A 56308-nucleotide genomic window follows, 5' to 3' on the forward strand; every position below is an offset into this window, starting at 1 on the left:
ACCACAACGACCCACCAAGCCGCCTGACCAACCGTCACAGAAACCTTCAGCAGCCCCTCGCGCGTGCTCCTGCGTTAGTACGGTCTCCGGTGGAGGTGGCGTTGTGGTCGAGGTTCGGGTAGCGCGGGTCGAGGAGCGGGAGGCTCTTCGGGAGCTCTTCGCGCGTGCGGGGGAAGGGGCGCCGAGCGAGTCGTTGTGGGGGCATTCGCCCTCCGAGGCCGCGATCTACCTGGATCCCTATCTCGAACAGGGAGTCCTGCTGGTGGCTTTCCAGGACGGGACGCCGGCCGGGTATCTGGCCGGATGTCTCGACGAGACCGAGTTCCCCGGGACCGCTGAGTTGATCTCCCGAGCGATCCGCGATCATCGCTTGCTGCTGCGTCCTGGTCCGTTGGCGTTCTTCGCGCGCAGCACGCTCGACGTGATCGGGGCTCGGATTCGCCGCGAGCCGACGTCGAAGCCCTTCGTCGATCCGCGTTGGCCCGCTCATCTGCACATCAACGTCGAGCCGCGAGCCCGTGGTACCGGTGCCGCTCAGGAGCTCATGCGGCAGTGGCAGGCGAAGGTGGCCGAGGCTGGGAAGCCGGGCTGCTACCTCGGAACCCAGGCCGAGAACGCCAGGGCCATCCGCTTCTTCGAGAAGTCGGGCTTCACCAAGCACGGCCCGACCCCGCTCATCCCCGGCTCCCGCTTCCGGGGAGCACGAGTCCGCCAGCAGGTCATGGTCTGGGACGCACCTCGCTGACGGATCTACTTCGAAGCGTTCTTGATACTGTTGGCCCTTGGATCTCGTCTTCCAGGTAGAAATTGATCACTCGTCTACCTGTCGCTTCATCTGTTTCCGCAGCTAGCCTTCCCGGGCTGGGCCCCTGCCGGGGAAGGTGCAAAGCCATGCCAGTCTCACCCATGCAGCGGTGTTGAAGGCCACGTTCAGTCGATATCCCTGCCTGAGCTGAGACATAGAGGGCAGACTTGCTCGCGCACTCGGAATGTGAGGAGGCAAGACGTATGGCTCGCGGTAGGCAGGATCCGGATGATTGGGATGTTGAATACGACCCGACCGCAGAGATGGATAACGCCTGGGGCGCAAAGGAGAGCGCGTCGGAATCGACACTGAAGGCGTCATCCGGCGAACCTCCGGTGACGGTAGAGGTCGACGACGCAGGATTTGTGACAAGTGCATCGCTTGCAGCTGACTGGAAGAAGTCCGTCGATCCTCGCACCCTTCACACTACGGTGCTTACCGCTGTGCAGACGGCGAGCATGCAGGTTCTCGTGAGTAAGGCGGAGCAAGTTGATTCGACTTCGACACCCGTTGATCTAACGGCAAGCGCTCCAGCAGACCTTCCCGACACTTCGCCGCTAAGTGCCGGCGACGTACAACGCTTGTTGGATGAGGTCTACGCTGACGTCGACCGGTTTACGGAGCAAGCCTCCAACCGTTTGAATAAGACCGTATCGGTGACCAGCTCAGGCGGGCACGTAACGGCGGCTGCAACCAAGGGACAGGTTCACGACCTGTCGATTGAACCGAGCTGGTCCTCGGCCGCTCGGAACGCGGAGATCGAGTCCGAGCTAAACGAGGTGTTCAGGCGACTCAGTGAGCAAGGATCACCCGGTGATCTTGCTGACGGACCGCAGAGTCGTGCGATCAGTGAGCTGAAAAGCCTTGTCAGCGACCCGCAGCTGTTCCTGCGAAGGATCGGCTTGCCGCCACAGCCCTAATCAATATCCAAGCCAGAATGCGAGGAAGATATGAGCCCCGGTGGTGGCGTCAATGTCGCGCTTGAAGCGCTAAATTCTGATGCGAAAACTTGGGAGAGTGCCGCACAAGGACTTTCCGAACCAATGGAAGCTCTGGGGTCGCTTGATGTCGAGCTCGCTGATGTGTCTATTTTCGCGCAGTGGGCAGGTCTTGATAACAGCTTCAACCAAGCTACTTCGGCTTTGGAGGAAGTGATTAAGAAGGCATCTGAGTATTTTCAGAAGATTAGCTCGGACCTTGGCGAAGCTGCGAAGCAGTATCAAGCGGATGACGAACGAGGAATGCACGAAGTGCAAGGTGCTTACCGGATGCAGGGGGATCTTTACGGTGGCTGATACCACGGTTGCTGAGATTAATAGCAAGATTAAAGAAGTCGAAAAGAAGATCCAGGAATTTTTTGATCAGGTAAACGAGTCTCTGAGTTGGGTTCCCAGTGCTCTTGAGTGGGTCATCAAGGCGGTTGAGGACGCGTTGAAGATCTTCAACGAGAAGCTGCAAGAATTTTGGGCCGAGGTACGGAAGTTTTTTGAATGGATGGGTGATGTTCCCTCACTGAGGATTAAGGCTGATCTGTGGGAGAACAAAGTTGCTCGGCCGCTTGGTGACGTTGCGGGAGACATAGCCTTGAACAAGCTACGTGCTCCCATTGAGTGGCAGGGACGCGCGGCTGAAGCATATAAAGGCGTTGTCCCTTCCCAAGCGGACGGCTTGAACGGATTGAAGACGCTTGCTCGGCAGGTGCAAAGCTCCTTGGACAGTCTGGCAGGTGCGCTGACTGCGTTTTATGTTGCGATCGGAGTTGCTCTCGCCACCTTCATCGTGGGCCTTGTCGGCGCTGTTGCCGCATGTGCCACTGTTGTGGGCACGCCTATCGGTGCCGGTGAGATAGCTGGCGTAGTTGGTGTGGTCATGGGCTTGATTACCGCCGCGACTACTGCGGTCGTTGCCTTTGCCAATTCGCTTTCTACCGAGCAGACAGCGTTGACGCAAAAGATTCACGATGTGGGAAATTCCTGGTCAAAGTCGGCTTTGGGTGATCTTTCTGATGGTAGTGTCAGTGACGGCGATGGTTCCGATTGGAGGGTGAACGAATGAATAATATGCCGCCTTCGCCGCAAGGGGGTTCTGCTGCAATGGATTCTGACTTCGTTCCGATTCCTGTCGGGTTCGCTGGGAGAGTTCGGAACGTTACCAGGGCGATGGGTATCGTGTCGGTCGTAATCTCCGGCGTGGTGATGATTGGCATTGCGGTAAGTGGCTTCATGTTGCTTGCGCAATTTCCAGCGGCTGCGATCTTCGCGGTGATCCTCGGCTGGCTTGCGGGCGCTTTCGCTCTATCCTCGGCGCTCGCGTTGGCTACGAGTGCAGCGTGTGTCAACACCGGTTCATTTAACAAGAGGTATGCGAGACGTTCCCGGCGTACGCTCGCGATTTTGGTGTTTGGGGCTGCGATGCCAACGGTTATTGCTGTGGTAGCACTCGCAGCGAGCGCGAGCTCGGCAAGCGAGTTTCCAGTTGCCGCAGGGGTTTGTCTGTCCCTTTTGTGGATCCCGTTCGCGCTATCGGTGATCAATATGGTCGTGGGATTGAGCGTGTTGGATCCGGGCAAGGCGATACGTGTGGCTTACGGATCTGCGTAGTAACAAGTCAACTAGAGGAACCTCTAGACATCAGCTGCCAATCACAGAGCTCCGCCCCGGTCGATTCCCGCGCCAATGCACCGGAGAGGCGAAGGGCCGCACGGCTAGACTTGTGCGATGGGGAGCGCGTTTTCACATGGGAGCTCGTGGACGATGACGGGTGCGCTGTGCTGCGGCACCGTCACAGCGTAGACAACTGCGCAGGCGTTCTGACTGGGCTTCGAAGTCGCTACCAGTCGAAGTGCTCTGGGTGCTGTTGGGCTTCGAAGCGCAGTCGGCTGAGTTCGTCGGCGAACAGTTTGGTGTGGCCGCAGCCCAGGCACACGACGGCGCTGAGGGTGGAGAGCGGATTGGCCCACAGCCGCTTCCGATACGGGTGAACGCCGGTCTTGTACTGACTGGTCATGCGCATGCCACCGACGAAGGTGCCTCCGTAGAGCGCACAGCTGGGGTATCGCGATTGTGGGGGAGTCATGGCTCTGTCTCTATCAGATTTGGCCCGAGCATTTGGCCGTGCTGACTCGCGCTGCAAGGGTCTCGGTAGTGAACGAAGCCCTTTGATGCTCGAGCAGGTCGCCGGCGATTTCGGTGTTCATCCGATGACCTTGCAGACGTGATTGCGCCAGGCCGATGTGGAAGACGGTGCCAAGCCGGGCGTCACTTTGGATGCGGTATCCCAGCTGCGACCCCTGCGTGATGGCGGAGCAGGTCGGCCGGGTGACCGTGCTGAACCTTCCCGACGAGCCCGCGGCGGGGTAGTAGTTCGCGAGCAACTCTCCCTCACTCACTCACGAGGACCGTGGCCCGGTCTGCGGGACCATCTAGCAGTCGTTGGGGTAAGCGGGATCGTCCGGGCATGCGGATTCATCGAGTCTCTTGTACGGGTCCGCTTCCGGGTTGGTGTACAGGCTGCCGGGACCATCGTCGTACGGGGTGTCGGCGCTCGAGCAGCCGTCGTCGATGGTGAGCGCACCGGACTGGCACTGGTCGGTGAACCCCTGCTGAGTCTCACCAGACGTATAGCCCTCCGGTTCGTACGGGATCGGCTCGCCGTTGGAAAACGTCCCGGTGCCCCCGAATTCCTCGGACTCCTCTGAATCGGGGATCAGGCCGCACTGAGCCTTCGTCTTCTCGTCCATCTCGGTTGGATCCAGGACGCAGTTGTCCTGTGGCTCCTCCGCAGCCGGGGCTGGTGGTGGCGCAGGCGGAGGCGGCGCGGGCACGTACACGGTTTTCGGCGGTGGGGCGTGAGGGGTTTCTGCTGCGACGCAGCCCCCTGCGAGGGCGAGCGTGCCTAGAACGACCCCGGAAAGAAGCGCGGTTCTCATTGGTCCCCCAGAGGGTCTTAACCTCGCATCCAGTGAACGCGCAACGGGCAGCTAGTCCACGGGTCGAAAGTCCCTACTTCGACCTGGTTCGGACCTTGTCCAGCAGATGCGGAGGGGCGTTCTCCCGCAACGCGAACCTCGATCGAGCTGCACCGATGCTATGGGGCAACGTTTCATGACCATCGGGACTGGGTGGCTGCGAAGGTTTCTGGCCTCAATCCCAGGAATCGAGCTGGCGCTGACTCATCGTTTACAGCGGTGAAGTCCTTTCTTCCCTACCGCTTCCGGTGTTGGTCGGGGGCATCGCGCAGGCCACGATGGCGTGGATCCAGCGCGCTTGACTCGGCAAGGAGGATTGCCAGCGTTCCTTTTTGATGGGTTGATCTTCAGTGAAGCCCTGTGCCTGGTCGTCGATGGCGACTCAGCCGCTGCCGCTGCAGGTGAGTTCGCACCCGATTGTGTCGTCACCTGGAGTGATTGCTGAAACTGTTGGGTTCGCCTCGTTGTACCTGGTGGCTGAATCAATCCCGTTCCTCTTACGTGCCCGTTTGGCAAGCGCCGATCGTGATCGCGTTGCCGATGGAACGGGAGGACGGATGAGTGGTCGCGTGGGTGTGCCGGTGCGGGTGCGGCGGGTTTCCAGCGAGCTGCGGGAGCTCCGGCTGCGCAGCGGCCTCGGGGCCGAGGAGGTCGCCGGGGCTCTGGGGATGTCGATGAGCAAGCTGTCTCGGATGGAATCCGGGCAGCGCGGGCTCCAGGCCGACGACGTGTCGGCGCTGCTCGGGCTCTACCGCGTCCCAGCGCAGCGGCGGGAAGAGCTGCTGGACCTGGTCCGGAACGCCGCGATGCCTAACTGGTGGCAAGTGCAGGAGGGGCGGGTGCCTGCATTGTGGGAGGAGGCAATTCGCTTTGAACGAGAAGCGGTCGCCATCCTCAACTACGAGACTGTGCTGATCCCTGGCCTCTTGCAGACCGCCAGGTACGCCGCCGCATTGGTGAGCGGGATTGATCCAGATCTGAACATCGCTGAGGTCGAGACGCTGGTGTCATCGCGACTGAGTCGTCAGACGGTCTTGAACAGGGCGAAGGCTCCGCGGTTCGAGGCATTGATCGAGCAAGCCACGCTTGAACGTCCGATTGGCGACGCGGCCGTGATGTACCAGCAGATACGACACCTCGTATCCGCAGCTAGGCAGGACAACATCACGGTTCGCGTCGTTCCTACCGGGCTCGGAGCTCATCCGGGCTTGGCAGGCCCCTTCGTGATCTTCGACTTCGACAGCCATCCCAGCCTCGTCTGCATGGAGAACCGCGGTAGTAGTGCGTTCCTGGAGGAGGCCCAGTACGTAGCGGTGGCGCGAGAAGCCCTTCGGCGGTTGCACGAGGTCGCGCTGCCTGAGCAGGATTCGATTGACCTGATGACGGACATCGCGGACAGGCTGGTTTGAACGGCGAGGAGCGAATCGGTGGCTACGGAAGAATCTCAAACGCTTCAGTGGCGGAAGAGCTCTTGGAGCGCCAATGATGTGAACTGTGTGGAGGTCGCCTTCTCAGGCGGCGATGTGTACACCCGCGACTCGAAGAATCCTGCTGGTCAGCACCTCAGGTTCGGTCAGCGGGCTTGGTCGGCCTTCGTGCGCGGCGCTCGGGACGGCCACTTCGGAGTAAGGGAGACCCCTCGCTGCTGAGGGGTTCGATAGGGGGTCTTAGGGGCTTCGGCACAAGATCAAGTGTTTGGGAAGCCCTGGTAGTCCATCTGAGATCCATTTCACTCGGTTGCCGGTTCCTGTTTTGACCAACTTCGCTACACGCGCGCAGGCCCGTGCGCTAACGTTTGCCACGCTGGCAAGTGGATGTCCGTCGCCCTCATCGCGGCGGCGCATGGACAAGGGGAGTTCGGCGTGAGCAACGAGGGGGCCGCAGCATGACGTTCCCGAACATCTGGGGCAAGATCGGCGAGACCGTCGATCGCATGGCAGACACTGTTGCCTACGCTGCGTCGCAGAACGCTGGCGGAGCCATGACCGTCGACCCAGACCAGGTCGACGAGATCGCTGGCTTCTTTCGCGAGAAGGCGCAGATTCTGAACGACCGTGCCTATGACGTGCAGGACATGGGCACCATCGAGGCAGCGGGGGGCGACCCGGTCAGCACGGGCAGTGCCAACGCTTACGGCCAGGTCGTCACAAGTGAGGGCGACGGCTATTTCACGAGCTACCGTGAGCTCGCAACCGTTCTACTGGATGCCGCTCATGCTCTGGAGCAAGGCGCGAGGCAGTGGCGAGTTGACGACGACAACGCGGCAACCAGTTTTGGTGGAGGTAAAAGTTGACGCGTAAGGCACTTATGGCGGGTCTGGCTCTGATTGGCTTCGCTGCCGTTTCTGGTTGCGGGGGAGGCAGCGCAGAGACACCGGCGCCGGAGCCGCCTGCGAGCGAGACGCCCGCCCAGCCACCGACGCCTCGTGCTGGTCCTGCTAAGGCGACGGAGATCGCTGATAAGTGCGCGATCGTGACCGAGGAGCAGTGGAAGTCTCTCGGTACTGATCAGAAGCCGCGTCAACGTGATTCCAACGGCCGTACCGGTTGCCAGTATCAGAAGGGCGAAGCGGGTGCTCCGGGTTGGGGCGCGTTCGTTGCTGTGAGCGGCGAGCGCAGCTACGACGAAGAGATTCAGCGGCGCGTCGAGCCGACGGGTACGGCGGATCTTGGCGGATACCCGGCAACCGAGTATCGGACTTCTGGCGGATGCCTTCTAGTCGCCAACATCTCGGACAAGGGATTTTTGCTGGTCAACTCTGTCCCGACGGGTGCGCAAGATCCCGGGGTGGATCTTTGCCAGCAAGTTCGGCAGTTCGGCCAGACGGCCATCCAGAATCTTCCTAATGCATGAGGGGGTAGTTAGGGATGTCGGATAGAGAGCTCCCGCCCGCCAGTTTTGAGGGAGCCGAGCTTAACCAGATGCGGAAGTGGGTCCAGAGCGGTGCTGGCGCTGAGGCCTACTTCAACAACGCATCGAAATGGGAGGCGGAGGACCAGTTCCTTCGTGGCCTGAAGGACGAAATCGACGCCAAGCTCAAGCAGGTTGGCGCGGTCATGCAGTCCGAGTCCGGCGAGGCCATGAAGGACCAGGCCATGCCGGTTGTCCTGTGGCATGAGGTGGCCGCTGATAGCGCAAAGCTTCAGTCGGAGACGATGACCGCCCAGGGTGAGGCGTTCAAGAAGGTCCAGACTTCGATTCCCGCTAAGGGCGAAGAGCAGGACGTTCCGGATGACACGTGGATCGAGGAAGGGTGGGACACCCTTACAACCGGATCCACAGACGCTGAGGACGCCAAGGCTCACAACGAGAAGTTGCGCCAAGAGGGTGTCCAGGCTTTCACCTCGTACCAGGAAACGACTCAGGGCAACGTGTCGGGCAGCGCGGTCTTCGAGAAGCCGCCGCCCATCGCGGTCCAGTCGACGAGTGCGAGTGGCACGCCGGGCCCCGGGGTCGGTGGCGTTGACTCCTCGTCTCCGTCGTCGACCTCCAGTGCTTGGGCCGGTGGTTCCGGTTCCGGCTCTGGCGGTTCCGCTGGTGGAGCCGGTGGGTCCACTGGTGGCGCTGGTGCGGGCTTGGGCTCCGGTGGTGCTGCTGGTACCGGTTCTGCCTGGGCGAACCCGCCTGGTGGCGGTTCGAGCCAGAACCCCGGTGGCGCGGGTCGCGTGCCCGGTGGGCCTGGGACTCCGGGCACGCCCGGTGGCGGTCTTGGCATCGGTGGACCCGGTGGTCCCGGTGCTGGTCGCGGCGGTGCTGGTGCTGGTCGCGGTGGTGCTGGCGGCGGTCGCGGTGGTGCCGGTGCGGGTGCTGGTGGTCGCGGTGGTTCCGGCCTCGGTGCCGGTGGTCGTGCTGGTGCCGGTGGTCCCGGTATGGGGGCTGGTGGCCGTTCGGGCATGGGTGGTCTCGGTGGAGCCTCCGGTGCCGGCGGCGCTGGCGCTGGTGGTGCCGGTGGCCGCGGTGGTGCTGGTGCCGGTGCGGGCGCGGGAGCGCGCGGCCGAGGTCAGGAAGGCGAAGACGACCTCGAGCACGAGACTCCCGACTACCTCGTCGGCGACCAGGGCGTCTTCGACGAGGACCTGCCGAGGGTGGCCCCGCCGGTCTTCGGCGACTGGGACAACCAGCGGTAAGTGCTCGAAAGCGCAGAACGGCTAGTGGGCGGCACCGCTTCGGTGCCGCCCACTAACTCTTGCAACATCACGACCGATCAGTTCTCAAACTGTGGGGGACGGCCGTGCGTCAAGGGCTTCCGAACGGCTGAGAACTGGACTACGCAGTGAACAACTCGGATCAATTCGTGGACGAACTAGGGGCTGTGCCGTCCACACTTACTGGCTGGGGAGAACCGGTGAAGATCGAGCTGTCGAAGCAAGGCTTCCACGAGGCGTGGAAGCACTTCAACCTCGGCACCAAGCCGCTCGTGCTCAACGTCCTGCCCGACGGCATCCTCGAATCCGAGCGGCGCCAGGTCGAGGCCCGCGCTCGTGACGAGCTCAACGGACTCGGCTTCGGCAACGAGATGCGGGAAGAGGACATCCAAGGCGCCCTGCTGCCGCTCACCCGCTACGAGCGGGCCTTCGACATCAACTTCCGGGAGCGCAAGCCCGACGGCGGACAGCGCATCGTCGCAGGCATGGTCGCCTGCACCCGCGGTCACGCCACGCTCGCGGTCCTCACCGAAGAATCCGTGACCGTCCAGACGCTGCCCGCCGACTCCATGGTGCGGGCGCTGCTGAGCGTCCTGCCCGACGACGTCAAGGCCGGTCCCGGCCGCGGAGTGTCGCTGCGCAGCTCGGCGATGGAAGCCGCCGCCAAGTCCGCCGGAAACGACCGCGAGATGGCCGAAGGGCTTGCGCGGCAAGGAATCCGACGCGACGAAGCCAAGTCCCTCGTGGAGATGGCCGGTGGGGCGCGCAACGCCTACGCGCAGGTCGGCTACGCCGTCATGGACGGCAGCGGCAAGCGGCACCGGGCGCCGATGGTCACCAACTTCTTCGCCAACGCCAAGGGCTGGTACATGATCGAGAACAGCCACCGCAGCGGCGAAGCGTGGACCACCATCGCGCCCATCGACCGCCAGCGCATGGCCGGACGCGTCCAAGACCTCGCCAAGACGCTGTAGCGGTACGGCCGGAGCCCCTGGCTGCTGCGCCCGGGGCTCCGCTGCGCCCGGTTCCGCATCCGGGAAGCACTGGTCATCGGCCTGCTAGGTTCGGGCCGCACTCTGGAACATCGTTGGGGAGGGCTGGATTCGTGGCCGATGGGGACGAGCGCAGGAACCGGCCCGGCTATCGCGATTGGCGCACCGGGCTGATCGGCATCGCACTGCTGCTCCTGCTGGCCGTGGTGTTCATCAACGTCCCCGACTACGGGCCCCACATCGCGATCGCGGCCGTGGTCGTCTTCCTCGTGTGGCGGTTCGCCACCGCCAAACGGCGTGACTGAGCAGCGCTTCCGGACGCCCGGGGTGGCCTGATGCGCCGCGGTGGGGGAGCGATGTCGTCGAGGATCGAACGCGCCGCGTACGTCGCGTGGCAGGTCGTCGTGCGGCTCGTGGCGCTCGCGCTGTGCTACACGATCTTCGCCGCGTCGGGAGCGCTGGCCTCCGACGGCGTCGTCACCCAACGCGGAACGGCGCTGGCCACCCGCTGCGAACGAGTCGGCCCCGCGAGCTTGTCCGGGCTCGGCTGGTACTGGCGGTGCGACGCCGCGATCACCTGGGACGACGGCAGCCGCGAGACGCACTTCTTCAAGCACTCCGAGCTGACCCCGCGCAACCGGACCGAGCCGGTGCCCGTCGCCTGGCGCGAGGTCGACAACTCCGGCCACATGATCACCGCCGAGATCCCGAAGCCCTTCGCGGGAACCGGGTGGGCGCTGCTCATTCCGCTGCTCGCAGTGGCGATCATGGGCGTCGAGCTGCCGCGGCCGGCCTCGCCGCTCGCCGACCAGTGGACCGGGCGACGCCGGACGGCCCGCCTGCAGCTGTGGCAGCCGCTGGTGCTCCCGGCCGGCTGGGCGCTGGTGATCGCAGGTGGCCTGGCCACGGCCGCGCCCGCCGTGCTCCCCGGAGCGGCGGTGATCACGCTCCTGCTCGGGCACGTCGTGCTCGCCACCGCCGTCGTCCTCGGAATCAACCGCCGACGTCACGGCTTCGAGGAACCACCCCTGATCTCCCCCGAGCGCCGGGTGCGCTGCGAGCGCGCAGGAAGCGCCCTGCGCTGGATCGGCGCGGCCGGGGCGATGCTCGTCCTCCTCATGGGCTTCGGCAACTGGCTCGGCGTCCTCGGGGCCGCGGCGATCCCGCTGGCCCTCGCCGCTCTCGGCCGGCGGCTGCTGCTGGTCGCACCACGACATCGCGGACAGTTCGACGGAACTGGACGAGCTCCTGCCACGTCATAGCCCTGAACGTGAAAGGGGTTGTGGTGGAACAGTCGCCAGAGCAATGGCTGGCATCGATGCAGGCGCGGGCCGACGAGATGGTCCGGCAGTCGCAGGAGATCCAGCAGAGCCTGCAGGAGATGAGCGAGACCGCCTCCGAGCCGGACGGTGCCGTCACAGTGACGGTAAGCGCCAACGGGGCGCTCACCGACCTGCACATCGACAAGCGGGCCCTGCAACGCGGCCCTGACCGGCTCAAGGACGCGATCCTGCAGCTCGCCGGACAAGCGCAGGCCAAGGTCGCCGGACGGGTCGTGGACACCGTGGAACCCGTGGCCGGGAGCACCGGGCTCGACTTCCTGCGCACCCAGCTGCCCGCCGACCCGGACGCTGCCGAGCAGCGCACCCCGCAGCCCGCGCACGACGACTTCGACGACGAACCGCCGCAGACGTTCCTGCGCTGACCAGGAGGCCCCGCCATGACGCACATGAGGGTTCAGCCGCAGGCGCTGACCTCCCACGCGAGCTACCTCTCCGAGCTCGCCGGCAAGATCTCCCAGGCCGCGAGCAAGGGCGACGCGGTCGACTTCGGTGTCGAGTCCTTCGGTCTCGTGGGGCAGGCGTTCGCCACGCAGGCGCGCACGACCTCGCAGCAAGCCGTCGAACAGCTCAACACCTTCTCCGACCGCACCGACAAGCTCGGTCAGGCCGTCGGCGAGTGCGCCACGTCCTACACGGCCGATGACGACGACCAGGCTTCCTGCCTGGGCAAGATCGAGTGGTGAACCAGATGTCCTCGCTGTTCGTCGACACGGAATCCCCGTCGCTGGGGTCGAGCGCGTGGAGCGCGGGCGCGGGACCGGTGGACTCCGCCCGAGCCACGGCCAACGCCATCAGCCAGGGCGACTGGGGTGATTTCGCCGCCAGCGCAGGGGTTCTCGCGCTCGACGGCCTGGTGACCGCGATCGATCCGGTCGGCACCGCCCTGGCCGCGGGCGTCGGCTGGCTCATGGAACACCTCGCGCCGCTGCGCGAACTGCTCGACTTCCTCGCCGGTGACCCCAACGCCATCAAGGCGGGAGCCGACACCTGGCTGGAGATCAAGGCCGACCTGGAAGGGCTCGCCGCCGAATTCCCCGGCCAGGCCGAGCAGCAGACCAGCAGCTGGTCGGGTCAGGCCAAGGACGCCTACTCCCGGCAGGTCCAGCAGTACACCGAGGGACTGCAGAGCATGGCGATGAGCGCGGGCAGCGCCTCGGCGACGATCGCCACCGCCGGAACCATGGTCGCGACCTGCCGAGCGATCGTCCGCGACATCATCGCCGCGATCGTCGCCGAGCTCGTCAAGGGCGCCCTGGCGGCCCTGGCCGGGTCGGTGGTCAGCTTCGGCGCCACGGTCGCCGGCTACCTCGCCTACGCCGCCGGGCGCGTGGGCATGACCATCGCCAAGATCACCGCGAAGATCAGCCAGCTGCTGGCCAAGCTCGGCAAGGCCGGAGCCATGCTGGCACGCGTCCTCGACGACATGGCGCAGGTCGGGGCCAAGGTCGGCGCGGACTTGACCGCCGCGGGGACCAAAGCGGCATCGACCGCACCCGCAGCGGCAGGGGATCTGCTCTCCGCCGGAAGTCGTGCTTCGGCGAGCGCTGATGCCCTGGGCACCGCCGCCGGCGGCACGGCACGCGCCGCCGACGGCCTCGGCTCGGCCGCAGGCCGCACCTCCGACGCCGCGAGCGCGCTCGGCCGCAGTTCGGAGAACCTCGCAGGCACCGGCCTGCGCTGGACGCACGGCGCCGACGAAGCAGGCCAGGCGGTCACCGAGGGGGTCGGCAAGCGAGCCCAGGACTGGGCGCAGAACGCCGGCTACAGCGGTCGCCACGCCGATGACATGGACCGCGCGGCGAACGTGACCAAGCCCGAGAGCGCCCTCCTCCGAGGTGGGCTGGGGCACGAGCAGTACCACGAGCAGACCTACGACTCCGACTCCGGCTCGTACTACGACGGCTACGACCGCAGCGGTGCTCCCGACGGCTCGGCCGGCTGATCCGGCGAGGTCAGGCCGCGGTCCCGCCGCGTCTGGAGCGGCGGGGTCGCCGGGGGTGCCGGTGTCGCATGACGGGACCGCCCTTTCCGCTGGATGGAAGAGAATCGATCAGGTCAAGATCAACTTCCATCATAGAACAGGCCCTCGAACGGTGTGCGTTCGGGGAGCGTTTCACGCGGGTGTGACCTGCGGAGACACCCCTCACGTGGCTCAACTGTGCGGAAATCGGACACATTCCGATAAGTTTTGCCGAGATTAGTGCACTTCAGCGGCTTTGTTGATAGGACTTGCAGCGGCCCCGTGCTCGTGCACGCCTTGTACGGGTAGAACTTCAAGGGCCAGGGCGGTGGAGCGGACTGATCCTCTCCACAAAACCGGGACCCCCGTGGGCAACCGCCTTTCGGGACTCGGTACCGTCGCCCGCACCGATCAAGAGAAACCCCACATCACGGAGGACATGGTGGCCCTTCCCCAGCTGACTGAGGAGCAGCGGGCAGCAGCTCTGGAAAAGGCGGCTGCCGCCCGTCGCGCCCGAGCTGAGCTCAAGGAGCGCCTCAAGCGAGGCGGAACCACGCTGGCGGAGGTCCTGGAGACCGCCGACAACGACGAGGTCTTGGGCAAGATGAAGGTCTCCGCCCTGCTCGAGGCCCTGCCCGGCGTCGGCAAGGTCCGTGCGCAGCAGATCATGGAGCGGCTGGAGATCGCCAACAGCCGTCGGCTGCGCGGGCTGGGCGAGCGGCAGCGCAAGGCGCTGCTCACCGAGTTCAGCGGCGAGTGATCGACGCAAAAACCGGCGCTGAGCCGAGGACCGTCCGTCAGGGCGAGCCTCGGCTCACCGTCGTTTCCGGGCCCTCTGGCGTCGGCAAGTCCAGCGTGCTCAGCGAAGTGCGGAGGCACGTGCCGGAGGTCTACTTCAGCGTGTCCGCGACCACCAGGGCCCCTCGTCCCGGTGAGATCGACGGAGTGCACTACCACTTCGTGACCGTCGCGGAGTTCGAGCGGATGATCGCCGAAGGCGAGATGCTCGAACACGCCCGCTACGCGGGCAACTTCTACGGGACCCCTCGCAAGCCCGTCCAGGACGCGATCGCAGCGGGCAACCCCGCCGTGCTGGAGATCGAGCTCCAGGGCGCGCGCCAGGTGCGCACCGCCTGGCCGGACGCGCAGCTGGTGATGCTGCTGCCGCCGTCCTGGGACGAACTGGTCGACCGGCTCACCGGTCGCGGCACCGAGCCGGCCGACGTCGTGGAGAAGCGACTGGCCGCAGCGCGCGAGGAGCTGGCCGCCGAACCGGAGTTCGACGAGACCGTCGTCAACGCCGACGTGCAGTCCGCGACCAGCGAATTGGTACGATTGATACTCGGCCACGAGAAGTGACCCGCCAGACCTGACCGCAGAGGTCTCGGCCGCGCGTCACCTCCCGTCCTCCCGAGCGAACTACTACTGAGCAGGAGCCACACCTGTGAGCACCCCGAGCGCGCTGGCTGCCCTCAACAGCAGCCCGTCGACCAACACCGTCGAGGGCATCACCTACCCGCCGATCGACGACCTGCTGGAGCAGGTGAGCTCGAAGTACGCCCTGGTCATCTACTCGGCCAAGCGCGCGCGGCAGATCAGCGACTACTACGCCCAGCTGGGCGAGGGCCTGCTGGAGTACGTCGGCCCGCTCGTCGAGCCGGGCCCGCGGGAGAAGCCGCTGTCGATCGCGCTGCGCGAGATCCACGCCGGCGTGCTCGAGCACACCGAAGGCGAGTGACGTCTGAAGCGACCGAGGACCGCTCGCGGGTGGTCCTCGGCGTCAGCGGCGGCATCGCCGCCTACAAGGCGTGCGAGGTCCTGCGGCGGCTGACCGAGTCGGGCCACGACGTCCGCGTCGTGCCGACCGAGGCCGCGCTGAACTTCGTCGGCGCGGCCACCTTCGAGGCGCTGTCCGGGCACCCGGTCACCACCGGCGTGTTCTCCGACGTGCACGAGGTGCCGCACGTGCGCCTCGGGCAGGAAGCCGACCTCGTGGTCGTCGCCCCCGCCACCGCTGATCTGCTCGCCCGAGCGGCCTCCGGGCAAGCGCCCGACCTGCTCACCAACACGCTGCTGACCGCGCGCTGCCCGGTGCTGATGGTCCCCGCGATGCACACGGAGATGTGGGAGCACCCGGCGACCCGGCACAACGTGGCGCTGCTGCGCAGTCGCGGCGTGATCGTGGCCGAGCCCGACAGCGGCCGGCTCACCGGCAAGGACACCGGCAAGGGGCGGCTGCCCGACCCGGCCGAGATCGTGGACCTGGCGCGCCTGCTGCTCACCTCGACCACCGCGCTGCCGTGGGACCTGGAAGGCCGCCGGGTGGTCGTCTCGGCCGGTGGCACGCGGGAATCGCTCGACCCCGTCCGCTACCTCGGCAACCGCTCGTCCGGGCGCCAGGGGTACGCGCTGGCGCGCATCGCCGCGCACCGCGGCGCCGACGTGACGCTGGTCGCCGCGCACACCGCTGACCTGATCACACCCGCCGGGGCGCGGTTGATCAAGGTCGGGACCGCCGAGGAGATGCGGTCGGTGATGCTCAGCGAGGCCGAGGGCGCCGACGCGGTCGTCATGGCCGCCGCCGTGGCCGACTTCAAGCCGGTGAACCGGGTCGAGCACAAGATCAAGAAGACCGACCGGAACCCCGATCCCGTTGAGCTGGCCCGCAATCCCGACATCCTCGCCGAGATCGTCGAAGCCCGTGCGGCGGGGAAGCTCGGCGCATCGCTGATCGTCGGGTTCGCCGCCGAGACCGGTGACGCCACCTCGTCCGTGCTCGACCACGGCCGGGCCAAGCTCGCCCGCAAGGGCTGCGACATGCTCGTGGTCAACGCCGTCGGGGACGGCATGGCCTTCGAGGTCGAGGACAACTCCGGCTGGCTGCTCGGCGACGACGGGACCGAGGAGCGCATCGCCTTCGGCGCCAAGTCCCTCCTGGCGTCCACATTGTGGGACGCGGTCTCCCGGCGGCTCTCCGACCAGTAGTGTTTTCGGCATCGAAGCCGGAAGCACCTAGGAGAGTCGTTGAGTCAGCAGCGGTTGTTCACCAGTGAGTCGGTGACCGAAGGGCATCCCGACAAGATCTGCGACGCGATCAGCGACTCCGTGCTCGACGGGCTGCTCGCCCAGGACCCGCGCTCCCGCGTCGCCGTCGAGACCCTGGTGACCACCGGGCAGGTGCACGTGGCCGGCGAGGTCACCACCGAGGCCTACGTCGACATCCCCGCCATCGTGCGGGAGAAGATCCTCGAAATCGGCTACGACTCCTCGGCCAAGGGCTTCGACGGCAACTCCTGCGGCGTCAACATCGCCATCGGCAGCCAGTCGCCCGACATCGCCCAGGGCGTCGACACCGCGCACGAGACCCGCGTCGAAGGCGTCATCGACGAGATCGCCCAGCAAGGCGCCGGCGACCAGGGCCTCATGTTCGGCTACGCCTGCGACGACACGCCCGAGCTCATGCCGCTGCCCATCGCGCTGGCCCACCGCCTCTCGCGCCGGCTCACCCGGGTCCGCAAGGACGGCGTGCTGCCCTACCTGCGTCCCGACGGCAAGACCCAGGTCACCATCTCCTACGACGGCGAGAAGGCCGTGGCGCTCGACACCGTCGTGCTCTCCACCCAGCACGCCGAGGACATCGACCTCGACGGTCAGCTCGTCGGCGACATCAAGTCGCACGTCGTGCAGCCCGAGATCGACGAGCTCACCCTGGACACCTCGCACACGCGGCTGCTGGTCAACCCCACCGGCCGGTTCGTCGTCGGCGGCCCGATGGGCGACGCCGGACTCACCGGGCGGAAGATCATCGTCGACACCTACGGCGGCATGGCCCGCCACGGCGGCGGCGCCTTCTCCGGCAAGGACCCGTCCAAGGTCGACCGCTCCGCCGCCTACGCCACGCGCTGGGTCGCCAAGAACGTCGTCGCCGCCGGACTCGCCAAGCGCGTCGAGGTCCAGGTCGCCTACGCCATCGGCAAGGCCGCACCCGTCGGGCTGTTCATCGAGACCTTCGGCACCGAGACCGTCGACCCCGACCGCATCCAGCAGGCCATCAACGAGGTCTTCGACCTCCGCCCGGCCGCCATCATCCGCGACCTCGACCTGCTGCACCCCATCTACTCGGCCACCGCCGCCTACGGCCACTTCGGCCGCACCGACGTCGTCCTCCCCTGGGAATCCACCTCCCGAGCAGACACCCTCAAGGCAGCCGCCGGCCTTTAAGCCTCCACTCGGCAAGGCGTCCCAGGGCACTGCTCTGGGACGCCTTCTTTGCTCTGATCAGGTCCGCGTTCCTCGAACGCCGCCCACGCGGTGCGAACCGCACTTACGATTCGCATCAGCAGGGTGATGATCTTTCCTCCCGGGGGTTCTTGATGGGGGCAGGGGACTACTTCCGCGTCGATATCGATGCACTGACGGATGCCGGTATCGGGCTCGCAGAGCTGCTCACGGAGACCGACCGGCTCGCAGTCGAGGACATCGACTGCGTATAGGAGGCCGTGGGCCATCCTGCGCTAGCTGAGGCCTTTGCCTCCTTCACCGACCGATGGGCGGTCGGCCTCGACAGTCTGCTCACCGATGGCAATGACATGTCGCAACGAATGATCGACGCGGCAGGTGCCTACATCGAGGCGGACGAGGAGCAGGAACGACGTCTGAAGGGGTTCTTCGACGGAGTGGACGATCCTGGCGCTGGAGCGATTGAGCAGAATGACTGAATTAGGCGAGAGCTCTGACCCGAAGCAGCTCGTTCCGGGGGAGCCGGGAGATGTGCGCGCATCGGCGGAAAAGCTCGCCAGGCTGGGCGAGCGTCTTCTGGAGATCGGGGATGGCTTCAAGCGGATCGATGCCGGTGGGTGGAAAGGTGAAGCGGGTGATGCGTTTCGACAGCGCTTCGAGCAAGAACCCATGCGGTGGATCAAGGGTGGAGAAGCCTTCCACGTGGCGGCGGGCACGCTGAGGGACTTCGTCGGCGTCCTGGAATGGGGCCAGACGCAAGCCCGTGAGGCCGTCGAGGAGTACGAGGCCGGTCAACGGGCCACCGAACGAGCCCGGGAGGACTTCGAACGTGGACCGGGAACCGGCTCGTTCAGCGACCCGGGCGACGCGCAACGGGAGAACGCTCGGGCAATCCTGGATCGGGCTCGACAGCAGGTCGAGCAGGCTGGTCACAGGACGGCGTCCGCGATGCGCGAAGCAGAGCAGGATGCTCCGGAGAAACCGACTTTGCTCGACGAGATCGGCGAGTTCCTCAGCGAGGCGGCTGAGACGGTCGGGGACATTCCGGGCAATCTCGTTCATTACGGGCTCGACGGTGTCGGGAACGCCGTGGACGCCGCAGGAACGACGATCGCCGGTGCCGTGGACGGAGTCGGCAACGTCGTTGGTGGCGGTCTAGACCTGGTCGGCCTCGATGATGCGGGGCGTTCGGTCGAGGAGAGCACTGAAACTGCCTCCAACACGGTTTCAGCGAAGACCAACGAGCTTGCGGACGATATCCGTGATGGAGCGGACCGGTTTGCAGTTTCCTTGGGGGCTGAGGACCCGCCCGCGTATGGCGACAACGTTCCTGATGCCAGCCCGCAGCCGGTCATCGTCAAGAGCGAGAAGTACCCGGAGTCCGCGGAGCACATCGAAGAGGCGCAGAGCGGAGTCCTTTCGCACGGGCCGGATCCTCAACGCCGAGGTGACCCCCTCCCGTCGGATCTCACGATCGACAAGGAGAACGCGGACATCAACCGTCGGGAGTCACTGCGCGGAATCCCGACGCGTGGTGGGGACTATCTCGATCGAGACGAATATCCTCCTGCGATGTTCCGCGAAGGCGGCGAAGGCAGCTCCGGAAAGTACATTGACGCCAGTGACAACCGCGGGTCGGGCTCTTCCATGAACGCCCAGATCAGAACGCAAGGGCTCGGAAAAGACGACCACGTGCGAATCCTCGTCGAGTAAACGCGATTCAGACGTCATGAAGGAGTTCTTCTACGATGCCGCGAGATGTTCTCGGCAGGTTGCTGTTCGCCGCGCAGCAGGATTTGGCGGCGGACCAGGTGTGGCCGGCGGCTGCCGCAGCGATCGAAGTGCTCTGGTGGCACGATCGCTTCTCCGAAGCGCAATCGCTCGCTGAGGACACGATCACCCGATTCGGCAGCGCGCCGGGGTCGTTCTTCGATCACGACATGCCGTTCGACGAGGCGCTCCTCATCGGCGCCGCCGAGTCTGGCGAAGATCCTCGGGCTGTGCTCGGTCGGGTCGGCGAGCACGTTCCGGCTGATAGCACCTTGGGAAAACGGCTGACCTGGCTGCAAGGCGAGCTGGTCAAGGAGCAGCCAGCGCACAGCCTCATCACCGGTTTCGACGCGGACTCGTACAGCCCACTGCCCGCAAAGCCGCTGCGCAGGGCTGATGCGGAGCTCGCGGAACGCGATCCGAACGGTTTGAGCGCGTCGGAGCAGCGCAGGCTTTGGGGAGCCGCGCGACGTTCCAGGCAGCCGCACGTCGCCTTCGCACTGCACGATGCCGGTGTCGAACCCCAGGATTGGCAGATGTCGTTCTGGCTCGCTCGGCAACTCATCAAGGCCAACCGAGTTGAAGAAGCCAGAGCCGTGCTGCTCACCTCTCTGGGACTGTGGTTCGCCGAACAGCCCTGGCACGTCACTCCGGCTGGGATCACGACACAACCTGACATGCGTGCAGCGGTCACACCGGAGCTGCGCGGAGCGGTTCTGGATCAGATCGACCCCCAGGCAGTGCCCGGAGTCGAATGAGAATGGGGCCTGCTCTGCAACACCTCGTGGCCGGTGTGCACGGGGCCTCCGGTCAACCCCGCACTGTTGATCTCGGTGCGAGCGAGGGGCCGCTGCACGAACTTGCTGTCCTGTTGACCAGGTGCAACGGATTCTTCGCGTGCAATTCGGGCGTGCAGATCTTTCGCGCAGGATCTCCGGGGCTCGGGCCGGAGCTAGGGAGTTGGAACCAGCCCGACCGGTGGAAGCACACCTACGGTGGGCTCGCGGACGGGCTGTTCTCCTTCGGACAGGATCTCTTCGGGGTGCAGTTCGCGATCCGCCATCGAACCGAGGTCATCACCTTTCACCCGGAGTCCGGTGAAGTCACGACCCTGGGACGCTCTCTGGAGGACTGGGCGAGCTGGTTGCTGGAGGATCTCGACGTGCGTGGTTGCCGATCGGTGGCTGCTGCGTGGCAGGACGAATTCGGAACCCTGGGATACAGCCAGCGGCTCATTCCCTGGCGCCTGTTCACGCTGGGCGGTACGTACGACTTCGCCAATCTCACTGCAAAAGACGCAGCGAAGTGCATGCGGATCCGCGGCCCCTTCGCGCAGCGCATCCATGAGCTCCCACAGGGATCTGCCGTCACTCTGGGTAAGGTCTGAGCGGCTGGCTCCGGAGGGAAGCGGAGTTGGCGGGTCTTCGTCGTCGCCCAGGCCCTCCGCCTGGAAACTGACGTGGTCGGGTGGGTGGACGACTCTGGGGGTGTGGGGCCGGTTGCTGATCGGTTCGTGGCTTACGGCGCGTCGCACTGGGCGTTGATGGCGCTCATCGTGGCCGGGTCGGCGGTGCTCGTCGTGCTCGGACGGGGGCTGGCCGAGGGCACCGCTGACCGGTTCTGCCGGGTGTTCGCGCTGGTCGTGCTGGGGTTCAACGTTCCGCTGCTGGTGTTCCGGCTGATGCCCGGCGAGTGGGACGTCGCTGAATCGCTACCCCTGCACCTGTGCGACCTCGCGTGGGTGGTCGCGGCCTGGGCGCTGTGGACGCGACGGGCGAGGCCGCACGCGCTGCTCTACTTCTGGGGCCTGACGCTGACCCCGCAGGCGATCATCACCCCGGCGCTGGACGCGCCCGACTTCCCGGACGTCAACTTCATCGAGTTCTGGGGCCAGCACCTGCTGGTGATCTGGGCTGCAGCCTTCCTGACCTGGGGAATCGGGATGCGTCCTGGCTGGCGCGGATACTGGAACTCGGTCGCGGTCACCGTCTCGTGGGGCCTGGCGATGCTGGTGTTCAACGAGCTCGCCGGCACCAACTACGGCTTCGTCAGCAGCAAGCCCGAGAACCCGTCGCTGCTGGACCTGATGGGCGGCTGGCCCACCTACCTCGCCGTGGAGCTCGTCGTCGGCATGACCGGCTGGGCGCTGCTCACCTGGCCGTGGACGCGTCGGCCCGAACCCGTCACGGCGCCTTGAAGCCCTGCTGCCGCCACGCCTCGTACACGGCGACCGCGGCCGAGTTCGCGAGGTTCATCGAACGGATCCCGGGGAGCATCGGGATCCGGACCCGCAGCGACGCCCCCTCGATGAGCTCGTCGGGCAGCCCCACGGACTCCGGCCCGAACAGCAGCGCGTCCCCCGGTCGGTAGCCCACATCGGTGTAGGAGGTCTCGGTGCGCGCGGTGAAGGCGATGACGCGCTCCGGCCGCACCACCTCCCAGCAGGCCTCCAGGCTCGCGTGGACGTGCAACGCGGCGCGGTCGTGGTAGTCCAGCCCGGCGCGGCGCAGCTTCGCGTCCTCCACCGAGAACCCCAACGGCTCGATCAGATGCAGCGCAGCACCGGAACCGGCGGCCATCCGGATCGCGTTGCCCGCGTTGCCGGGAATCTCGGGCTGGAAGAAGACGACGTGAATCACCGGAAAATGCTGTCACATACCCCACTGAGGCCCCAACTCGCCGGTCGACTCCGGGCCCAGGTCACGACGGGGTCGTCTGGTAGAGAAGAGGCATGGCAGGTGCACAGCCCCGGAAGCGGAAAGGGGAGGAGACCGAGCGCACGGCAGCGGCGAACAACCCGGTCGCGCGCGTCATCGTCGACGTCCCGCTCCCGGTGCACCTGGACCGCCCGTTCGACTACCGCGTCCCCGACCGGCTCGACGCCGACGCCCAGCCCGGCTGCCGGGTGCGGGTGCGCTTCCGCGGCAAGCTCGTCGACGGCTACCTGCTCGAACGCAACGAGACCACCGACTTCAAGGGCAACCTCGCCTGGCTGGAACGGGTGTCCTCGCCTGAACCGGTGCTCACCCCGGAGATGCTCGCGCAAGCCCAGGCCGTCGCCCACCGCTACGGCGGGATGCTCGCCGACGTCCTGCGGCTGGCGATCCCGCCGCGCAGCGCCGCCGCCGAGAAGTCCGCGCGCAGCGAACCGCTTCCCGCTCCGGAACGGCCGGAAACCGCCGCGTGGCAGCGATATCAGCACGGACAGTCCTACTTGGACGCCCTGCACGCCGGTCGTCCCGCCCGGGCGGTGTGGCAGGCGCTGCCGGGGGAGGACTGGCCCGCCCGGCTCGCCGAGGCCGCCGCGACCACGGCCTCGGCCGGACGCGGCGCGCTCATCGTGGTGCCCGACCACCGCGACCTCACACGCCTGCACCGGGCGTGCTCGGCGCTGCTCGGCGACGACGTGGTGACCCTGACCGCCGACAGCGGCCCTGCCGAGCGCTACAAGCACTGGCTCGCCGCCCTGCGCGGCGCCGCCCGGGTCGTCATCGGCACCCGCGCGGCCATGTTCGCGCCCGTGCGCGACCTCGGGCTCGCCGTCGTCTGGGACGACGGCGACGACCTGCACAGCTACCCGCAGGTGCCCTACCCGCACACCCGCGACGTGCTCACCCAGCGCGCCCACACCGCGGGCGCGGCGCTCATCGTCGGCGGCTTCGCCCGCACCGCCGAGGCCGCGCTGCTCGTCGAATCGGGATGGACGCACGAACTCGTCGCCCACCGCAACGACGTCCGGGCGGCGGCCCCGCGCGTCACCTCCATCGGCGAGGACGACACGCAGCTGGCCCGCGACCCCGCCGCCCGCGCCGCCCGGCTGCCCTCCGTCGGCTTCGAGGCCGCCCGCGCCGCGCTCAAGATCGGAGCGCCGGTGCTCGTCCAAGTGCCTCGACGCGGCTACGTGCCCGCCCTGGCCTGCGGAGACTGCCGCGAGCGCGCCCGATGCCGTCGCTGCGCGGGGCCGCTCGCGCTGCCGGGCGGAACTGAGGACGGCATGCCGAAGCCTGCCGCGTGCAACTGGTGCGGAGCCGCCGAAGCGGCGTTCAAGTGCCCCCAGTGCGGTTCCCGCCGGTTGCGCGCGATCGCCGTCGGCGCAGGCCGCACGGCCGAAGAGCTCGGCCGCGCCTTCCCGGGCTTCCCGGTGCGCACCTCCGGCGCCGGTGAGATCCTCGCCGACGTGCCGGCCAAACCCGCCCTGATCGTGTGCACGCCCGGTGCCGAACCCGTCGCCGACGGCGGGTACGGCGCCGCGCTGCTGCTCGACGGGCGCACGCTGCTCGGCAGACCTGAGCTGCGGGCCTCCGAGGCGGCGCTGCGGCTCTGGTTCTCCGCGGCCGCGCTCGTCCGGCCCGGATCCGAAGGCGGACGCGTCGTGGTGATGGCCGAATCCTCCCTGCAGCCGGTGCAGGCGCTCGTCCGCTGGGACCCGTCGTGGTACGCGGCGCAGGAGCTCGCCGAACGCGCCGAACTCGGCTTCCCGCCGGCCCGCCGAGTCGCCGCTGTCGACGGCACGCCGGACGCGATCGAAGCGCTGCTGGACTCAGCGGATCTGCCCGCCAGCGCCGAAGTTCTCGGTCCCGTCCCGCTCGGCGAGGTCGACGAGGACGGCAGCTCCGAGCGCGAACGCCTCATCGTCAGGGTCGAGCGCACCGACGGCAGGGCCCTCGCCGACTCGCTGCACGCCGCCCAGGCGATCCGGGCCGCCCGCAAGGCCACCGAACTCCAGGTGCGCCTGGACCCGCTGGAGATGTTGTAGTGAGCCGGATCTTCCTGGAGACCGAGCGGATGGTGCTGCGCGAGCTCACCGAGGCCGACGCCGGTGCGGTCTTCCGCCTGAACAACGATCCCGAGGTCATGCGCTACATCAACGGCGGGCGCCGGATGAGCATCGAAGAGGTCCGGGACGGGATCATGCCGAAGTACCTCCAGACCTACGAGTGCTTCGGCGGTCAGGGTAACTGGGCGGCCATCGGTCGCGAAACCGGTTGCTTCCTGGGACTGTTCAACTTCCGGCCGGAATCGGTGGACGCGGTGGACGACTTCGAGCTCGGCTACCGGCTGTGCCGCCCGGCGTGGGGTCGCGGCCTGGCCACCGAGGGCGCGGTGGCCCTCATCCGCACGGGCTTCACCGAACTCGGCCTGAGCCGGGCGTGGGCCCAGACCATGGCGGTCAACACCGGATCCCGCCGGGTCATGGAACGGGCCGGCCTCCGCCACGTCCGCAGCTTCCACGCCGAGTGGCCGGAAGGCGACATCGAAGGCTCCGAACACGGAGACGTCGAATACGCCATCACCAAGTCCCAATGGCGATCGCAGGGGTGACGTCACCTGGGGGATGGGCAGTTTTGGTCTGAACCGTCCGGCTTTCGCGTCTGATTCGTCCGGTCAATTCGGACCAAAACTGCCCCTTGCCGAGATCAGAGGTTGGTGGCGTGGGCTTGGTCCGGTTGGGCCGTGCGGTATTCGATGGCGCGGTCCAGGACCGTGACCAGGACCTCCTTGGTGGAGGTCTTGTCGCGGGCGTCGAAGGGCAGGACCGGGATCTCCGGGTCGAGGTCCAGCGCGGTCGCGACCGTCTCCGGTGAGTGGCGCGGGGCGCCGTCGAACTCGTTCACCGCGATCACGAACGGAATCCCGCGGTCCTCGAAGAAGTCGAGGATGGCGAAGCACTGGTTCAGCCGCTCGGTGTCGACGATGACGATCGCACCCAGCGCGCCCAGCGCGATGCTGTCCCACATCGGCCAGAACCGATCCTGGCCGGGAGTGCCGAACAGGTAGAGCTTCGGCCCGCTGGGCAGGTCCAGGCGCCCGAAGTCCAAGGCGACCGTGGTCGTCTTCTTCTCCTGCACCCCCTCCAGGTCGTCGATGCCGACGCCCGCCTCGGTGAGGATCTCCTCGGTCCGCAGCGGTTCCCGGTCGGTCAGCTTCGTGATCATCGTGGTCTTGCCGACCCCGAAAGCCCCGGCGATCACGATCTTCGCCGAAGCGGTGCTCGGATCAAAGGTTCCGGACATCGTTGCGCAGCCTCTCCATGAAAGAAACGTCAGGCCGGTCGGTGCGAGGTGCCGCCACCCGCAGCACACCGCGCTCGACCAGATCGCACACCAGGACGCGGGCCACCGAGATCGGGCTCTCCAGCACCGCGGCGATCTCCGCCAGCGACACCGGTTTCGAGCACAGCTCCCGAACGGTGGTGGCGCTCAGCGACCCCTCCGGTGCGTCGTCGCGGGGAGTCGCCTGCAGCAGGGCGGAGACGTCCAGGTCGTCGCTGGTGACATCGGTGCGGCCGCCGGTGTGCACGTAAGGCCGCACCAGCGGCCCGGGTTCGTCGTCGTTCCACTCGGTCATGCCGTCACCGCCGTGCCGGAGTGGCCAGGTGCGAGCCCACCCGTTCGAGCAGCTGCTCGAGCTCGGTGGCGACCAGCTCCAGGTCCGCGTTCGCCGAGACGACGACCAGCAGTCCGGTGCGCTCGGCCGCCTGCCCGAGCATCAGGAACGCGTCCTCGCTCTCGATCAGCGTGCTCCGCACGGTGCCGGAGCCGGTCTGGGCGCTCGCGCTCGCCACCATGCTGTTGATCGAAGCGCCCAGCGCGGCCAGCGCGTCGGCCTTGTCCTCCGGCATGCCCGAGAACGCGGTCGGCAGGCCGTCGGAGGAGAACAGGACCAGGCCTCTGACGTCGGAGACCTGGCGGTGGCAATCGTCGAGCAACCAGTTCAGATCGTCGCGGGTCACGAACGTCCCTCCTGTTGAGAACGGGCTCGCTGGATCTCGCTCATGAACGACACCGCCCCCGACCGGCGCCTGCCCTCATCGGAAGCCTTCGCGCCGGAACCGGATTCGCCCTGCGACTCCGGGCCCGACTTGAGCCGCGCGAGGGTCGTGCCGCGCTTGCGCTGCGGCAGGCCGCCTGCCGCGTCGGGCTCGCTGACCGACGACGTGGTGCGCGGTCTGCGGTGCATCCGGATCGTCGCCTCACCGCCGCGCTCGCGGTTGGCCGACACCTGCCCGGCGATGATGTCGCCCGGCAGCACCACCGAAGCGCGCGTTCCCGAGCGCTCGCCGGGGTGCAGGCTGACCGCGATGCCGCGGCGCTGCGCGAGGCGGCTGACCACCACGAGACCGAGACGGACGTCGTCCTGCACCGAAGTCGCGGTGAAATCCGGTGGTGCGGAAAGGGTTCCGTTTATCCGCTCGCGGTCGGCGTCCTTCATGCCCAAGCCGCGGTCCTCGACGTCCACCCGCACGCGGCCGTCGTCGGTGGGCTCGACCAGCACCAGGACCGATGAGTTCGGCGGAGAGAAGCGGGTGGCGTTGTCCATCAGCTCCGCCAGCACCCGGATCGTGTCGGTGACGGCCGGTCCCTTCACCGCCACCGCGGGCACCGCGCGCACGTTGATCCTGGTGTAGTCCTCCGTCTCGCCGATCGCCGACTGGACGACCTTGCTCAGCGGCACCGGATCGCGCCAGCGACGGCCCGGGCGGTCACCGGCGAGCACCCGCAGGTTCTCGATCTTGCGCCGCAAGCGGGTCACCGTGCTGTCGACCTGCAACAACCGGCGCAGCTTCGCCGGATCCTGCTCGTCGTGCTCGGCGGTGTCGACGAGCGCCATCGTCTGCTGGACGAGGGTCTGCTGCCCGCTGGCGATCGCGGCGATGGCGCTGCGGAACGCGGCGTGCGTCGCGGCCTCGTTGATCGTGGCGTCGATGGTGGCCCGCTGCGAGACCTCCATCGCGTCGGCGACCTGGCCGATCTCGTCGCGCCCGAAGTCCAGCTTGCCCAGTTCGGCGTCGGCGTCGACCCGTTTGCCGGCCCGGGCCCGCTGCAGGATCGGCGGCAGCAGGTCGTTGGTGCGGTGCAGCACCGCGTCGCGCAGCCTGGCCAGGCGCTGCAGGACCTGCTCGGCGAGGCCGATGTTGCGCCGCGAGTACCACCAGCAGACGCCGACCACCGCGACCGCGACCAGCACGACCAGGATCGTCCAGACGAACTTCGAGTAGCTCTTGGTCATGCCCAGGGTGATCGCGTGATCGGACTGGGTCATCGACAGGTCGTTGAGCGCCTGGCCCACGGCCTCGGTGTTCGCGCGCCAGGAGCGCTGCTGCTCCGGCGACGTCGCCTGGACGGCGGTCGCACCCCCTGCGATCAGCTGGTCCTCCGCGGCGGTGAGCCGCTGCCACGCCGCCGACCGGGTCAGCGCGTCGTACTGGGCGCGGACCTGCGGGGCCGCGTGCGCGCTCTCGACGCGAATCCGGCTGCGGTAGGTGAACACCCGCTCGGCGAACGCGTGGTGCTCGCCGACCTCGAAGCGGCCCGAGTCCATGGCGGAGCCGCCGATCATCGCGGCGCGCCGCATCAGGTCGGAGGCGCGCAGCAGTTCGGTGGCGGTGATCCCGTCCTGGGTGACCTGGATGTCGTGGGCCAGCCGGGACTGGGTGTCGAAGAGCTCGATGCCGGAGTCGATGACCGCGTTGAAGTAGTCGACGGTGGCGCGGCGGTTGAGGTGACCGGCCGCGAGCGCGCGGCGTTGCGGCAGTTCTTCCAGCCGGCGTTGCAGGTCCGCGGTCTTGGCCGCGATCGGCTCGGGCGCGTAGTCGATCAGCGATCCCAGCGTGCGGTTGAGCTGGTCGACGTCGCGGTCGGTCGTGGCGCGCGCGTTGGTCAGCTGCGCCGGCGGGACCCCGTCGCGCACCGAGAGGTCGCGTTCGTTCTGCAGCGCTGCGAAGGTCCGCATCGCCGAGGTTCCGGCCTCCTCGGCGGCGACCCCGATGCGCCAGACGACGAAGGACTCGACGCCTTGCGGCACCGTCGACGCGAGCAGCACCACCGACAGCAGCGCGATCGGCAGCGTGAGCGCGCGCGAGAGCCGCCTCTTGATGGTCCGGTGATGAGTTTCGGCGTCCTGAGACGTCACCAGCGGAAACCCCCCCTCCGGTTTCAGCAGCGATGATGACCCGCGGACGCTAACAGCTGATCAACCCTGCGTGTTGGCTATTCGCGGTCGTGTCAACGCATGTGACACGTTCATACCAACGCTGACTACGCCTTGGTCACGATCCGCATGCGGAACCGCAAAAATCGCCACTGACGGGCAACCTCCGGACGCCCGTCCGGACTCGGGTTCCTGCTGGGGGCGGTGGTCACCCGGTCCCAGTTTTAGTCATAACCGAGCCATGATCATGTCCGAAATGTCGGCTCAGTTTGGACTAAAACTGGGACCGGCCTCACCGCGCAGACCGCACGGAGCGTCCGCGCGGGGTTTCGCACCTCGGCTTCTCCTCGGTTTCTGCTCGGGCCGTGGGGGTGATGGGTCAGTAGCGGTGGAGTGGGGGTGCGTTCGGGGACGGCTGGGTGGTGACGTCGTGGGGTGCCGAGGTCTTCGCCGGGTCGCCATCGGAGGTGTAGCGCGACTCCGGGGCGGCGGCCAGCTTGTCCAGCCACGCCGTCGAGCCGTAACCGGCGTCCTCGCCCGCCGGGCCCTGCGAGCGGATGCGCGGGATGTTCGTCGGATCGAAGTCCGTGGTGAACGGCGACGGAGCCGGGTTCGACCCCACCAGCATCACGCTCGTGTGGTGGTAGGTGACCCCGTCCGCCGAACCGTCGGCGGCCAGCGGCTCCTCGTCCGGATGCATGCCCAGCGGCAGCGCGATCGAATCCACTCGCAGCCCCGGCACCGCATCGGTGATCACGCGCTGCATGCCGGCGATCTCCTGCTGCGCCTCCGCGGAGGAGACCTTGCCGAGGTTCGGGTGGTTCATCGTGTGGTTGCCGATCTCGAAGCCGTTGTCGTGCAACCAGGTGAGGCTCCGCCGTCCGGTGGGCTCCTCGAACGGCGGGTTGAACACGTACATCGTTGCCACTGGGCGGAAGCCCGGGTTGGCCTGAGCGACGGACAGCAGGATCCCGACCGCGGACTCCGGAGCGGGGTTGCCCGCCGGGTCCACTGTGAACTGAGAAGCGGATCCGTCGTCGAAGGTCAGCACGACGGGGTGCTTGCCTGCCGGGATGTCGATCTTCCCCGAGGCGTACTCGGTGGCCGTCACCGGAACGTAATCCTCGTGCACGAGCCGTTCCAGCTCGGCGCGGAAATCGCCAGGGGTGCGGTCGTACACGCTGCTCGGAGTGGGTGTGATGCGGTGGTACATCAGCACCGGGACGTCCCCTAGCTCGTTGGCCCCGACCGAGGCCGGGTCCGGTGGCGGCGGGGGAGCGGGCGGCGGTGCTGGAGCGGCAGGAGGCGGAGGGACGGGCGCGGCGGGTGCGCTGCACGCGGCGGCTGCGAACAACATCGCGAGCGCCGCGGCGCGAACCGTGGTTCTCAAGGGCAACATCGGAACCAACGGTATAGATCCGGTTCCGATCCCGGGATACTCCAACTGGCCAATTGATCTAGACCGTTCCGACTGCGACAGTGGTTTTCCGGCCGCGGTATTGGTCGGAACCCAATTGTCCAGCAAGGAAATTCGTGCACCGCGCGAGTTCGCCTGAAGTCGGGGAGGCGAAACCGATGTCGGATGCTGCTTCAGCGCGCGCCCGCATCAAGGCCATCAGCGGCGGAATGCCCAAATATGTCGTGATCGGAGTGGTGACCGCACTGGTCCTGCTCCTCGGATTCCTCCTGTTACGCGCACTGTCCACTGAGGACGTGAAGATCACCGGTTTGGCTCAGCCGGTGAACACCAATGCCGAAGTGGGTATTCAGGGCGTGAACAACGCCAAGATTTCGGTTGATGGGAGGGAAGTCGCCGCGCGGCAGGTGCCGGGCGGTTTGACCGTGGGACCCGCCGGGCTTCCGGAGGGCAAGCACGAGTTGGTCGTCGACGCACCACGCAGCATCTCCTGGCTCGGTTCAGACACCACGAGTCACGAGTTCACTGTGGACAACACGCCTCCGGACCTCCAGGTCGATGACTCGCTGCGACCGGACGGGCCGAACCGCCCGGTCACCGTCAACGGCAAGGCGCACGGCGCCGAGAAGGTCGAGGTCGCGGGCAAGCAGGTCAAGACCGATCCGCAGGGCGCCTTCAGCGTCGTGGTCGACAAGCCGGAGCGCGACGTCAAGGTCGTGGCCACCGACGCCGCGGGCAACAGGGCCGAACGGGTCATGACCGTCCACATCAAACACCCGGGCATGCGGGCGGTGCACGTCACCGGCATGGCCTGGACCAGCGACTCGCTGCGCGAACCGATCCTGGAGATGGCGCGGCAGGGCAAGATCGACACCGTCGAGCTCGACCTCAAGGACGAGAGCGGCGAGGTCGTCTACGACTCGGCCGTCCCGACCGCGCACCAGATCGGCGCGGTCAAGGGCTACTACAACGCCCGGCAGGCCCTCGACCAGTTGCACGGCATGGGCGTGCGGGTCGTCGGCAGGCTCGTCGCGTTCAAGGACCCGATCCTCGGTGCGGCCTCCTGGAACAGCGGTCACCCCGAGCGGGTCGTGCAGACCGCCGGTGGTTCGCCCTGGTCCAGCGGTTACGGGGAGTTCGCCTTCACCAACTTCGCGGACCCGGTCGTGCGCCAGTACAACGTCGACATCGCAGCCGAAGCCGCCCAGCTCGGGTTCGACGACGTGCTCTACGACTACGTGCGCCGGCCGGACGGTCACATGAACCAGATGCGCATCCCGAACCTGGTCGGCACTCCGGAGACGGCCATCGCCGACTTCCTGCGCCAGACCCAGACCGAGGTGCGCTCGCGCGGAGCCCTGCTGGGTGCCTCGGTGTTCGGCATCGCCGTCGACCGGCCGACCGAGATCGCCCAGGACGTCCGGCAGATGTCGCAGTACGTCGACTACATCGCGCCGATGGTCTACCCGTCGCACTGGGCGGAGGGCGAGTTCGGGGTCGCCAACCCCAACACCCAGCCCTTCGACATCGTCCAGCGGTCGTTGGCCGAGTTCGCGAAGGCCGTCGAGGGCACCGACGTGCAGATCATCCCGTGGTTGCAGGACTTCAGCCTCGGAGCGTCCTACGGTCCGGCCGAGGTCGCCGCGCAGATCGACGCCTCCCGCACCAACGGCATGAACTCGTTCCTGCTGTGGGCGGCCAACTGCCGCTACCACGACGCGGCGCTGACCCCGACGGGCTGAGCCGGACGGGCCGTTCGTCCTGGTGGGCGGACGGCCCGTTCCCTCAGGGGTTATTGCTGAATCACCTTGCTTGGCGGTGCGGGTGGCGGAACCTCACACGCCGTCTGGCCTCCGTGCGCCACTCCTGATGTATGCCAATACACGGCGTCGTGTCGTACTCACCCAGACGACGTGTGAGAACCCGCGGCGGTGCGGGCTGAGTCCCACACCTGAAACAACGGCTCCGCCGCATCCTGAAACGACTCCTCAGGCCCCGGCCGGGGTGGGGATCGCGAACAGGTCGGCGTGGCCGTTGGAGATGAACGACGTTCGTTGCCGCAGTTCGCCGAACGCCGCGGTCAGCCGGGGGAAGCGGTCGAACAGCGCGGACAGGGCGATGGCGGCTTCCAGGCGGGCGAGCTGCGAACCGACGCAGAAGTGCACGCCGTGGCCGAAGCTCAGGTGCCCGGTGTCGGCGCGAGCCGGGTCGAAGAGATCCCCGTCAGGGCAGTGCGCGGGGTGCCGGTTGGCCGCGAGCAGGCCCGCCACGATCGGCTCACCCGCTCGGATCGTCTCGCCGCCCGGGATCGCGATGTCCTCGACGGCGAAGCGCAGCGGCAGGTTCGCCAGCGGCGCTTGCCAGCGCAACGTCTCCTCCACGACATCGTCCCAGCTCACCTCGCCGGCCCGGAGCGAAACCAGGTGCCGGGGTTCGGTGAGCAGTTCGGCGACGGCGTGCCCGATCAGGTTCACGGTCGTCTCGTGACCTGCCGAGAACATCAGCATCAGGGTGTCGGTCAGCTCGCCGTCCGACAGGCGCGTGCCGTACTCGTCCCGCATCGTCAGCAGATCGCTGGTCAGGTCATCGGCCGGAATCCGCCGCCGCGCCGCGACGTGCTCGCCGAACAGCCGGTACAGCGTCTCCATCCCGGTCACCATCTGCTCCGGGGTCGTGGTGGTGCTGAAGAACAGCTCCACGAGCTCGCGCATCTCGTCCAGGACGTCGCGGCCGGTGATGCCGAGCAGCGAGCTGATCACCGCGACGGGCAGCGGGTTGGCGAAGTGCGCGCGCAGGTCGACCGCGACCCCCGGTGGCGCGGAAGCGACCTCGTCGAGCAGGCCGGCGGTGATCGCCTCGATGCGCGGACGCAGGTCGCGGATGCGGCGGGCGGTGAAGGCAGGCGCGATCAGCGCGCGGAGCCTGCGGTGATCGGCACCGTGCGAGTTGAACATGTTCCGCATCGAGACCCAGGTGTGCAGCGGCCAATCCGCGGGCAGATCGCGATATCCCGGCCAGTGCCGGTGCGGATCCTTCGACACGCGGGTGTCGGCGAACAGGGAGCGGAGCACCACCGGATCGGTGACCAACCACGCCTCGACGTCGCCAGGCAGCGACACCCGGGTCGTCGGGCCTCGCGCGCTGAGCCGCTCTGCCTCCGCGTGCAATTCGCGTCCGGTGGGATCGAGCGGGTACGGGCAGGTGGAAGGTTCCATCGCTGGGCTCCGTCACGTCGTTTCAGCACGCCGGGATGGCGCGAAACCATCATGGAGAAATCGCAATTCCTCCGGTGAGCGGTGTCGGAATGAAGCTCCGTTCAGACGCGTCGGTCGGCGACCCGTCCGATGCACGACCGGAATGCGGCAGGGCGTTCGCCTCGTCGGGGGAGTCGACCGGTCCGTTCGCCACGCGTGCTGGAAACTGCACTGGAATCGCCGCCGAGGTCTGGATCGTGAGGCCGCCGGTGATGTATCCCCATGGGCGGCGCGCGGTTCAGCGGCGCGCCCCTACAGCAGAAGACGCAGGAGGTTCGGAGACGATGCGGTCGAGCGTTCGGGTGGGGTTGAGCGTGCTCGGGGTGTGCGCGCTGGTGGCACCGGTGGCGCAGGCGGCGCCTTCCGAACCGCCCAAGCAGGCCGAGGCCGTCGGCTTCGGCGGGGCGGTCTCCAGCGTCGACCCCGACGCCACCGAAGCCGGCCTGGAGGTCCTGCGCCGCGGAGGCACCGCCGCCGACGCGGCCGTGGCCACCGCCGCGGCGCTCGGAGTCACCGAGCCCTACTCCGCAGGCGTCGGCGGTGGCGGGTACTTCGTGCACTACGACTCCGCGACCGGCGAGGTCGAGACGATCGACGGCCGCGAGACCGCGCCCTCATCAGCGCGCGAGGACCTGTTCCTGGAGAACGGGCAGCCGATCCCCTTCGACGACGCCGTGACCAGCGGACTCGGCGTCGGCGTCCCCGGTACGCCGCTGACCTGGCAGCGCGCCCTGGACCGGTGGGGCCGCCAGGACCTCGGTGACGTCTTGCGCCCGGCCGAGAAGATCGCGCGCGAGGGCTTCGTCGTCGACGAGACCTTCCGCTCGCAGACCGCCGATAACCAGGACCGCTTCAGCGCCTTCCCCGCCACCCGCGACCTCTTCCTGCCCGGCGGGCAGCCGCCCGCGGTCGGCAGCGTCCACCGCAACCCTGACCTCGCCGAGACCTACCGGCAGCTCGGCGCCGACGGCGTGCAGGCGCTGTACTCCGGCGACATCGGTGCCGACGTCGTCAGCACCGTCAACCACCCGCCCGTCGACCCGGCCGCCGGGCGCCACGTCCGGCCCGGTGCCATGACCGCATCGGACCTGCAGGACTACCGGGCCCTCGACCAGGAACCGACCCACTCCGGATACCGGGGGCTCGACGTCTACGGCATGGCGCCCTCCGGCTCCGGCGGCACCACCGTCGGCGAAGCGCTCAACATCCTCGAACGCGGTGATCTCGCCGCCGCCGACAAGGCCGGTTACCTGCACCGGTACCTGGAAGCCAGCAAGCTCGGGTTCGCCGACCGCAACCGCTGGGTGGGCGACCCGGCGTTCTCAGACGTGCCCACCGACGGGCTGCTCAGCGACGAGTTCGCAGCCTCCCGCGAGTGCCTGATCAGCGACGACGCCGCGCTGCCCGCGCCGGTCAAGGCCGGCGACCCCGCGGCTCCGCAGGACTGCGCGGGCGGTCGCGGCGGTCGCGAGCCCTACGAGGGGCCCAACACCACGCACCTGACCGTCGCCGACGCCAGCGGCGATGTCGTCTCCTACACCCTGACCATCGAGCAGACCGGCGGCAGCGGGATCGTCGTGCCGGGGCGCGGGTTCCTGCTCAACAATGAGCTCACCGACTTCAACTTCACCCCGGTCACCCCCGGCGAGCCGGACCCGAACCTGCCCGGACCGTCCAAGCGGCCGCGCAGCTCCATGAGCCCGACGATCGTGCTGCGCGACGGCAAGCCCGTGCTGGCGCTGGGAAGTCCCGGCGGGGCGACGATCATCACCACCGTGCTGCAGACCCTCACCGGACGCCTGGACCGGGGGCTGCCGCTGGTCGACGCGATCGCCGAACCCCGCGCCTCGCAGCGCAACAGCGCCACCACCGACGCCGAACCCGCGTTCCTCGCCCAGCCCGAGGCGGCGAAGCTCGAAGCGCTCGGGCACCGGTTCGAAGCCACCGACGAGATCGGTGCCGCCACCGGCGTCGAGCTCCTGCCCGACGGCCGCTGGCTCGCCGCGGCGGAACCCCACCGCCGAGGCGGCGGCGCGGCCGGAGTAGTCATCCCAGCCCCCTGACCAGCTGAAACTCTTCGCTCCCAGCGGGGTGTTCGAATGTCGCGCGACATTCGACCGGGAACTTCCGGGCTCGAATCTCGCGCGACATTCGAATTGCGCGGGTCGGGTGGTGCCGTTCGGGTGGTGCGGGGGCGGGGCGCGGCGGTCGGTCGAGGTGCGCGTCCGGCGACTAGACTCGTCGGGTCGTAGTCGACGTTTCAGGGAGACCAGGTGACCGTCCAGCCGATCAGACTCTTCGGCGACCCCGTCCTGCGCACCAAGGCCGACGAGGTGGTCGACTTCGACAAGGAGCTGCGCACCCTCGTCAAGGACCTCTGGGACACGATGGAGGACCAGGGCGGAGCGGGGCTGGCCGCGCCGCAGCTGGGCGTGAGCCTGCGCGTGTTCACCTACCACTGCGACGGCTTCGCCGGGCACCTCATCAACCCCACCTGGACCGCCGTCGGCGACGACGGGCAGCTCGGCGAGGAGGGCTGCCTGTCCATCCCCGGCATGTCCTGGGACTGCTTCCGCAACAAGCACGTGGTCGCCCGCGGCTGGAACCTGCAGGGCGAGCCGATCGAGGTCGAGGGCACCGACCTGCTGGCGCGCTGCATCCAGCACGAGAGCGACCACCTCGACGGCGTGCTGTTCCTCGACCGGCTCGACGAGGAGACCCGCAAGACCGCGATGCGCGAGATCCGTCAGGCCTCCTGGTTCGAAGGCGCCGTCCCGGTGATGAAGCAGAACCCGCACCCGCTGTTCGGAGGGCGCTGAGGATGCGCGTGGTCTTCGCCGGAACCCCCGCGCCCGCCGTCCCCGCGCTGCGAGCGCTCATCGACTCCGACCGGCACGAGGTCGCCGCCGTCGTCACCCGCCCCGACGCGCCCGCCGGTCGAGGCCGCAAGCTCCTGCGCTCACCCGTCGGCGCGCTCGCCGACGAGCACGGCATCGAGGTCCTCACGCCCGCCAAGGCCTCCGAACCGGAGTTCCTGGCGCGGCTGCGCGAGATCGGCCCCGACTGCTGCCCGGTCGTCGCCTACGGCGCGCTGCTGCGCGACGAAGCGCTGTCGATCCCCGAGCACGGCTGGGTCAACCTGCACTTCTCGCTGCTGCCCGCGTGGCGCGGCGCCGCGCCCGTGCAGTCGGCGATCCGGCACGGCGACGAGATCACCGGTGCCAGCACCTTCCGCATCGTCCGCGAGCTCGACGCCGGGCCCGTCTTCGGCGTGGTCACCGAGCAGATCCGCCCGACCGACACCTCCGGTGAACTGCTGGAACGGCTCTCGATCTCGGGAGCCGGGCTGCTGGCGGCCACGCTCGACGGCATCGAGGACGGCAGCGTCCGGGCCGAGGAGCAGCCCACCGACGGCGTCAGCTACGCGCCGAAGGTCGCGGTCGAGGACGCCAAGGTCGACTTCACCGCGCCCGCCGCAGCGGTCGACCGGCTCGTCCGCGCCGTCACCCCGGAACCCGGGGCGTGGGCGCTGCTGGGCGAGGACCGGTTCAAGCTCGGCCCGGTGAGCATCACCGACGAGACGCTGCCGCCCGGCGAGATCAGGGCCGGGAAGCGGCGGGTGCTGGTGGGCACCGGCACGACCGCGGTCGCGCTCAGCGACGTGCAGGCGGCGGGCAAGAAGCGCATGGCCGCCACCGACTGGGCCCGCGGAACACGCATCGAGCAAGGAGAAAAGCTCCAGTGAACGAACGCCGCCGACGGCCCTCCCGCCCGTCGAAGGCCCGACCGCCGCAGCGCAAGGCCAACCCGCGACCGGTCGACGTCGACCCGGTGCGGCTGGTGGCGGTGGAGACGCTGCGCGCGGTCCGGGAGCGCGACGCGTACGCGAACCTGGCGCTGCCACCGCTGCTCAAGCAGCGCCGCCTGTCCGGTCGCGACGCGGCGCTGGCCACCGAGCTCACCTACGGCGCGTGCCGGGCGCAAGGCCTGCTGGACTCGGTGATCGACGAGTGCAGCACCCGCCCGCTGTCCGAGATGGACCCGAAGCTGCTGGACGCGCTGCGCGTCGGGGTGTACCAGATCCTGCGCACCCGGATTCCCGCGCACGCCGCTGTCGCCTCCACTGTGGACATCGTTCGGTTCGAGAACGGTTCCAAGCTCTCCGGTTTCGCCAACGCCGTGCTGCGGCGCGCCGCGGAGTTCGACGAGCAGGAGTGGGTCGACAAGATCGCCCCGGACCGCTCCAAGGACCCCATCGGCTACCTGGCGGCCAAGCACGCGCATCCGAAGTGGATCGCGCAGGCCTTCGCCGACGCCCTCGGGCTCGACGAGCTCGAAGAGGCGTTGGCCGCCGACGACGCCCGCCCCGCCGTGCACCTGACCGCTCGGCCCGGGGAGATCAGCTCCGACGAGCTCGCCGCCATCACCGGCGGCGACCCGGCGCCCTACTCGCCCTACGGGGTGCGGCTCGAATCCGGTGCCGGTGACCCGGGCGACCTGGAACCGGTGCAGGAGGGCTTCGCCGTCGTCCAGGACGAGGGCAGCCAGCTGGTGAGCCTCGCGGTCACCAAGCCCGAGGTCGAGGGCCCGGACCTGCGCTGGCTCGACCTGTGCGCCGGGCCCGGCGGGAAGGCCGGGCTGCTGGGCGCGCTGGTGACCCTCGACGGCGGCACGCTGGACGCCGTCGAACCCGCCAAGCACCGGGCCGAGCTCGTGCGCACGGCCACCGAAGGCCTGTCGGTCGCCGTGCACACCGGCGACGGCCGCGACCCCGGGCTGGAACCCGGCTTCGACCGGGTGCTCGTGGACGCGCCCTGCACCGGGCTCGGCGCGCTGCGGCGCCGCCCGGAGGCGCGCTGGCGGCGACAGCCCGGCGACGTCGGCGAGCTGACCAAGCTGCAGCGCGAACTGCTCACCTCGGCGATCCGGCTCACCCGCCCAGGAGGCGTCGTCGGCTACGTCGTGTGCTCGCCGCACCTGCCCGAGACCGAAGGCGTGGTCGCCGACGTCGTGCGCCGCACCGGCGTCACCCAGCTCGACGCCCGCGAGCACTTCCCGGACGTGCCCGACCTCGGCGACGGCCCGGGCGTGCAGCTCTGGCCGCACAAGCACGGCACCGACGCGATGTTCTGCGCCCTGTTCCGGGTCTGACGAAGGGAGGTCCGAAGTGGACTACCGGGAGTGGTTGAAGGTCGCCGTGCAGGAGGCCGAGTCCGGTCTGGCTTCCGGCGGCATCCCGATCGGCGCCGCGCTGATCGGCTCCGGCGGCGACGTCCTGGGGCGCGGCCACAACCGGCGCGTGCAGGACGACGACCCGTCGGTGCACGGCGAGACCGCGGCCTTCCGCAACGCGGGCAGGCAGCGCTCCTACGGCGGCACCACGATGGTCACCACGCTCTCGCCGTGCTGGTACTGCAGCGGGTTGATCAGGCAGTTCGGCATCGGACGGGTCGTCATCGGCGAGGCCCGCAACTTCCACGGCGGTCACGACTGGCTCGCCGAGCACGGCGTGGACGTCGTCGTCCTCGACGACCCCGGCTGCACCCGGATGATGACCGAGTTCATCGCCGCGCACCCCCGGCTGTGGAACGAGGACATCGGCGAGGACTGAGACCGTCGTCTCAGGGGGAACATCGCCGGGCGCGGCCCGGTTGACCGGAGCACGCCCGGTCGATGAGGGTTGGGCGGCCCAGAGATCGAACGACAGGTGGTTCGCATGTCCTCCACTCCGGTCGAAGTGACCCGCACCGGCTCGCACGCCTTCACCGCGACCAACTCCCGGGGTGCCGAGGTCGCCGTCGGGCTCGACGGAGCTCCCGGCGCGTTCACCCCAGGTGAGCTGCTGCTCGCCGCCGTCGCCGCGTGCTCGGCCGTGACCAGCGAGAATCTGTTCGTCCGGCGCATCGGTGAGGACGCCGAGCTGGTCGCGCGCGCCGACCGGACGAAGAGCCCCGAGGACGAGCACAAGTTCGCCGAGATCCAGGTCTCCTTGGAGGCCGACCTCGACGGCGTCGAGGACCGCGACAAGGTGCTGAACGCGGTGCAGCGCGCCATCGAGAAGTACTGCACGGTCAGCCGCTCGGTGGAGGAGTCCACCCCCATCAACCTCACGCTCCCGCGCTGAGCCACCTCGCCAGTTCCCAGTTTTAGTCCAAACCGAGCCATGATCATGTCCGAAATGTCGGCTCAGTTTGGACTAAAACTGGGAACTGCCTCCGCGGCCCGGAGTCCTCCGGCGTTGGCAACTGTTTCGCATCCTGGGGGGCTCGTGATCGACTGGGCGTCGTAGGGTGCTCGGATGTCCGAAGCGGTCGGGCCACGAGCAGGAGGCAGCACAGGTGGTTGAGGACACCGCACCGGCACAGCGGTCCGGGTTGCGCCGGGCGCTCTCCGGGCGCCAGGTCGGCATGATCGCCATCGGCGGTGCCATCGGGACGGGGTTGTTCCTCGGATCCGGCCTGGCGATCTCCATCGCCGGACCCGCGGTGATCATCGCCTACGCCGTCGCGGCCTTCGCCGCTCTCGCGCTCGCCTACGCCCTCGCCGAGATGGTCGTCGTGCATCCCGAAGCCGGCGGCTTCGGCGCGGTGATCCGCGAATACCTCGGCGGACTGCCCGGTTTCATCTCGCGCTGGATCTACTGGGCCGCCCAGGTGGTCAACATCGGCAGCGAGGTCATCGCCGCCGGCCTCTACCTGCAGTTCTGGTACCCGGCCCTGCCGCTGTGGGTCCCGGTCGTGGGCTTCTCCGCGCTGATGCTGGCGGTCAACCTCGCCGCCGTGCGCTTCTTCGGCGAGTTCGAGTACTGGTTCGCCATGATCAAGGTCATCACCATCGTGGTGTTCGTGGTGCTCGGCGTCGTCTACATCGTCTTCGGCCTGCCCGGTCACGCGCCCGCTGGTGTCGGGGCGCTGACCGACCACGGGGGCTTCCTGCCCAACGGCCTCGGCGCGGTGTGGCTCGCGCTGACCGTGGTCACCTTCTCCTACCTGGGCACCGAAGCGGTGTCGATGACCGCCGCCGAGTCCCGCGACCCCGCCCGCGACGTGCCGCGCGCCGCCCGCAGCACCGTGCTGCGGCTCGCGCTGTTCTACGTGATGGGCATGCTCGTGGTCGTCTCGATCCTGCCGTGGGATCAGATCTCCTCGTCCGACGACGTCACGCAGAGCCCCTTCGTGCGGCTGTTCAGCATGGTCGGCATCCCCGCCGCGGCCGGGATCATGAACTTCGTGGTGCTCACCGCGGCCCTCTCGGCGATGAACACCAACCTCTACCTGACCGCCCGCATGACCCACTCGCTCGCGCTCGACGGGTACGCGCCCCGGTGGTTCGCCGGGGTCAGCCGCAACGGGGTCCCGCGCCGCGCGCTGGTGCTCTCGGCGGTGGGACTGGCGCTGGCCGCAGCGCTGGCGGTGTTCACCGAGGAGAGCGCGTTCCCGCTGCTCATCGGCCTGGCGCTGTTCGCGGCGCTGGTGGTGTGGCTGATGATCTTCGCCTCGCACCTGGTGTTCCGCCGCCGCCGCGCGGCCCAGGGCCTGGACCCCTCGCCGGTCCGGCTGCCGGGCGCTCCGGTGACCACCGTGCTGGCGATGCTGTTCGTCGCGGCGGTGCTGCTGACGACCCCGTTCACCGAGCAGTTCAACACCGCGTGGAAGGCGGGCGTGCCGTTCCTGGTGGTGCTGTGCGTCGCCTACTACGCGATCAACCGCGCGAAGCCGGGCTTGACCGAGAAAGGTGCCCCCGGCGACCGTTCGTGACGGGGACGCCTCCATCGGAGGAGGGCGTGAGGTCGGCGCGGTGGCGGGGGATTTAAACTCGCGCATGTGTCGAACCAGCCGATGATCGCGCCTTCCATCCTCTCCGCAGACTTCGCCCGGCTCGCCGACGAGATCTCCGCCGTGGGCGGAGAACCCGGCAAGCGGGCCGACTGGCTCCACGTCGACGTGATGGACGCGCACTTCGTGCCGAACCTCACGCTCGGCCTGCCCGTCGTCGAGTCGATCCTCAAGACCACGGACATCCCGGTCGACTGCCACCTCATGATCGAGAACCCGGACCGCTGGGCGCCGGGTTACGCCGAGGCGGGCGCGCACAACGTCACCGTGCACGCCGAGGCCGCCGGCGACCCGGTCAACCTCGCCAAGGACCTGCACGCCGCGGGTGCCAAAGCGGGCCTGGCGATCAAGCCGAACACCGACTTCGACGACTACGTCGAGATCCTCAAGCACTACGACACGCTGCTGGTGATGTCGGTCGAGCCCGGCTTCGGCGGCCAGAAGTTCATGGCCGAGGTGCTGGACAAGGCCCGCAAGGCCCGCCGGCTCGTCGACACCGGCCACCTGAAGCTGCTCGTCGAGATCGACGGCGGCATCAACGCCGAGACCATCGAGCAGGCCGCCGAAGCCGGCGTCGACTGCTTCGTGGCGGGCTCGGCGGTCTACAACGCCGAGGACCCGGCGCAGGCCATCGAGGCGCTGCGCGGGACCGCCACCCCGGCCTTCACCCAAGCCCGGGCCTGATCACCACCGCCGCGCATCGCCCGAGGAGCACGCCATGACCGCTGAGGTCGAGCACCGGGCGATGCGCGCCGCGATCGAGGCCGGGGAGCGGGTGCGCGGCACCACCAGCCCGAACCCGCCGGTCGGCTGCGTGATCCTCGACGCGCGCGGTGAGGTCGCCGGTGTCGGCGCCACCAGCCCGCCCGGTGGCCCGCACGCCGAGGTCAACGCCCTGCGCGAAGCCGGTTCCCGCGCCGAAGGCGGGACCGCCGTGGTCACCCTCGAACCCTGCGCGCACACCGGCCGGACCCCGCCGTGCGCCGACGCGCTGCGCGCCGCCGGGATCGCGCGCACCGTGCACGCGGTCTCCGACCCGAACCCGTCGGCCTCCGGCGGTGCCGCGATCCTGCGGGCGGCCGGAGTCGACGTCCACAGTGGTCTGCTCGCCGGCGAGGTCGCGAAAGGGGCGCTGCGGGCGTGGTTGCACTTCGTCCACACCGGACGCCCGCACGTGACCTGGAAGTACGCGGCCACGTTGGACGGACGGTCGGCGGCCGAGGACGGCACCAGCAAGTGGATCAGCTCGGCGGAGTCCCGAGCCGAGGTGCACCGGGTGCGCGCCGCGATGGACGCCATCATCGCGGGAACCGGGACGATCCTCGCCGACGACGCGCAGCTGACCGCCCGCGACCCGAACGGCGCGCTGCTGGAGCGGCAACCGCTGCGGGTGGTCATCGGCGATCGCGACCTCCCACCGGAGGCCCGGGTGCTCGACGACGCGGCCGACACGCTCCGCCTGCCCGGCGGTGACCCCGCCGCGGCGCTGGCCGAGCTCGCCGGGCGCGGCGTGGTCGACGTGCTGCTGGAAGGCGGGCCGACCCTGGCCGGCGCCTTCTGGAATGTGGGACTGGTCGACCGCGTGCTGGCCTACATCGCACCGGCTCTGCTGGGATCAGGACCCGCAGCGCTGGGAAATGCCGGGGTGGGAAGCATCTCGCAAGCATGGCGGTTGCGAATCGAAGAGACGACGATGAGTGGCCCGGACGTGCGCATCAGCGCGGTCCCGAAGGACTGAGTCCTTGAGCGGCGGGCAGCGAGGCCCGCAGGGCAGGCAGGAGGCAGCAGTGTTCACCGGGATCGTCGAGGAACTCGGCACCATCGAGTCCGTGGAGCCCCTTGAGGACGGCTCGCGGCTGACCATCAGCGGTCCGGTGGTCACCCAGGACGCCAAGCACGGCGACTCGATCGCGGTCAACGGCGTGTGCCTGACCGTGGTCACCACCGAGGCCGGCTCGTTCACCGTCGACGTGGTCTCCGAGACGCTGCGCCGTTCCTCCCTCAAGCACGTCGACGCTGGTGAGCGGGTCAACCTGGAACGCGCCATGGCGCTGGGGGAGCGCCTGGGCGGGCACATCGTGCAGGGGCACGTGGACGGCACCGCCGTGCTGCGCGACACCGACGAGGCCACCGGGCTGACCTCCTTCGACCTCCCCGGCTGCCTCGCGCACTACCTGGTGGAGAAGGGTTCGATCACCGTCGACGGCGTGTCCCTGACCGTCGCCGAGATCGCCGACGGCGAGCCCGCGCGGTTCTCCGTCGCGCTGATCCCCACCACCAAGGAGCTGACGACCTTCGGCCGACGCGCCGCGGGTGACGAAGTGAACATCGAAGTGGATGTGCTGGCCAAGCACCTGGAAAGGCTCTCCGCAGCTCAGCTGGCTCAGCAGAACCATGGTGCACCCGCGGTGACGGGGGACAATGGCGGCAGCAGGGAGGCGCGATGAACCCCGAGGACGAGGTTTCGGAAACGGTGAGCACGAAGAAGTTCGACACCATCGAGCGGGCGTTGGCCGACATCGCGGCCGGCAAGGCCGTGATCGTCGTCGACGACGAGGACCGCGAGAACGAGGGCGACCTGATCTTCGCCGCGGAGAAGGCGACGCCTGAGCTGGTGGCCTTCATGGTCCGCTACACCTCGGGCTACATCTGCGTGGGCATGCCCGCCGAGGACTGCGACCGCCTCGACCTGCCCCCGATGTACCACTCCAACCAGGACCGCAAGGGCACCGCGTACGCGGTCACCGTGGACGCGGCGGAAGGCGTGACCACCGGGATCTCGGCGGCCGACCGCGCGCAGACGCTGCGCGTGCTCGCCGACGCCGAGGCCACCCCGAAGGACCTGACGCGCCCCGGCCACGTCGTGCCGCTGCGCGCCCGCGACGGCGGTGTGCTGCGCAGGCCCGGGCACACCGAGGCGTCGGTGGACCTGTCGCGGATGGCGGGCCTGCGGCCCGCGGGCGCGCTGTGCGAGATCGTCAGCCAGAAGGCCGAGGGCGACATGGCTCGGCGCGACGAGCTGGAGGTCTTCGCCGACGAGCACGACCTCGCGCTGATCACCATCGCCGACCTGATCACCTACCGCCGCCGCTTCGAGAAGCAGGTGGTGCGCGTCGCCGAGGCGCGCATCCCGACCGTGCACGGCACGTTCCGGACCTTCGGCTACGACAGCACGCTCGACGGCATCGAGCACCTGGCGATGGTCTACGGCGACATCGGCGACGGCGAGGACATCCTGGTCCGGGTCCACTCCGAGTGCCTGACCGGCGACGTCATCGGCTCGCTGCGCTGCGACTGCGGTCCGCAGCTGGACGCGGCGATGGAGCAGGTCGCCGAGGCCGGACGCGGCGTCGTGCTCTACATGCGAGGCCACGAGGGCCGCGGCATCGGGCTGATCCACAAGCTGCAGGCCTACCAGCTGCAGGACGACGGCGCCGACACCGTCGACGCCAACGTCGCCCTGGACCTGCCGGTGGACAGCCGCGACTACGGCCAGGGCGCGCAGATCCTCTGCGACCTGGGCATCAAGTCGATGCGGCTGCTGACCAACAACCCGGCCAAGCGGATCGGTCTGGAGGGCTACGGCCTGCGGATCGTCGACCGCGTGCCGCTGCCGATCCGCCCCAACCCGGAGAACATCCGCTACCTGCGGACCAAGCGCGACCGGATGGGGCACGTGCTGGACAATCTGGACGACGGTGAGGACTCCTCGATCGCCGGCGACACGGGAGTGACGGCCTGAGGCTCGTCGAAGCAGCAGGAGCTCTTGAAAACAGCACCTCAGGGGACCGTGATGCAACACGGCCACGAGAAACCTCCACACGCGAGGTCCGGCCGCGACGCAACCACCACTGACAAGCGCGGAGAGGCGGAACAGTCATGAGCGGGGAAGGCAGGCCGCGGGTCAGCGTGCCCGAGGCCGGCGACCTGAAGGTGGGCATCGCGGCGATCCGCTGGCACGAGCACCTGGTCGAGCAGATGCTCGAACGAGCCGTGGAAGCGGCCAAGGAAGCCGGCATCGCCGAGCCGACCGTCGTCCGCGTGCCCGGCTCGGTGGAGCTGCCGGTCGTGTGCCAGCAGCTGGCGCACTCGCACGACGCGGTCGTCGCGCTCGGCGTGGTCATCCGCGGTGGCACCCCGCACTTCGAGTACGTGTGCGACTCGGTCACCCAGGGCCTGACCCGGGTGTCGCTGGACGAGTCCACGGCGGTCGGCAACGGCGTCCTGACCTGCGACACGCTGGAGCAGGCCGAGGCGCGAGCCGGGTTCACCGACTCGGTGGAGGACAAGGGGTTCGAGGCCACCGCGGCGGCGCTGGAGACGGCGCTCGTGCTGCGGGACCTGCGCGGCGGAGCCGACGGCGACCGGGGGTTCCTGTGAGCGCTGCAACCGTCGACGTGCGCCCGCGCAAGGTGCGCCGGGTCGCGATCCCGATCGCGATCCTGCTGGTGGGAGTGTTCGCACTGGTCGGGACGCTGCTGCGGGACACCCCGACCGGGGTGGTCTTCAACGTCTCCGACCAGATCGCGATGGGCTTCCTCGGCCTGCTGCTGGCCTCCGGCGTGATGCTGCTGACCAGGCCGCGACTGCGAGCCGATGCCGAGGGCCTGGAGGTCCGCAACATCATCGGCACCCAGCGCATCCCGTGGCAGCTGGTGCAGGGCGTCACGTTCCCCGACGGAGCGCCGTGGGCGCGGGTGGAGCTGCCCGAGGACGAGTACGTCCCGATCATGGCCGTCCAGGCCACCGACGGGAACCACGCGGTCACCGCGATGCGCGAGCTCCGCGAACTCCGCCGCTCGATCGACGCCTGACCGGCCCGAGACCACGAGAGCCCCGGTGATCGCCGACGCGATCACCGGGGCTCTTCGCGCGTCTGGCGAGGTCAGCCCGCGGAGACGAGGTCGCAGACGAAGACGAGGGTCTCGTTCGGGGCGATCACGCCGGGCACGCCGCGCGGGCCGTAGCCCATGTGCGGCGGGATGGACAGGCGACGGCGGCCGCCGACCTTCATGCCCTGCAGGCCCTTGTCCCAGCCCTCGATGACCATGCCGGAGCCCAGCTGCAGCTGGAGCGGCTGACCGCGGTTCCAGCTCGCATCGAACTCCTCGCCGGTGCTGTGCGACACGCCCACGTAGTGCGCGGCCACGTTGTCGCCGACCTTCGCCTCGGCACCGTCGCCGACGACGATGTCCTCGATCACCAGATCGGCCGGCGGCTCACCGGTGGGGGCCTCGACGACGGGCTTCTCGTTGCTCACGGAAGTGCTCCTAGATTCGGGAACGTCTCACCGACCATTGTGGTCACACCCCACCCGGGTCGCACCCCACCCCCAAGAACCCCGGAATCCCGTTCCACCTCACCGGGAAACCGGCCCTCAAGGGATCTCCGCTCAGCGACGGGGGCGGACGACGGGGGCTGCCAGGGCCACCACCAGGGCGAGGGCGGCCGGGATGAGCAGGGCCGTGGTGAGGTCGGTCCAGTGGGTGATCACGCCGATGATGACCGGCCCCGCCAGCAGCCCGCCGTAGCCGAGGGTGCTGACCTGGGCGAGGTCGCGGCCCGCTCGTGCCGGGTCGCGGGTGCCCGCCGCGCTGAAGACCTGCGGGATGATGCAGGACAGGCCGATCCCAAACAGGGCGAAGCCGATGATCGCCGCCACCGGGTGGTGCGCCAGCAGTCCCGCGCCCATGCCGACACCCGCGATGAGACCGCAGGTGCGGACCAGCACGACCGGTCCGAAGCGGGACACCAGGCCGTCGCCGAGGAAGCGGCAGATGGCCATCATCGTGGAGAACACCGCGTACCCGATCGCCGCGACCGCCGGGCTCGTGAGCAGCTCGTCGTGCAGGTACAGCGGGGACCAGTCGGCCATCGAGCCCTCGCCCAGTGAGCAGCTGAACGCCAGGACGCCCAGCAGCAGGATCGCCGGCGAGATGCCGCGAGCGCGACTCCGCTCGGCCGCCTCCTGCGGTTCGGCGGGCAGCAACCGCCGCCGCGACACCTCGACCAGCACCGCGAGCGCGGCGGCCGCCAGCGTGAAGTGCACCGGCACCGGCACGTCGAGCTGCGCGGCCACCGCCCCGGCGCCCGAGCCCAGCAGGCCGCCGATGCTGAACAGCGCGTGGAAGGTGATCACGATGGGCCGCGAGTAGTGCCGCTGCACCTGCATCGAGTGGGCGTTCATCGCCACGTCGACGACGCCGTGCCCGGCGCCGAACAGCACCAGGCCCCCCACCAGCACCGGAAGCGAACCCGCGTAACCGGGAAGCAGCAGTCCCGCCGCCATCACCAGTCCGCCCGGCCCCAGCACGCGGGCGCTGCCGAAGCGGTCCGAGAGGTGCCCGACGAACTGCATCGCCAGCACCGAACCCACCGCGATCGCGAACAGCGCGACCGTCATCCGGCCGTCGTCGAGCTCCAGATCTCGCTTGATCGCGGGGATCCGCGCGGTCCAGGTCCCCAAGGCCGCGCCGGTGGCCACGAAGTAGCCGATCACTCCCCAGCGTGCGCGACGTGCGGAAACCGTTGGAGCTTCGGTGGTTTCAGACAAGAGCGCTCACACCCCCATGGAAGCGCTTCGGTGTTCGAAACGCAACGATTCGGGCGGGGAGTGTGGGCGAGCCCGCATGGGCGCGATGCCCGTCGTGGGGGACAATGGCGGGTGGTCGTCGGTAGGAGGAGATCGTGAGCGTGGCCCAGGAGCGCAACCTTCGGTTGGTCCGAGACGAGAGCGCCGAGCCCGGCGTCCGCCTCGGTGACATCAGGCTTCGCAACCGCCTGGTCACCTCGTCGAGCCTGCTGGGCTACGGCGTGGCCAACGCCAAGGTCATGGCCTACGGCATGAGCCCCATCTCCAACTTCGTGCCGCTGGAGCGCTTCGGCGCCGTCACCACCCGCACCGTCACGGTCGAGCCCCGCGAAGGCCACTTCACCACCAAGGACGACTGGGAGCTGCGCGAGCTGCCCGGCCTGCTCAAGCGCTACGGGCAGGCGCTGCGGCAGGTCGACGGGGGCTGGCTCAACGCCTTCGGCTGGTGCAACGTCGGCATCGACGCCTATCTGCGCGACTACTACCCGCGCACCCGGGAGCAGAACACGATCATGTCCGTCGGCGGGTTCTCCGTCGAGGAGTTCGTGACGCTGGTCGACAAGGTCAACGCCGCCGTCCCGGTCGGCGACATCGCGGCGCTGGAGTTCAACGTCTCCTGCCACAACGTCAACTTCGACTTCAACCAGATCATCGAATCGGTGCTCGCCGAAGCCGTGCCGCGCAGCAACCACCCGGTGATCCTCAAGCTCTCGCCCGACTACGACTACATCGGGCACGCCCGGCTCGCCGCGAAGCACGGCGTGTCCGCGCTGACCGCGATCAACACCGTCAAGGGCCTGCGGCTGGACCCCGAGACCGGGACGCCGCTGCTGAAGAACGGTTTCGGCGGTCTCTCCGGACGCGCGATCAAACCGATCGGGCTGCGCGTGATCAAGGAGCTGCGCGACGCCGACGTGACGCTGCCGATCATCGCCACCGGCGGCATCCGCAGCTTCGACGACTGCCGCGAGTACTTCTGGGCCGGTGCCGACGCCGTCAGCCTCGGCAGCGCCAGCTGGTTCGCCAGCTACCCCGGCTACGCCCTCTCGCCGATCTACGGCGCCCGCATCCGGAAACTGTTGCAGCGCATCGAGAACTACACACCCCCGGCCCGCTGACGACCAACCCCCGGGGATGGGTGATTCGCGACCGGTGACACCGCCCGAGATGGTAGACAGTGATCAAGGGCACTGCCGTCTGCCGACTGGGGAGGCAACACCATGGCTGGTTATGGGGATTTCGGAAGCAGTCTGAGGGATCTGCCGCGGCTGCGCGCCACTCGCAGCGGTCGCGTGTCGAGCTGGGACACCTCCGGGGGCAACACCGACAACGTGCGCATCATGCCGGGGGAGACCCGGATGCTGGCCGACATCACCGGACCTGGCGTGATCACCCACATCTGGTGCACGGTCGCGCTCGATCACGTCGGCGAGGCCGTCGAGCTCGAAGGCGACTACCTGCGCCGGCTCGTCCTGCGCATCACCTGGGACGACCAGCCGCACGCCGCCGTCCTGGTGCCGCTCGGCGACTTCTTCGGCGTCGGCCACGGGCGCAGCGTCAACTTCAGCTCCGCGCCGCTGCAGATGAGCCCGCAGGACGGCAAGGGGTTCAACTGCTGGTTCGCGATGCCCTTCGCCGGACGCGCCCGCGTCGAGCTGATCAGCGAGATGAGCGTCAAGCCCGTCACGTTCTACTTCTACGTCGACTACGAGAGCTACGGCGAACCCGATCCGGAACTCGCCTACTTCCACGCGCAGTGGCGGCGGCAGAACCCCACCGACGGCGTCCCGCAGGGCGACCAGACCAACGAGGAGTTCCTCTTCGGCGGCCACAACACCGACGGCGCGGGCAACTTCGTGATGCTGGAGGCCGAAGGCCGCGGGCACTACGTCGGCACCGTCCTCAACGTGCACAACCTGCGCGAGACCACCGCCTGGAACTGGTACGGCGAGGGCGACGACATGTTCTTCATCGACGGAGAACCCTGGCCGCCGCGGCTGCACGGCACCGGAACCGAGGACTACTTCAACACCGCCTGGTGCCCGAACCAGGAGTACCACGCGCCCTACCACGGGATCACCATGGCGGGCGGGGAGAACTGGAGCGGTCAGGTGTCCTACTACCGCTTCCACGTCGAGGACCCGATCGTCTTCGACCGCTCCATCAAGGCGACCATCGAGCACGGCCACGCCAACAAGCGCTCCGACGACGTCTCCTCCACGGCCTACTGGTACCAGACCCTCCCAGCCCTCCCCGTCACCCTCGCCCCAGTCCAAGACCGCCTCCCCCGTCCCCTGTGACAGTCACCCGGGTGCGTGGAGGTGCCAATTTCTTAAGTATTTGAGGCTCACCCGGGTGACGTTCAAATACTTAAGAAATTGAGTTCCGCTTTAGACGTGGGTGGGCATGGGGCCGCCGTTGTAGGTGAGGGTGTCGGCGAAGGCCTCGGCGAGGTCCATGTCGCGCTCGTCGGCCTCGGCGTAGGCGCGGTGGAGGTTGAGCACGATGCGCTCGGCGTCCGGCCAGTTCGCGAATTCGCCGAGGTCGCAGCGCTTCGCGGCCTCCAGCGGGCTGAGGTCGTCGGTGCGGCCCTTGCGGGCGGTGTCCAGGACGAAGCGGTAGTAGCGCGCGTGGTCCTCCAGGACGCGGGGGAGCGCGGTGCCCGGCAGCGTCGAGCCGTGGCCCGGAACCACCGCGGTGGGGCGGAATCCCGCCAGCCACTCCAAGGACCTCAGCGCGCCCTCGACCGATCCCATGAACACCAGCGGCGTCACGCCGTGGAACAGCAGATCCCCGCTGAACAGCACCGACGCGTCCGGCACCCAGGCGACCACGTCGCCCGGCGTGTGGGCCGAGTAGCCCGGGTGGTGCAGCTCGACGGCCCGATCGCCCACGTGCAGCGTCAACGAGTCGTTCAGCACCACCGACGGCGGCCGGTGCTCGGTGATGTCCCACTGCGGCACGGGTTCCCAGACCGGCGGGGGCTGGTGCAGGAGCGTGTCGGCGAGGATGCCCTCGCGGGTCGCGGAATGTCCCACGACGACGGTGGAATCCGGCAGCAGCGCGTTGCCGTGGGTGTGGTCGCCGTGCAGGTGTGTGTTGACCGCGAAGCGGATCGGCGCGTCCCCGCCCTCGGCACCCACGGCGTCCAGGAAGCGGCGGGTGCGCAGCGCGGTCGCGCAGGTGTCGACCAGCACGATCCCGTCGTCGGAGAAGATCGCGCCCGCGTTGTTGATCCACCACGAGCCGTCCGGCTGCACCCAGGCGTGCACGCCTGGTCCGACCTCGCAGAGCGAGGCGCGGTCGGGGGCGGATCGGTCGGGGGCTCGGTCCGGACTGGTGTTGGCGTAGCTCAAGGTGACCTCCCGGCGGCGCGTGCGAAGATCGCGGACCACCCAGTGTGCCCTGATCCGCACCCGGTGTGGTGACCGGCCGCCGATGAGTCCCGTCGGGGTTCGCACGTAGGCTGGTGGCGTGGCCGACCCGTCCACCTACCGACCAGCACCAGGCACGATCCCGGACGCCCCGGGCGTGTACCGCTTCCACGACGCCGACGGGCGCGTGATCTACGTCGGCAAGGCGAAGAGCTTGCGCAGCAGGCTTTCCTCGTACTTCGCCGATCTCGCCGGGCTGCATCCGCGCACCCGGCAGATGGTCACCACCGCCACCGGTGTGCGGTGGACCGTGGTGGGCACCGAAGTCGAGGCCCTGCAGCTGGAGTACTCCTGGATCAAGGAGTACGACCCCAAGTTCAACGTCCGCTACCGCGATGACAAGTCCTACCCGGTGCTGGCGGTGACGCTGCACGAGGAGTACCCGCGGCTGCACGTCTACCGCGGCCCGCGCAAGCGCGGCGTGCGCTACTTCGGTCCCTACGCCCACGCGTGGGCGATCCGCGAGACGCTGGACATGCTGCTGCGGGTGTTCCCGGCGCGCACCTGCTCGGCCGGCGTGTTCAAGCGGCACTCGCAGATCGGCCGCCCGTGCCTGCTCGGCTACATCGGCAAGTGCTCGGCTCCCTGCGTGGGCCGGGTCAGCGCCGACGAGCACCGCGGCATCGTCGAGGACTTCTGCGACTTCCTGGCAGGTCAGACCGACCAGCTGATGCGCAGGCTCGACAAGCAGATGCAGGCCGCCTCCGCGGAGCTGGAGTTCGAGCGCGCCGCCCGGCTGCGCGACGACCTCGAAGCGCTGCGCCGCGCGATGGAGAAGCAGGCCGTGGTGCTCGGCGACGGCACCGACGCCGACGTCGTGGCCTTCGCCCAGGACGAACTCGCCGCGGCCGTGCAGGTCTTCCACATCCGCGGCGGCCGTGTCCGGGGCCAGCGCGGCTGGGTGATCGACAAGGTCGAGACCTCGGGTGACGAGACCAAGGACACCTCGGAGCTGACCTCCCAGTTCCTCACGCAGTTCTACGGGGAGCAGGCCGCCCTGGCCGACCAGGCCGACTCGGGAGGCAGCCCGGTGCCGCGCGAGGTGCTGGTGCCCGAGCTGCCCGAGGACTCCGAGACCATCGCCGGCTGGCTCGGCGAGCTGCGCGGCACCCGCGTCAGCCTGCGCGTTCCGCAGCGCGGTGATAAGCGTTCGCTGATGGAAACCGTGGAGCGCAACGCCAAGGAGGCCTTCCAGCAGTACAAGCTGCGCCGCGCAGGCGACCTCACCGCGCGCTCGGCGGCGCTGCAGGAGCTGCAGGAAGCGCTCGCGCTGGACACCGCTCCGCTGCGCATCGAGTGCATCGACGTCAGCCACGTGCAGGGCAGCGACGTGGTGGCCTCGCTGGTGGTCTTCGAGGACGGCGTCCCGCGCAAGTCCGAGTACCGCCGCTTCGAGGTCCGGGAGGGTGCTGAGGGCGGCGACGTCGGTTCGATCGACGAGGTCGTGCGCCGCCGGTTCGCCCGCTACCTCAGCGAGACCGCCAAGGAAGCCGCGCCCGCACCTCCGGACGGCGAGGCCGGTGCCGATCCCGCGATCGACCCGGACACCGGGCGTCCCAAGAAGTTCGCCTACCCGCCGAACCTGCTGGTCATCGACGGCGGCGGGCCGCAGGCCAACGCCGCGGCCGACGCGCTGACCGAGATGGGCATCACCGACGTCGCGGTGATCGGCCTGGCCAAGCGCCTCGAAGAGGTGTGGCTGCCCGCCGACCCCGATCCGGTGATCCTGGCGCGCACCAGCGAAGCGCTCTACCTGTTGCAGCGCGTGCGGGACGAGGCGCACCGCTTCGCCATCAGCTACCACCGGGCCAAGCGGAGCAAACGGATGACGGGATCCACATTGGACTCGATCCCGGGTCTGGGTGAGACTCGTCGCGCGGCGCTGCTCAAGCACTTCGGCTCGGTGAAGAAACTTCGCCAGGCCTCCGTCGACGACATCGTGGCGGTACCTGGGATCGGTCGCAGCACCGCGGAGACCGTGCACGCGGCGTTGGCCGAAGGGACAGCGGGAAAGCAAGGGGAGCAAAGTGAGTGACGAGCATTCGGGCATCGAGGTCGCCGTCGTCAGCGGCCTGTCCGGAGCGGGCCGCAGCACCGCGGCCAAGTGCCTGGAGGACCTCGGCTGGTTCGTGGTGGACAACCTGCCGCCGGAGCTGATCGCCACCATGGTCGAGCTGGGGGCCCGCTCAAGCGGCCAGATCACCCGCGTCGCGGTGGTGATGGACGTGCGCAGCCGCGCCTTCACCGAAGACCTCGGCTCGGTGATCAAGGACCTCGACGCCCGCGGCTACAAGCCGAAGGTGCTGTTCCTTGAGGCCACCGACGAGGTGCTGATCCGGCGCTTCGAGCAGGTCCGGCGCGGCCACCCGATGCAGGCGGACGGGCGGCTCGCCGACGGCATCGCCGCCGAGCGCTCGCTGCTGTCGAAGCTGCGCTCGGAGGCCGACCTGGTGCTCGACACCACCGGCCTGTCCGTGCACCAGCTGCGCAGCAAGATCGAGGACGCCTTCGGCACCGAGGCCAGCACCCGCACCCGGGTGACCGTGCTGTCCTTCGGCTACAAGTACGGCCTGCCGATGGACGCCGACCTGGTCATGGACTGCCGGTTCCTGCCCAATCCCTTCTGGATCCCCGAGCTGCGCGAGTTCAACGGCCTCGACGACGAGGTCCGCAACTACGTGCTCGGCCAGGAGGGCGCCGAGGAGTTCATGGACAGCTACCAGCAGCTGCTGCGGCTCGTCGGCGCCGGTTACCACCGCGAGGGCAAGCGCTACCTGACGCTGGCGTTGGGCTGCACGGGAGGCAAGCACCGCAGCGTCGCGCTGGTCGAAGAACTGGCGCGCAGGCTCGCCGAGGACGACGGGATGATGGTCAAGACGGTCCACCGGGACCTGGGGCGCGAGTGACGGGCGAGCAGGAGGACCGGCAGCTCCGCGCGGTCGCCCTGGGCGGTGGGCACGGGCTGCAGGCGTCGCTGGCGGCGCTGCGCCGGATCACCTCCGACGTGACGGCCGTGGTGACGGTCGCCGACGACGGCGGGTCCTCCGGGCGGCTGCGCCGCGAACTCGGCCTGCTGCCCCCCGGCGACCTGCGCAAGGCGCTGGCGGCGCTGGCCGACGACGGCGAGCAGGGGAAGCTGTGGTCGCAGGTGTTCCAGCACCGCTTCGGCGGTTCGGGGGCGCTGGCCGGGCACGCGGTCGGCAACCTGCTGCTGGCCGGGCTGCTGGAAGTCCTGGAGGACCCGGTCGAGGTGCTCGACCACGCGTGCGCGCTGCTCGGGGTCCGCGGGCGGGTGCTGCCGATGTCGACGCGGCCGCTGGACATGATCGGTGACGTCGTCGGGCTCGACTCCGATCCGGAGGCCGTGCGCACCATTCGAGGACAGGTAGCACTAGCGAGTACACCCGGTCGGGTGAAACAGGTGCGATTGCACGCGAACGGGGGCGACGCGCCGACCGCGTGCCCGCAAGCCGTTGAGGCGGTCGCGGGTGCCGATCTGGTGCTGCTCGGACCCGGCTCCTGGTTCACCAGCGTTCTGCCACATCTGCTGGTCCCGGAGCTGCACGAGGCCTTGGTGACCACCTCGGCGCGTCGATTCGTGGTGCTCAACCTCATCCCTCAGCCGGGTGAGACGGCGGGCTTCTCGCCCGAACAACACCTCGACGTACTCTCGCAACACGCGCCCCGGCTGAAGGTCGACGCCGTGCTCGCCGATGCGGATTCCGTGCCCACCCCGGACCGGTTGCGCTCGGCGGCCTCGGACCTGGGCGCCTGGACCTTGCTGGACAAGATCGCCGCGCCCGCCGTGCCGGGACGGCACGACCCGCAGGCGCTCGCGGCGAGCCTGCGGGCCGCACTGGAGAGGAGGACGGACCAGTGGCGATGACCGCGGCGGTCAAGGACGAGTTGAGCCGGTTGTCGGTGAGCAAGACGTGCTGCCGGCGGGCGGAGGTCTCGTCGTTGCTGCGTTTCGCCGGCGGACTGCACATCGTCGCCGGACGGGTGGTGGTCGAGGCCGAACTCGACAGCGGATCCACCGCGCGCAGGCTCCGCAAGGAGATCCACGAGCTGTTCGGGCACCACTCCGACGTGCACGTGATCACCTCCGGCGGACTGCGCAAGGGCACCCGCTACGTGGTGCGCGTGGTCAAGGACGGTGAAGGGCTGGCCCGGCAGACCGGCCTGCTCGACCCGCGCGGCCGGCCCGTGCGCGGCCTCCCCGCCCACGTGGTCTCCGGCGGCTCCTGCGACTCCGAAGCCGCCTGGCGCGGCGCCTTCCTCGCGCACGGCTCGCTCACCGAACCGGGCCGGTCCTCGTCGCTGGAGGTCACCTGCCCCGGGCCGGAAGCAGCGCTCGCGCTGGTCGGCTCGGCCCGGCGGATCGGCGTGTCGGCCAAGTCGCGCGAGGTGCGCGGCGCCGACCGGGTCGTGGTCCGCGACGGCGACGCCATCGGCGCCCTGCTCACCCGGCTCGGCGCGCACTCCAGCGTCCTGTCCTGGGAAGAGCGGCGGATGCGCCGCGAGGTGCGCGCCACCGCCAACCGGCTGGCCAACTTCGACGACGCCAACCTGCGCCGGTCGGCCCGCGCCGCCGTCGCCTCGGCCGCCCGCGTCGAACGCGCGCTGGACCTGCTCGGCCCCAACGCCCCCGACCACCTCACCGTCGCGGGCCGGCTGCGACTGGCCCACCGCCAGGCGTCGCTGGAGGAGCTCGGGCAGCTCGCCGACCCTCCGATGACCAAGGACGCGGTGGCCGGCCGCATAAGGCGTCTGCTGGCGATGGCCGACAAGCGCGCCCGCGAGCTCGGCGTCCCCGACACCGAATCCGCGGTGACAGCGGAGATGCTCGAAGCGGAGGCTTGATCTCCGAGCTCCTCGTGCCTGGCGATGCGGATTGTGGGGCTCGGTTTGGTGGGGGTGGGGAAGTTCTCATGAAAACTTCCCCACCCCCACCAAACCGGCACCAACCGGACTCCACCCACGTCACTGAGGTGACCCGCGACTTCCGGTTGGTCAGGTGGCGAACGGGAAGCGGCTGCGCCGCTTGGCCCGAACCGGTGCAGAGATTCCGATCACCGGGTGGCGCATTTCCGTCAAGGATCCACGTGGGCTTCTGAACTGCAAAGATGCCGTCCACTGGGGGTTCGGCGGGTATCCTCGGGGTGGCTCACCCGAACGCGCGGTGGGAGCCCGCGCCCGCCCACGTGCGGGGGCTCCCGAGGCAGATAGGGTGAGCCCGAGACCATCAACTCACCCGCCGAGGTCATCGGCAGGGTCAGTCACGAGGAGAGATCGGCGTGACCGTTCGCGTAGGCATCAACGGCTTCGGTCGGATCGGGCGGAACTTCTGGCGTGCGGCGGCCGCCAGCGATCACGACATCGAGATCGTGGCCGCCAACGACCTGGGCGACGTCGCGACCATGGCGCACCTGCTCAAGTACGACACCATCCTCGGTCGTCTCGACCAGGAGGTGAAGGTCACCGGAGAGGGCATCGAGGTGGGCGGCAAGCTCATCAAGATCCTCGCCGAGCGCGACCCGGGCAAGCTGCCGTGGGGCGACCTGGGTGTGGACGTCGTCGTCGAGTCCACCGGCTTCTTCACCAAGGCCGAGGACGCGCGCAAG

Annotated in this window: 62 protein-coding genes (1 of these 62 cut by a window edge); 49 read left to right on the top strand and 13 right to left on the bottom strand. The window is 68.7% G+C overall.

All coding sequences use genetic code 11. The annotated features are described in order from the left end of the window. Window positions 1-103 precede the first annotated feature (103 nt). The 5 genes from ACYVF3_RS09710 (at window position 104) to ACYVF3_RS09730 (ending at window position 3405) form a co-directional block, all read left to right on the top strand. Complete coding sequence (locus ACYVF3_RS09710; protein ID WP_461153876.1) at window positions 104-745, top strand: GNAT family N-acetyltransferase; 642 nt, start codon at window positions 104-106, stop codon at window positions 743-745. Window positions 746-1008: 263 nt separating this feature from the next. Beyond that, entirely contained in the window at window positions 1009-1725 is a 717-nt protein-coding gene (locus ACYVF3_RS09715; RefSeq protein ID WP_461153877.1) for a hypothetical protein, read from the top strand. Between the two features lie 30 nt (window positions 1726-1755). Beyond that, on the top strand, window positions 1756-2100 hold the full coding sequence (locus tag ACYVF3_RS09720) for a hypothetical protein (protein ID WP_461153878.1): 345 nt from the start codon (window positions 1756-1758) through the stop codon (window positions 2098-2100). Further along, window positions 2093-2860 (top strand): hypothetical protein, encoded by a 768-nt coding sequence (locus ACYVF3_RS09725; protein WP_461153879.1) that lies wholly within the window; start codon window positions 2093-2095, stop codon window positions 2858-2860. The genes ACYVF3_RS09720 and ACYVF3_RS09725 overlap by 8 nt, the downstream gene beginning before the upstream one ends. A gap of 38 nt (window positions 2861-2898) precedes the next feature. Continuing rightward, window positions 2899-3405 (top strand): hypothetical protein, encoded by a 507-nt coding sequence (locus ACYVF3_RS09730; protein ID WP_461153880.1) that lies wholly within the window; start codon window positions 2899-2901, stop codon window positions 3403-3405. Window positions 3406-3634: 229 nt separating this feature from the next. Here the strand turns inward: ACYVF3_RS09730 and ACYVF3_RS09735 are convergent, their stop codons facing one another. The 3 genes from ACYVF3_RS09735 to ACYVF3_RS09745 form a co-directional block, all read right to left on the bottom strand. After that, window positions 3635-3811 carry a hypothetical protein gene (locus tag ACYVF3_RS09735; protein WP_461153881.1) on the bottom strand — a complete coding sequence of 59 codons (177 nt, stop codon included), beginning with the start codon at window positions 3809-3811 and terminating at the stop codon, window positions 3635-3637. An 82-nt stretch (window positions 3812-3893) separates the two neighbouring features. Then, window positions 3894-4193 carry a hypothetical protein gene (locus ACYVF3_RS09740; protein ID WP_461153882.1) on the bottom strand — a complete coding sequence of 100 codons (300 nt, stop codon included), beginning with the start codon at window positions 4191-4193 and terminating at the stop codon, window positions 3894-3896. A 33-nt stretch (window positions 4194-4226) separates the two neighbouring features. Beyond that, entirely contained in the window at window positions 4227-4544 is a 318-nt protein-coding gene (locus ACYVF3_RS09745) for a hypothetical protein (RefSeq protein WP_461153883.1), read from the bottom strand. A 602-nt stretch (window positions 4545-5146) separates the two neighbouring features. Between ACYVF3_RS09745 and ACYVF3_RS09750 the strand changes: the two genes are divergently transcribed. The 21 genes from ACYVF3_RS09750 to ACYVF3_RS09850 all read left to right on the top strand — a co-directional run bounded on the left by ACYVF3_RS09750 (window position 5147) and on the right by ACYVF3_RS09850 (window position 21418). Beyond that, window positions 5147-6181 (top strand): helix-turn-helix domain-containing protein, encoded by a 1035-nt coding sequence (locus ACYVF3_RS09750; RefSeq protein ID WP_461153884.1) that lies wholly within the window; start codon window positions 5147-5149, stop codon window positions 6179-6181. 18 nt (window positions 6182-6199) lie between these two features. Continuing rightward, window positions 6200-6421, top strand: a complete 222-nt coding sequence (locus ACYVF3_RS09755; protein ID WP_461153885.1) for a DUF397 domain-containing protein — start codon at window positions 6200-6202, stop codon at window positions 6419-6421. A gap of 236 nt (window positions 6422-6657) precedes the next feature. Continuing rightward, on the top strand, window positions 6658-7065 hold the full coding sequence (locus ACYVF3_RS09760; protein ID WP_461153886.1) for a hypothetical protein: 408 nt from the start codon (window positions 6658-6660) through the stop codon (window positions 7063-7065). 14 nt (window positions 7066-7079) lie between these two features. Further along, on the top strand, window positions 7080-7625 hold the full coding sequence (locus tag ACYVF3_RS09765) for a DUF3558 domain-containing protein (RefSeq protein ID WP_461153944.1): 546 nt from the start codon (window positions 7080-7082) through the stop codon (window positions 7623-7625). A 651-nt stretch (window positions 7626-8276) separates the two neighbouring features. After that, a complete protein-coding gene (locus ACYVF3_RS09770; protein ID WP_461153887.1) occupies window positions 8277-8924 on the top strand; it encodes a hypothetical protein in 648 nt (215 codons plus the stop codon). 193 nt (window positions 8925-9117) lie between these two features. Further along, entirely contained in the window at window positions 9118-9891 is a 774-nt protein-coding gene (locus ACYVF3_RS09775) for an ESX secretion-associated protein EspG (protein WP_461153888.1), read from the top strand. A gap of 131 nt (window positions 9892-10022) precedes the next feature. Then, the gene (locus ACYVF3_RS09780; protein WP_461153889.1) at window positions 10023-10214 is read left to right on the top strand and encodes a hypothetical protein; all 192 of its coding nucleotides are present in this window, start codon (window positions 10023-10025) and stop codon (window positions 10212-10214) included. A gap of 51 nt (window positions 10215-10265) precedes the next feature. Then, the gene (locus tag ACYVF3_RS09785) at window positions 10266-11171 is read left to right on the top strand and encodes a DUF6346 domain-containing protein (RefSeq protein ID WP_461153890.1); all 906 of its coding nucleotides are present in this window, start codon (window positions 10266-10268) and stop codon (window positions 11169-11171) included. Between the two features lie 23 nt (window positions 11172-11194). After that, window positions 11195-11614: a YbaB/EbfC family nucleoid-associated protein gene (locus tag ACYVF3_RS09790; RefSeq protein WP_461153891.1), complete on the top strand. Its 420-nt coding sequence runs from the start codon at window positions 11195-11197 to the stop codon at window positions 11612-11614. Between the two features lie 15 nt (window positions 11615-11629). Then, window positions 11630-11935, top strand: coding sequence for a type VII secretion target (locus ACYVF3_RS09795; protein ID WP_461153892.1), 306 nt, complete (start codon window positions 11630-11632; stop codon window positions 11933-11935). Further along, complete coding sequence (locus tag ACYVF3_RS09800) at window positions 11932-13194, top strand: WXG100 family type VII secretion target (protein WP_461153893.1); 1263 nt, start codon at window positions 11932-11934, stop codon at window positions 13192-13194. The genes ACYVF3_RS09795 and ACYVF3_RS09800 overlap by 4 nt, the downstream gene beginning before the upstream one ends. A 460-nt stretch (window positions 13195-13654) precedes the next feature. Beyond that, the gene (mihF, locus tag ACYVF3_RS09805) at window positions 13655-13972 is read left to right on the top strand and encodes an integration host factor, actinobacterial type (RefSeq protein ID WP_093154362.1); all 318 of its coding nucleotides are present in this window, start codon (window positions 13655-13657) and stop codon (window positions 13970-13972) included. Continuing rightward, on the top strand, window positions 13969-14571 hold the full coding sequence (gmk, locus tag ACYVF3_RS09810) for a guanylate kinase (RefSeq protein ID WP_461153894.1): 603 nt from the start codon (window positions 13969-13971) through the stop codon (window positions 14569-14571). The genes mihF and gmk overlap by 4 nt, the downstream gene beginning before the upstream one ends. Before the next feature lie 85 nt (window positions 14572-14656). Further along, entirely contained in the window at window positions 14657-14950 is a 294-nt protein-coding gene (rpoZ, locus tag ACYVF3_RS09815; RefSeq protein ID WP_145737114.1) for a DNA-directed RNA polymerase subunit omega, read from the top strand. Next, on the top strand, window positions 14947-16197 hold the full coding sequence (coaBC, locus tag ACYVF3_RS09820; RefSeq protein ID WP_461153895.1) for a bifunctional phosphopantothenoylcysteine decarboxylase/phosphopantothenate--cysteine ligase CoaBC: 1251 nt from the start codon (window positions 14947-14949) through the stop codon (window positions 16195-16197). Before rpoZ ends, coaBC begins: the two co-directional genes overlap by 4 nt. 54 nt (window positions 16198-16251) lie before the next feature. Further along, window positions 16252-17433: a methionine adenosyltransferase gene (gene metK / locus ACYVF3_RS09825; protein ID WP_461153945.1), complete on the top strand. Its 1182-nt coding sequence runs from the start codon at window positions 16252-16254 to the stop codon at window positions 17431-17433. A gap of 278 nt (window positions 17434-17711) precedes the next feature. Next, window positions 17712-17930 carry a hypothetical protein gene (locus tag ACYVF3_RS09830; protein ID WP_461153896.1) on the top strand — a complete coding sequence of 73 codons (219 nt, stop codon included), beginning with the start codon at window positions 17712-17714 and terminating at the stop codon, window positions 17928-17930. Then, the gene (locus tag ACYVF3_RS09835) at window positions 17923-19164 is read left to right on the top strand and encodes a putative T7SS-secreted protein (protein WP_461153897.1); all 1242 of its coding nucleotides are present in this window, start codon (window positions 17923-17925) and stop codon (window positions 19162-19164) included. Before ACYVF3_RS09830 ends, ACYVF3_RS09835 begins: the two co-directional genes overlap by 8 nt. Window positions 19165-19223: 59 nt before the next feature. Beyond that, on the top strand, window positions 19224-19979 hold the full coding sequence (locus tag ACYVF3_RS09840; RefSeq protein ID WP_461153898.1) for a hypothetical protein: 756 nt from the start codon (window positions 19224-19226) through the stop codon (window positions 19977-19979). 152 nt (window positions 19980-20131) lie between these two features. Beyond that, window positions 20132-20608 carry an SMI1/KNR4 family protein gene (locus ACYVF3_RS09845; protein WP_461153899.1) on the top strand — a complete coding sequence of 159 codons (477 nt, stop codon included), beginning with the start codon at window positions 20132-20134 and terminating at the stop codon, window positions 20606-20608. Between the two features lie 102 nt (window positions 20609-20710). After that, window positions 20711-21418 carry a YwaF family protein gene (locus tag ACYVF3_RS09850; RefSeq protein WP_461153900.1) on the top strand — a complete coding sequence of 236 codons (708 nt, stop codon included), beginning with the start codon at window positions 20711-20713 and terminating at the stop codon, window positions 21416-21418. Here the strand turns inward: ACYVF3_RS09850 and ACYVF3_RS09855 are convergent. Further along, window positions 21405-21860, bottom strand: a complete 456-nt coding sequence (locus ACYVF3_RS09855) for a tRNA (cytidine(34)-2'-O)-methyltransferase (RefSeq protein WP_461153901.1) — start codon at window positions 21858-21860, stop codon at window positions 21405-21407. The genes ACYVF3_RS09850 and ACYVF3_RS09855 overlap by 14 nt on opposite strands. Window positions 21861-21952: 92 nt before the next feature. Between ACYVF3_RS09855 and ACYVF3_RS09860 the strand changes: the two genes are divergently transcribed. Next, window positions 21953-23977, top strand: coding sequence for a primosomal protein N' (locus ACYVF3_RS09860; RefSeq protein ID WP_461153902.1), 2025 nt, complete (start codon window positions 21953-21955; stop codon window positions 23975-23977). After that, entirely contained in the window at window positions 23977-24543 is a 567-nt protein-coding gene (locus tag ACYVF3_RS09865) for a GNAT family N-acetyltransferase (protein WP_461153903.1), read from the top strand. The genes ACYVF3_RS09860 and ACYVF3_RS09865 overlap by 1 nt, the downstream gene beginning before the upstream one ends. A gap of 95 nt (window positions 24544-24638) precedes the next feature. Here ACYVF3_RS09865 and ACYVF3_RS09870 read toward each other — a convergent pair whose 3' ends face one another. The 5 genes from ACYVF3_RS09870 to ACYVF3_RS09890 all read right to left on the bottom strand — a co-directional run bounded on the left by ACYVF3_RS09870 (window position 24639) and on the right by ACYVF3_RS09890 (window position 29551). Then, window positions 24639-25235 carry a GTP-binding protein gene (locus ACYVF3_RS09870; RefSeq protein WP_461153904.1) on the bottom strand — a complete coding sequence of 199 codons (597 nt, stop codon included), beginning with the start codon at window positions 25233-25235 and terminating at the stop codon, window positions 24639-24641. Beyond that, window positions 25219-25569: a DUF742 domain-containing protein gene (locus tag ACYVF3_RS09875; RefSeq protein WP_461153905.1), complete on the bottom strand. Its 351-nt coding sequence runs from the start codon at window positions 25567-25569 to the stop codon at window positions 25219-25221. The genes ACYVF3_RS09870 and ACYVF3_RS09875 overlap by 17 nt, the downstream gene beginning before the upstream one ends. 4 nt (window positions 25570-25573) lie before the next feature. Further along, entirely contained in the window at window positions 25574-25954 is a 381-nt protein-coding gene (locus ACYVF3_RS09880; protein ID WP_461153906.1) for a roadblock/LC7 domain-containing protein, read from the bottom strand. Continuing rightward, complete coding sequence (locus ACYVF3_RS09885; protein ID WP_461153907.1) at window positions 25951-28134, bottom strand: sensor histidine kinase; 2184 nt, start codon at window positions 28132-28134, stop codon at window positions 25951-25953. Before ACYVF3_RS09885 ends, ACYVF3_RS09880 begins: the two co-directional genes overlap by 4 nt. Window positions 28135-28531: 397 nt before the next feature. Then, window positions 28532-29551: a polysaccharide deacetylase family protein gene (locus tag ACYVF3_RS09890; protein ID WP_461153908.1), complete on the bottom strand. Its 1020-nt coding sequence runs from the start codon at window positions 29549-29551 to the stop codon at window positions 28532-28534. Window positions 29552-29727: 176 nt separating this feature from the next. On the opposite strand from ACYVF3_RS09890, the gene ACYVF3_RS09895 reads away from it, so the two are divergent. Then, window positions 29728-31311 (top strand): putative glycoside hydrolase, encoded by a 1584-nt coding sequence (locus ACYVF3_RS09895; RefSeq protein ID WP_461153909.1) that lies wholly within the window; start codon window positions 29728-29730, stop codon window positions 31309-31311. A gap of 246 nt (window positions 31312-31557) precedes the next feature. Here ACYVF3_RS09895 and ACYVF3_RS09900 read toward each other — a convergent pair whose 3' ends face one another. Beyond that, the gene (locus ACYVF3_RS09900; RefSeq protein WP_461153910.1) at window positions 31558-32784 is read right to left on the bottom strand and encodes a cytochrome P450 family protein; all 1227 of its coding nucleotides are present in this window, start codon (window positions 32782-32784) and stop codon (window positions 31558-31560) included. Window positions 32785-33107: 323 nt separating this feature from the next. Between ACYVF3_RS09900 and ggt the strand changes: the two genes are divergently transcribed. From ggt to ACYVF3_RS09965, 13 genes are all read left to right on the top strand, one after another. Then, window positions 33108-34886: a gamma-glutamyltransferase gene (gene ggt, locus ACYVF3_RS09905; RefSeq protein WP_461153911.1), complete on the top strand. Its 1779-nt coding sequence runs from the start codon at window positions 33108-33110 to the stop codon at window positions 34884-34886. Window positions 34887-35096: 210 nt separating this feature from the next. After that, window positions 35097-35642 carry a peptide deformylase gene (gene def / locus ACYVF3_RS09910; protein WP_461153912.1) on the top strand — a complete coding sequence of 182 codons (546 nt, stop codon included), beginning with the start codon at window positions 35097-35099 and terminating at the stop codon, window positions 35640-35642. Window positions 35643-35644: 2 nt separating this feature from the next. Further along, a complete protein-coding gene (gene fmt, locus ACYVF3_RS09915) occupies window positions 35645-36568 on the top strand; it encodes a methionyl-tRNA formyltransferase (protein ID WP_461153913.1) in 924 nt (307 codons plus the stop codon). Further along, window positions 36565-37974: an RsmB/NOP family class I SAM-dependent RNA methyltransferase gene (locus tag ACYVF3_RS09920; RefSeq protein WP_461153914.1), complete on the top strand. Its 1410-nt coding sequence runs from the start codon at window positions 36565-36567 to the stop codon at window positions 37972-37974. Before fmt ends, ACYVF3_RS09920 begins: the two co-directional genes overlap by 4 nt. A 16-nt stretch (window positions 37975-37990) precedes the next feature. After that, window positions 37991-38434 carry a nucleoside deaminase gene (locus ACYVF3_RS09925; RefSeq protein WP_461153915.1) on the top strand — a complete coding sequence of 148 codons (444 nt, stop codon included), beginning with the start codon at window positions 37991-37993 and terminating at the stop codon, window positions 38432-38434. A gap of 105 nt (window positions 38435-38539) precedes the next feature. Next, window positions 38540-38947 carry an OsmC family protein gene (locus tag ACYVF3_RS09930; protein ID WP_461153916.1) on the top strand — a complete coding sequence of 136 codons (408 nt, stop codon included), beginning with the start codon at window positions 38540-38542 and terminating at the stop codon, window positions 38945-38947. 214 nt (window positions 38948-39161) lie between these two features. Next, window positions 39162-40580 carry an amino acid permease gene (locus ACYVF3_RS09935; RefSeq protein WP_461153917.1) on the top strand — a complete coding sequence of 473 codons (1419 nt, stop codon included), beginning with the start codon at window positions 39162-39164 and terminating at the stop codon, window positions 40578-40580. Between the two features lie 81 nt (window positions 40581-40661). Beyond that, the gene (gene rpe, locus ACYVF3_RS09940; protein WP_461153946.1) at window positions 40662-41342 is read left to right on the top strand and encodes a ribulose-phosphate 3-epimerase; all 681 of its coding nucleotides are present in this window, start codon (window positions 40662-40664) and stop codon (window positions 41340-41342) included. A gap of 34 nt (window positions 41343-41376) precedes the next feature. Further along, window positions 41377-42396, top strand: coding sequence for a bifunctional diaminohydroxyphosphoribosylaminopyrimidine deaminase/5-amino-6-(5-phosphoribosylamino)uracil reductase RibD (gene ribD / locus ACYVF3_RS09945; protein ID WP_461153918.1), 1020 nt, complete (start codon window positions 41377-41379; stop codon window positions 42394-42396). Window positions 42397-42445: 49 nt separating this feature from the next. Continuing rightward, entirely contained in the window at window positions 42446-43105 is a 660-nt protein-coding gene (locus tag ACYVF3_RS09950; protein WP_461153947.1) for a riboflavin synthase, read from the top strand. After that, window positions 43102-44400 carry a bifunctional 3,4-dihydroxy-2-butanone-4-phosphate synthase/GTP cyclohydrolase II gene (locus ACYVF3_RS09955; RefSeq protein WP_461153919.1) on the top strand — a complete coding sequence of 433 codons (1299 nt, stop codon included), beginning with the start codon at window positions 43102-43104 and terminating at the stop codon, window positions 44398-44400. The genes ACYVF3_RS09950 and ACYVF3_RS09955 overlap by 4 nt, the downstream gene beginning before the upstream one ends. Before the next feature lie 137 nt (window positions 44401-44537). After that, entirely contained in the window at window positions 44538-45038 is a 501-nt protein-coding gene (ribH, locus tag ACYVF3_RS09960; RefSeq protein WP_461153920.1) for a 6,7-dimethyl-8-ribityllumazine synthase, read from the top strand. Beyond that, window positions 45035-45472 (top strand): PH domain-containing protein, encoded by a 438-nt coding sequence (locus ACYVF3_RS09965; protein ID WP_461153921.1) that lies wholly within the window; start codon window positions 45035-45037, stop codon window positions 45470-45472. Before ribH ends, ACYVF3_RS09965 begins: the two co-directional genes overlap by 4 nt. Before the next feature lie 71 nt (window positions 45473-45543). Here ACYVF3_RS09965 and ACYVF3_RS09970 read toward each other — a convergent pair whose 3' ends face one another. Both ACYVF3_RS09970 and ACYVF3_RS09975 read right to left on the bottom strand, forming a co-directional pair. Further along, window positions 45544-45918 carry an FKBP-type peptidyl-prolyl cis-trans isomerase gene (locus ACYVF3_RS09970; protein WP_461153922.1) on the bottom strand — a complete coding sequence of 125 codons (375 nt, stop codon included), beginning with the start codon at window positions 45916-45918 and terminating at the stop codon, window positions 45544-45546. 132 nt (window positions 45919-46050) lie between these two features. Next, window positions 46051-47211, bottom strand: a complete 1161-nt coding sequence (locus ACYVF3_RS09975; RefSeq protein WP_461153923.1) for an MFS transporter — start codon at window positions 47209-47211, stop codon at window positions 46051-46053. Between the two features lie 134 nt (window positions 47212-47345). Here ACYVF3_RS09975 and ACYVF3_RS09980 point away from each other — a divergent pair, with 134 nt between their 5' ends. Then, window positions 47346-48368, top strand: coding sequence for a beta/alpha barrel domain-containing protein (locus tag ACYVF3_RS09980; protein WP_461153924.1), 1023 nt, complete (start codon window positions 47346-47348; stop codon window positions 48366-48368). Window positions 48369-48470: 102 nt separating this feature from the next. After that, window positions 48471-49550 carry a glycoside hydrolase family 172 protein gene (locus ACYVF3_RS09985; protein WP_461153925.1) on the top strand — a complete coding sequence of 360 codons (1080 nt, stop codon included), beginning with the start codon at window positions 48471-48473 and terminating at the stop codon, window positions 49548-49550. 90 nt (window positions 49551-49640) lie between these two features. On the opposite strand, the gene ACYVF3_RS09990 is transcribed toward ACYVF3_RS09985, so the two are convergent. Then, entirely contained in the window at window positions 49641-50606 is a 966-nt protein-coding gene (locus ACYVF3_RS09990; protein ID WP_461153926.1) for an MBL fold metallo-hydrolase, read from the bottom strand. Window positions 50607-50724: 118 nt separating this feature from the next. Here ACYVF3_RS09990 and uvrC point away from each other — a divergent pair, with 118 nt between their 5' ends. From uvrC to gap, 5 genes are all read left to right on the top strand, one after another. Beyond that, entirely contained in the window at window positions 50725-52719 is a 1995-nt protein-coding gene (uvrC, locus tag ACYVF3_RS09995) for an excinuclease ABC subunit UvrC (protein ID WP_461153927.1), read from the top strand. Beyond that, on the top strand, window positions 52712-53590 hold the full coding sequence (gene rapZ, locus ACYVF3_RS10000) for an RNase adapter RapZ (protein WP_461153928.1): 879 nt from the start codon (window positions 52712-52714) through the stop codon (window positions 53588-53590). Before uvrC ends, rapZ begins: the two co-directional genes overlap by 8 nt. Next, window positions 53587-54570 carry a gluconeogenesis factor YvcK family protein gene (locus ACYVF3_RS10005; RefSeq protein WP_461153929.1) on the top strand — a complete coding sequence of 328 codons (984 nt, stop codon included), beginning with the start codon at window positions 53587-53589 and terminating at the stop codon, window positions 54568-54570. Before rapZ ends, ACYVF3_RS10005 begins: the two co-directional genes overlap by 4 nt. Further along, a complete protein-coding gene (gene whiA / locus ACYVF3_RS10010; RefSeq protein WP_324265049.1) occupies window positions 54561-55547 on the top strand; it encodes a DNA-binding protein WhiA in 987 nt (328 codons plus the stop codon). The genes ACYVF3_RS10005 and whiA overlap by 10 nt, the downstream gene beginning before the upstream one ends. A gap of 434 nt (window positions 55548-55981) precedes the next feature. After that, window positions 55982-56308 carry the 5' portion of a type I glyceraldehyde-3-phosphate dehydrogenase gene (gene gap, locus ACYVF3_RS10015; RefSeq protein ID WP_461153930.1) on the top strand. 684 nt of this gene lie beyond the right edge of the window, so the window shows 327 of its 1011 coding nt (coding positions 1-327); the start codon lies at window positions 55982-55984; the stop codon falls past the right edge of the window.

The organism is Saccharopolyspora tripterygii, assembly GCF_054778355.1.

What these genes read in the sequence shown, in the direction of transcription:
- ACYVF3_RS09715 (WP_461153877.1), top strand. Translation starts at nt 1,009, where the DNA reads ATGGCTCGCGGTAGGCAGGATCCGGATGATTGGGATGTTGAATACGAC.
- ACYVF3_RS09720 (WP_461153878.1), top strand. Translation starts at nt 1,756, where the DNA reads ATGAGCCCCGGTGGTGGCGTCAATGTCGCGCTTGAAGCGCTAAATTCT.
- ACYVF3_RS09730 (WP_461153880.1), top strand. Translation starts at nt 2,899, where the DNA reads ATGGATTCTGACTTCGTTCCGATTCCTGTCGGGTTCGCTGGGAGAGTT.
- ACYVF3_RS09735 (WP_461153881.1), bottom strand. Translation starts at nt 3,811, where the DNA reads ATGACCAGTCAGTACAAGACCGGCGTTCACCCGTATCGGAAGCGGCTG.
- ACYVF3_RS09745 (WP_461153883.1), bottom strand. Translation starts at nt 4,544, where the DNA reads ATGGACGAGAAGACGAAGGCTCAGTGCGGCCTGATCCCCGATTCAGAG.
- ACYVF3_RS09750 (WP_461153884.1), top strand. Translation starts at nt 5,147, where the DNA reads ATGGCGACTCAGCCGCTGCCGCTGCAGGTGAGTTCGCACCCGATTGTG.
- ACYVF3_RS09760 (WP_461153886.1), top strand. Translation starts at nt 6,658, where the DNA reads ATGACGTTCCCGAACATCTGGGGCAAGATCGGCGAGACCGTCGATCGC.
- ACYVF3_RS09765 (WP_461153944.1), top strand. Translation starts at nt 7,080, where the DNA reads ATGGCGGGTCTGGCTCTGATTGGCTTCGCTGCCGTTTCTGGTTGCGGG.
- ACYVF3_RS09785 (WP_461153890.1), top strand. Translation starts at nt 10,266, where the DNA reads ATGTCGTCGAGGATCGAACGCGCCGCGTACGTCGCGTGGCAGGTCGTC.
- ACYVF3_RS09795 (WP_461153892.1), top strand. Translation starts at nt 11,630, where the DNA reads ATGACGCACATGAGGGTTCAGCCGCAGGCGCTGACCTCCCACGCGAGC.
- ACYVF3_RS09835 (WP_461153897.1), top strand. Translation starts at nt 17,923, where the DNA reads ATGACTGAATTAGGCGAGAGCTCTGACCCGAAGCAGCTCGTTCCGGGG.
- ACYVF3_RS09860 (WP_461153902.1), top strand. Translation starts at nt 21,953, where the DNA reads ATGGCAGGTGCACAGCCCCGGAAGCGGAAAGGGGAGGAGACCGAGCGC.
- ACYVF3_RS09870 (WP_461153904.1), bottom strand. Translation starts at nt 25,235, where the DNA reads ATGTCCGGAACCTTTGATCCGAGCACCGCTTCGGCGAAGATCGTGATC.
- ACYVF3_RS09875 (WP_461153905.1), bottom strand. Translation starts at nt 25,569, where the DNA reads ATGACCGAGTGGAACGACGACGAACCCGGGCCGCTGGTGCGGCCTTAC.
- ACYVF3_RS09890 (WP_461153908.1), bottom strand. Translation starts at nt 29,551, where the DNA reads ATGTTGCCCTTGAGAACCACGGTTCGCGCCGCGGCGCTCGCGATGTTG.
- ACYVF3_RS09895 (WP_461153909.1), top strand. Translation starts at nt 29,728, where the DNA reads ATGTCGGATGCTGCTTCAGCGCGCGCCCGCATCAAGGCCATCAGCGGC.
- ACYVF3_RS09900 (WP_461153910.1), bottom strand. Translation starts at nt 32,784, where the DNA reads ATGGAACCTTCCACCTGCCCGTACCCGCTCGATCCCACCGGACGCGAA.
- ggt (WP_461153911.1), top strand. Translation starts at nt 33,108, where the DNA reads ATGCGGTCGAGCGTTCGGGTGGGGTTGAGCGTGCTCGGGGTGTGCGCG.
- fmt (WP_461153913.1), top strand. Translation starts at nt 35,645, where the DNA reads ATGCGCGTGGTCTTCGCCGGAACCCCCGCGCCCGCCGTCCCCGCGCTG.
- ACYVF3_RS09930 (WP_461153916.1), top strand. Translation starts at nt 38,540, where the DNA reads ATGTCCTCCACTCCGGTCGAAGTGACCCGCACCGGCTCGCACGCCTTC.
- rpe (WP_461153946.1), top strand. Translation starts at nt 40,662, where the DNA reads ATGATCGCGCCTTCCATCCTCTCCGCAGACTTCGCCCGGCTCGCCGAC.
- ribD (WP_461153918.1), top strand. Translation starts at nt 41,377, where the DNA reads ATGACCGCTGAGGTCGAGCACCGGGCGATGCGCGCCGCGATCGAGGCC.
- ACYVF3_RS09955 (WP_461153919.1), top strand. Translation starts at nt 43,102, where the DNA reads ATGAACCCCGAGGACGAGGTTTCGGAAACGGTGAGCACGAAGAAGTTC.
- ribH (WP_461153920.1), top strand. Translation starts at nt 44,538, where the DNA reads ATGAGCGGGGAAGGCAGGCCGCGGGTCAGCGTGCCCGAGGCCGGCGAC.
- ACYVF3_RS09985 (WP_461153925.1), top strand. Translation starts at nt 48,471, where the DNA reads ATGGCTGGTTATGGGGATTTCGGAAGCAGTCTGAGGGATCTGCCGCGG.